Raw genomic sequence first — 57,671 nt, forward strand, 5'->3', positions numbered from 1 at the left:
GCTATGTCGGACTGGCCAAGGCCGCAGCCCAAGTGACGATGGCAGCGATCGCCTTCAACATGCGCCGATGGGCCGCCATCACGCCATAGGTGCGTCCAGCATCCGGCCTAAGGCCGCATCGCCACCCTCAAACTCCACCCCAAGAGCCAAAACAGAGCGAGACCTCACGGCCAAACCGCTCCGCGCGCTAGGTCGCGATGACTGCGCAACAGGCCCCTTGTGGGGGAGATGGCCGGCAGGCCAGAGGGGGGCGCTGTCCCGCCAGCGTCTCACTCGATGATGGGCGCTTCCTTCCGGCAGATTTCTCTCCGCGAGCATAAATCGCAAACGCCTCGTTCCTTCGCGCCCCCTCTGCCCTGCCGGGCATCTTCCCCCACAAGGGGGGAGACTAGCAGCTTCCACGCCTTGCCCCTCTCCTCCCAAGCCCCATTTCCATCCGCTCAAGCGTCCAGCAATTGGAGCCCGACGCCTCATGAATGACCAAGTCACCATCAGTCCCACCACGCTTTCCATCCATCTCACCATCAACGGCCGCAATCATGCGCTCGACATCGAGCCGCGCGTCACGCTGCTCGATGCGCTGCGCGAGCGCCTCCACCTCACCGGCACCAAGAAAGGCTGTGACCAGGGCCAGTGCGGCGCCTGCACCGTGCATGTCGACGGCGAGCGCGTGCTCGCCTGCCTGACCCTGGCCGCACAGGTTGAAGGCCGCGAGATCACAACCATTGAGGGGCTGGCCGACGCGGACGGCACGCTCAACGCCGTGCAAGCCGCCTTCCTCGAGCAGGACGCGTTCCAGTGCGGCTATTGCACGCCGGGACAGATCATGTCGGCCGTGGCCTGCATCCGCGAGGGCCATGCCGGTTCCGACGAGGAAATTCGCGAATACATGGCCGGCAATCTTTGCCGCTGCGGCGCCTATCCCAACATTGTCGCCGCCGTCCGCCAGGCCGCCCAGGAGCTCCGCTCATGAGAGATTTTTCCTACCTCCGCGCCGGCAATATCGAGGCCGCCCGTAACGCGGCCGCCCTCCCCGGCGCGATGCTGCTGGCCGGCGGCACGACGCTGATCGACCTCGCCAAATGCGGTGTCGCCGAACCCGCCACCGTCATCGACATCAGCCATATTGAAGGGCTCAACGCCATCGATGTAACCGCCGATCGCGCCGTCATCGGCGCGTTGGCGAAGATGAGCCATGTCGCCGACAATACCGAAGTAAAGAGCCTGTTTCCGGCCGTCTCGGAAGCGCTCTGGCAGGCCGCTTCGGCACAGCTGCGCAACATGGCGACCATCGGCGGCAATCTGATGCAGCGCACGCGCTGCCCTTACTTCCGCGATCCGCAGAACTTCCCGGCCTGCAACAAGCGCGCGCCTGCCAGCGGCTGCTCGGCTATCGGCGGCGTGACACGTGGCCATGCCGTGCTTGGCGTCAGCGAGGCCTGCATCGCCACCTACCCGGGCGATCTCGCGGTGGCGCTCGTCGCCTTCGACGCCGAGGTCGACCTTGGCGAGCGCAAGCTAAAGGTCGAGGATTTTTTCCTCGCGCCTGGCGCGACGGCGGAGCGCGAGCACGACATCCGCCCCGGCGAGGTGATCATGACGATCGAAATTCCCGGCTCGGCCGCGGCCAGGCGCTCGACCTATGTCAAGGTGCGCGACCGCCAATCCTATGAGTTCGCGGCGGCAAGCGCTGCCGTCGGGCTGGAGCTAGAAAGCGACGGCCGCACCATCCGCGACATCCGCGTCGCGCTCGGCGGCGTCGCGACGAAGCCGTGGCGGGTGCGCGCCGTCGAGGACGCGCTGAAAGGCAAGGCGCTCGACGAAGACACGGTCCGCAAGGCAAGCGCGCTCGCCGTGGAGGGCGCCGTCGACCATGGCGCCAACCACTACAAGATCGCATTGGCGCCGCGCGTGATCGCGCGCGCCATCCTCAAATTGGGAGAGACGGCATGACCGTTCATGACATGAAGCACGCAGCGTCCGACAGCGCGCGCCTCGAAGCGGTCGGCGGCAGGCTGTCGCGCGTCGACGGCCCGGCCAAGATCACGGGCGTGGCAAAGTATGCCTTCGAGCAGCAGCTCGAAGGGCTGACGCATGCCGTACTGGTCGGCGCGACCATCGCCGCCGGCAAGGTCACGGCGATCGATACGCGCGCGGCCGAAACCGCGCCCGGCGTCCTCGCCGTGCTGACGCCCGACACGATCATGGAATTGAAAGGCGCGTCGGACTGGTTCGGCAACCCGCCGGCACTGTCCACCTACTGTCCCCTCGCCCGCAAGGTCACCTTTTCCGGCCAGCATGTCGCGGCCGTCGTAGCGGAGACCTTCGAGCAAGCGGTGGCGGCGGCCGCGCTGGTCAAGGTCTGGTATGACGAGACGCCGGCCGTCGTTGACCTCAGCGACGGCAAGGCCGGCGACGGCATCCCGATCGAGGCCATGACCAAGGAATGGGGCGACGCGCAAGCCGCTTTCGCCGCCGCCCCGGTGCGCATCTGCGCGGCCTACAACACGCCGCGCGAATTCCAGGCGGCGATGGAGCCGCATGGGCTGATCGCGCGCTGGCAAGGCGACGAACTGACCATCTGGGAGCCGAGCCAGTGGCTCGACGGCGTGGCGCGCACCTACGCCGAGTGGTTCGGCGTGCCGTTCGAGAATGTGCGGCTGGTCTCGCCCTACATCGGCGGCGGCTTTGGTTCCAAGGCGCTGGCGCTCGCCCACAGCGCGGTGGCGGCGGCAGCGGCAAAGATGCTGAACCGCCCGGTGAAGCTGGTGCTGAACCGCCCGCAGAATTTTACGTCCTATGGCGGCCGCGCTGCGACGCGGCAGACCGTGGCAATCGGCGCCGACAGGGATGGCAAGATCCAGTCGATCGTGCATCGCGGCGTCAACGAGACGGCGATCGACGGCATGTGGGTCGAGCCGCTCGGCTCCGTCACCTCGATCATGTACGCCACGCCGAACTTCTCCTCGAAGCAGAATGTCGTGCGCGTCAACACGGTGGTGCCTGGCGCCAAACGCGCACCGGGCGAGAACCCGAGCGCCTTCGGCATCGAATGCGCCATCGACGAGCTCGCGTATGAGCTCGGCATCGATCCGCTGGAGATTCGGCTGATCAATTATGCCGAACAGGATCCGCACGCGAAGAAGCCGTGGTCAACCAGGCAGTTGCGCGAAGCCTTTGCCGCCGGCGCGGAAGCCTTCGGCTGGGCCAAGCACTCGCCTGAGCCGCGCTCGATGCGCGACGGCCACCAGCTCATCGGTAGCGCTCCTCGGGCGTCGTGCTTACCGGCAGCGTATCGCCCTTGGCCTCGATTTTTTCGCGGCCGATAGCGGCCATCAGTTCGGCGATCGACAGGTCCGGTCCCTCGCCGCGCGGCGAGGCGATGCGGCCGTCCTGCACGACCAACGTGTTTGCCTGCAGCGCCTGGAAGGGCGAGCGCGGGTCGGAGAGCGCCAGGCCGATCAGCTCGTCCAGTGCCTGGCCCGCCGCCTTGTAGACAGCGCCGGTCATGACGCCGGCCAGCCGCGAGCCGCCGGTGACGCCGGCGCGGGCGAAGTGCGAATCGCCGAGCTTCACCGAGACCCGTTCCACCGGCACGCCGAGCGTCTCGGCGGCGGTCTGCGCCAGGATCGTGTAGGTGCCCTGGCCCATGTCGATGGAGGAGCTTTCGACCTCGACCGAACCGTCGGCGAGGATCTTCACCACTGCCTCGCCATGGGCGCGCCGCACCGGATAGGTGCCGGCCGCCACGCCCCACAAGAACTACACAACGATTGCCATGTCGATCCCACACACAGAGGGCGACTGGTCGCGCTATTCCTGGTGCGCGCATTTCGTGGAAGTCAGGGTCGACGAGGATTTCGGCACCGTGCGCGTGTCGCGCGTTGTGTCCGCGCTGGACTCCGGCCGGCTTTACAATCCCAAGCTGGCGGAGAGCCAGTGGAAGGGCGGCATCATCATGGGCATTGGCCAGGCGCTGCTCGAGGAAGGCATCGTCGACCGCCGCCATGGCCGCATCGTCAACGGCAATTTCGCTGACTACATGCTGCCGACCAATGCCGACATTCCCGACATCCAGACGATCTCGGTCGGCATCCCCGACCCGCACTCCTCCGCCCTCGGCGGCAAGGGCGTCGGCGAACTGGCGATCGTGGGGATTGCACCGGCGATTGCGAACGCGGTGTTCCATGCCACCGGGAAGCGGGTGCGGGATCTGCCGATCACGCTGGAGAAATTGATCTGAGGGTGGCCTAATCTCCCCCCTTGAGGGGGAGATGTCGCTGAAGGCGACAGAGGGGGTCGCCGCGCGTGGAGCGCCGACATCGCGCTCGGCGAGAGACAACGCTGGCGCTCTATGTGAGACGACCCCCTCTGCCCTGCCGGGCATCTTCCCCTCAAGGGGGGAGATTCGCAGTTTCGGCGCGGCACCTCCTTGCTACCAATCCAGCCCAAACACCAATTTCCCGAAATGCAGCCCGCCGGCTGCCATATGGGTATACGCTTCGGTCGCCTCATTCTGCGAAAACACCTTGTCGACGACCGGCTCGATCCGGGCGGCGCCGATGGCGCGGGCAGCGTCTTTGAGGTCCGAAACCGATCCCGTGTTGTTGCCCAGCACCTTTAGCGCCTTGATGATGATCGGCAGCAGGTTGACGGTCGCCTCGGCGCCGGTGACGAAGCCGATGGTGAACAGCGTGCCGCCGGGCGCGGTGGCGTTGACCGCTCGGGCGAAGCTGGCCGTGCCGCCGGTCTCGACGACGAGGTCGGCGCCGAGGCCGTCGGTCAATTCCAGCACCTCGCCGTCCCAGTCCGGCGTCGAGCGGTAGTTGATCAGGTGATCGGCGCCAAGCGCCTTGGCCCGCTCGAGCTTCTCGTCCGAGGACGATGTGATGATGACGGTGGCTCCGGCCGCCTTGGCGAGCTGCAGCGTGAAGATCGAGACGCCGCCGGTGCCGAGCAGCACGACGACGGAGCCCGGCCCGACATCGGCGGCGCGGATCGCGTTCCACGCGGTGGTGCCGGCGATGGGCAGCGTCGAGGCCTCCTCGAAGGAGAGATGCGCCGGCACCGGCACGACCGAATTGGCCGGCAGGGCGACATATTCGGCGAGCGATCCGGGCAGCGAGATGCCACGCATCTGCGTCATCTCGTAAGGCCGCGGCCGGCCGCCGATCCAGCGCGGCTTGGCATGGGCGACGACGCGGTCGCCAAGGGCAAACCTTGTCACGCCCTCGCCGAGCGCGACGATCTCGCCGGCGCCGTCGGCGACAGGTATGAGCGGGAAAACCGGTCCCGGATAGTTGCCGCTCGCCACGGCGACGTCGACGAAATTCAGGCTCGCCGCGCGCTGGCGGATCAGCACCTCGCCGCGCTGCGGTTCGGGCGTGGCGACGCTGACTGGGCGGAAGGCGCCGAGCCTGGGCTGGCTGAGTTCGATGGCTTTCATGGGTTCACTCCGTGGGTGATCGATTGACGGTTGAGCAAACCTATCTGCCGCGCTATTCCTCGATAATTGTCGGCTTTTGCATTTGAGTATTGCAAACCATGCAGCAATCACTTGAACCTTCCGCTCTTGCCGAAATGGCCGCCTTCGCAGCCATCGCCGACGCGCGCTCCTTCACCCGGGCGGCGGCGCGGGTCGGACGCGACGCGACCATCCTCTCGCGCCGCCTGCAGTCGCTGGAGGAACGGCTGGGCGTGCGGCTGCTCCACCGCACGACGCGCAGCGTGTCGCTGACCGAAGCCGGAGCGGAATTTCTTCCGCGCGTGCGCGCCATTCTGGCCTCGGTCGACGAGGCCGAGGCGGCGGCATCGGCGCATGCGGCCGGCGAGCCGCGGGGCCTGCTCAAGCTAGCCCTGCCAGGGACCTTCGGGCGCATGTGGATCGGGCCGCTCTTGCCGCAATTCCTCGCGGAGTTTCCCGAGGTCCGCATCGAGGCAGAGTTCTCCAACCGCTTCGCCGATCTCGTCGCCGAGAATTTCGACGCTGCTGTCCGGCTGGGCAGCCTGGAGGATTCGCGGTTGGTGGCGCGCAAGGTGGCGGCGCGGCGCCGGTTGCTCTGCGCCGCCCCTTCCTACCTCGCTCGAAGGGGCCGGCCGGAAACGCCGCAGGCGCTGCTCGAGCATTCCTGCCTCGGCTTCACCGGCTTCCAGACCTTTCCTGCCTGGGAGATGACCGACCGCGAGGGTCGGCGCGTGCGCGTCGAGGTTTCGGGGCCGCTGGTCAGCGACGACGCCGAGGTGCTGGTCGAGGCTGCGGTGCAAGGCGTCGGCCTGATGATGAGCACGGACTGGCTGGTCGGACGCGAAATCGCCGACGGCCGGCTGGTGCCGATCCTGGAGGACTGGACGCTGGCCGACGAGGGCGCGGTCTATGTCGTCATGCCCTCGGCCAAGGGCCAGGCCGCCAAGACCCGCGCCTTTGCCGACTGGATCAGCAAGCGCTTCGCGCCGGAGCCACCGTGGCGGCGGTGATCTACCGAGAACGCTGGCCACAATCTCCCCCTTGTGGGCCACAAAGGAGAGATAGGAGCGCCCTATCCCGCCAAGAGATTCGCGTCCCTTGCCAGTCGCCAGCGCCCGTCGCTCTCCTTCCTCAATAGGGTCAGCGTATAGCCGGACCGCCGCAGCGGCTTGCCGTCGGGAGGTGTCGCAGTCATGTCGATATGGTTGCGGATATAGGCCCAGTCGCCGAGCAGCTTGAGCTCGACGATCTCGCTGAAGCCGTCAACCTTCATCCCGGCCATGCCCTTGGACGTAGCGGCGAAAGCCGCCTTGCCAAACGGCTCCTTGCCAGGAACCATGAAGACGACGTCGTCCGTCATCAGTCCGAGCACGGCCTCCAGATCGCCCCTGCGGCTCGCTTCCATCCATGTCTCGACCACGTGGCGGATCGCGGCTTCGTCATCGCTCATCGCGCTGTCTCCCTTACCGTTATCGGTGAGTAGATGGAGTAACGGCCGCTCCCGACAACCTACGCCTGCGGCGTGGCTGCGCCGGAGCATAATCCCCAGGCAAGGGGAAGATTGGCAGCTCGCCCGCTTTCGCCAATTTCGGTATGATCGAACCACCGCGGCGGGGGAACGATTATGAAAGTGGTATCGACAACATTCATCCTGGCAGTGCTCAGCGCCCTCCCAGCCCATGCCGCGTCCTGCTCCTGGTCGGCCAAGATGGAGGAGGACGAGGGCGGCAGCGTGATGATGGCCTCGGTCTGCGGCGGCCCTAAGGGGGACGCGCATCTGATGCTCGCCTGTTTCGGCAAGCCGGTGCTGAGCTACGACCTCGGTGCCGCGGGCGGGCAGCTGGAGCCCGGCGTCAGCGGCTCCTTCACCTTCAAGGCCGGCGACAAGAGCCTGACGAGGAAGCTCGAGCTCGAGGCGATGTACAATTATTTCACCGCCGAGCTTTCCGGCCCCACCGACCCGTTGCTGGCGCTGCTGCGCGGCAAGGGCGACGTGACGATCAGCGCCGACAAGTATGGCGAGGCGACGTTTCCGCTGAAGGGCTCGGGCGCCGCCATCGGCAAGGTGCTGGCCGAGTGTGGCAAAGGTTCGGGCGGCGAGGCGGATTGACTTCTGTTCTGGCGCCTTCGCGGCTGCGCTTTGGTCACGCCTTGCGCGGAAGCGGAATGGGTTGGAAACCAACATCTGGCTCAGCCAGTCGCGTGGCGTCGCGCCCGCCTGCCTTGGCGGCGTAGAGAGCCTTGTCCGCCTGCAGGATCAGGCTGGTCGGGTTGTGACGGGCGGTCGGACCGCTGGTGGCGACGCCGACGCTAATGGTGACGACCTTGCGCTCACTGCGGTCGTGTTCGAGCGCCCTTTCGCGCACCGCGGCCCGCAGATTGTCCGCAACGCGCATGGCGCCGGCCGCCGACGTCTCAGGCAGGATGACCGCGAATTCCTCTCCGCCATAGCGCGCGACGAAATCGCCGGCGCGCGTGCGCTGTCGCAGGCAGTCGGCGATCTGGCGCAGGCACTCGTCTCCGGCAAGGTGTCCGTAACGGTCGTTATAGGCTTTGAAGGAATCGACATCGATCAGGAGCAGCGCGACTTCGCGGTCGGACTGGCTGGTATCCGCGACCACCCCGGCCAGCGCCTGGTCGAAAGCGCGGCGATTGCCGACGCCCAGCAGCGGATCGGTGTTGGCGAGCTGCGCCAGCTGGTTGCTGAGCGTGGTGAGCTCTCCCTCGGTGCTCTTGATCTCGGTAATGTCGGAGACGACCACCAGCGCCAGGCCCGCCTGGGTAGGTCTCGTTCTCAGCATCAGCCAGTGGCCGTCGAAAAGTTTGATCTGCTGTTCGCCGGGCGTGTGCAGCTTGCCAACCACGGCGTCTATCCATTCCCGTTCGTGGCCTTTGGGAATCCCCACCTGCTCGCCGGTCACGGTCACGGCTTCCAGGATGTCGCGTAGCCGCGTGCCGGGAACGCGCAGGTCACCGGTCAGCGGAAACAGTTCCCGGTATTGCTGGTTGCAGAAGACCAGAACACCTTCGGCATCGAACATGGCAAGGCCGTCCGACATCTCGGAGAGCGCATAGGAGAGCTGGTTTTTGGCCTCGAGCAGCGTCTGTTCGAGTTGCTTCTGGCCCGTGATGTCGCGCGTGACGCCGACAAGGCCGATGACGTTGCCATCGGCGTCACGCAACGGTGTCTTGGAGGTCGAGAACCAGCGAAGATTACCTTTCAGGTCGGGGACCTGTTCCTCGAAATCGGCAATCCCCTCGCCCGATTTCAGCATCTTCTGCTCCAGCCCGGATAGGATGCGGGCGCGAGCGGCGTCGGCTATGTCGAAATCGGTCTTGCCCGTCATCTGCACGGGGCGGTCGTAGCCATTGTAGGTGGCGACCGTCTGGTTTACGGCGACGAACTGGCCGCGCGCATTCTTGACATAGTAGAAGTCCGGCGCCTGGGCGACCGCGGCGCGCAGCAGATCGCGCTCCTTGGTGACAAGCTGTGTGTGCAGCACGACGAGGCCGGCCACGGCGGTTGCCGCGATGTTGAGTGCGATGAGCGGCAGCACGAGGTGGACATCGATACCGGGCGCGGCCGTTTGCGGCAGGATCGATACAGGCACAAGCACGGACAGGCCAACACAAACCGCGAACACGAGCACTTGCCAGGCGCGCGTTTGGCGGCGCCCGATAAGGCGGTGGGCAAGAACGCCGGCGGCGAACGCCACGGCAATGCCGATCAAGCCGGCGGTCAGGCCGTGGCCACCGATCGCGATGCGATATCCCAGCGGAAAAGCGGTGGCCACCAATGCGCCCGGCATGCCGGCGAACAGGCCGGCCGTCGCAACCAGTGACGTCCTGAGATCCAGCAGGACGCCCGGCTCAACCTCGACGGTCAGGAGCATTGAGGCCAACGCACCCCAGCCCATGATGCAGCCGAAGACGAGCAGCCTGAACTTTTGCGAGCGTCCCTCGAGCCAGGGCTGCACGTAGTTCCAGCCGGAGACGAACAGCGCCACCGCGGCGAGATTTGCCGTGAGATGTTGCCACATGAATCGAAACCGACCTCCGATGGAGCCCATAACAAGCACTTGAAAAGTTGTTTCCGGGTTAAAAGCCGGCCACTTGCGGTTGTTTAGCGGTTGCGCCGCGAACGCGGCTCCCCCTTGGCGAAGCCCTCGCTCCGCACCATAGGAAAGAACAGGGTCAGTGCCTCACTTGCCCTGCGCCTTCATGAACTGCCCGAGCAGTTCCACCGGCAGGGGGAACACCACCGTCGACGAACGCTCACCGGCGATGTCGTGCAGGGCCTCGAAATAGCGCAACTGCATGGCCTGCGGCTCGGTTGCCAGCATGCGGCCGGCCTCGACCAGTTTCGCCGCCGCCTGCTGCTCGCCGTCGGCGTTGATCACCTTGGCGCGGCGCAGCCGCTCGGCCTCGGCCTGCTTGGCGATGGCGCGGATCATGCTCTCGTTGAGGTCGACATGCTTGATCTCGACATTGGAAACCTTGATGCCCCAGGCATCGGTGCGCTGGTCGAGTATCTCCTGGATGTCGCTGTTGAGCTTGTCGCGCTCGGCCAGCATCTCATCAAGCTCGTGCTTGCCGAGCACCGAGCGCAGCGTGGTCTGCGCCAGCTGATTGGTGGCGGCCATGAAATCCTCGACCTGGATGATCGCCCGTTCGGCGTCGACGATGCGGAAATAGAGCACGGCGTTGACTTTGACCGAGACATTGTCGCGCGAGATGACATCCTGCGGCGGCACATCCTGCACCACCACGCGCAGGTCGACCCGCACCATCTGCTGGACGAAGGGGACGAGGATGATCAGGCCGGGGCCCTTGACCCCGGTGAAGCGGCCGAGCGTGAAGACCACGCCGCGCTCGTATTCCCTGAGAATGCGGATTGCCGCTGCCAGGAAAATGATCACGGCCACCGCAATGATGAGATAGGCCACGTAACCGACCATCATTTTGTTGCTCCGTTGTTGCCTGCATCGCGACGCCGCACCGTCAGTACGAGGTCGCTGAGATCGGTCACCTCGACGCGGTCGCCAGGCTGCATGGGCTCGCCCGCCTTCGCCCGCCAGCGCTCGCCCAAAGCCAGCACATGCCCCTCACCGCTCTGCCAGTCGAGGATTTCGACCGGAAGGCCGCGCATGGCCTCGCCGCCGACGCGCGGCGGGTTCTTGCGCGCCGCCCAGACATAGGTGCCGGTAAGCAATGCCAGCCCGAGTGTCAGCGCGGCGGCCGGGCCGATGACCGCCCACGACATGGCAAAGCCCGGCCCTTCGACCCTGAGCAGCATGGCGGAGCCCAGCAGGAAGGCGGCGACGCCACCCAGCCCCAGCACCACGGTGGGGTTGAAGGCCTCGATGACCAGGAAGGCGACGCCAAGCAGCATCAGCGCGAGACCGGTATAGTTGATCGGCAAAAGGTTCAGCGCATAGAGCCCGAGCACCAGGCAGATGGTGCCGATGACGCCCGGCGCCACGGCGCCCGGGCTGGTGAACTCGAAGATGAGGCCGTAGACGCCGACCAGCATCAGGATAATTGCCGTGTTCGGGTCGGTGATGACGGCCAGCAGACGGATGAACCAGCCGGGCTCCAGTGTCTCGACCGGCAGCCCTTTGGTCGCTAGCACCTCTTTCCTGCCAGCCACCTCGACGGTGCGGCCGTCGGCAAGCTGCAGAAGCTCGGTGGTGTCGCGGGCGACAAAGTCGATGACATGTTCCTGGAGGGCGGCATTGGCCGACAGGCTCGCCGCCTCGCGCACCGCCTTCTCGCCCCAGTCGCCGTTGCGCCCGCGCATCTCGGCGAGCGAGCGGATGAGCGCGACCGAGTCATTGGTCACTTTGGCCATCATCGCGTCGCCCTCCGGCTGCCCGGTTGCGTCCTTCTGGTCCTTGTCCTTCTCGTTGCCCGGAAGCGCCGGCAACCCGCCGAGCTCGACCGGCGTCGCGGCGCCGAGATTGGTGCCGGGCGCCATCGCCGCGACGTGGGTGGCGTACAGGATGTAGGTGCCGGCGCTGGCCGCATGGCCACCGGAGGGCGCGACATAGCCGATGACGGGCACGGGCGAGGCCAGGATGTCGGCGATCATCTCGCGCATTGAGGTGACCAGGCCGCCTGGCGTATCGAGCTGAAGGATGAGCACCGCGGCATCGCGCTTGGCGGCGGTGTCGAACGCTTCCTCAAGCTGCCTGGTGCTGGCCGGCCCGATGGCGCCGTCAATGGCGACGCTCAATGCAACCCTCCCACTCCCGGCGGAGGAGAAGGGAGAAACGGCGGCCGCGGCCATGAGAGCAGCGGCGAAAAGGGCCACCCGCGCGATGCTCACGCTCAAAGCTCCATTGGCTCAAATATGGGTTGTGTCGCGGCGGAGTCCAATGGGGGCGTTGAGGCGCAACCGGCTGAGACCACTCGAGCGATCACGCGCTCCAGCGTTTTCGCCGATCGGCGCAACCGCGTTCCGCCCGGCCCGTGCATCGTTGCGCACTGGCCGGGCGGCGAACATCAATAGTCGGAGTCGCCGTAAAGCATGACCGGGCGGTGATGGTGACGGTGGCCGATCGAACCCGTGACGATGACAGTGTCACGGCGGTGATGGCGGTGACGCCAGCCGCGTTCGCCATTATCATAGAAGGCGACCGTGCCGTGATGGCGGTGGTGAAGGCGGTGGCCTTCGTCATTGATGACGACCGCCGGGCGGTGGTGATAGTGATGCCTGTGATGCGTCCTGATCACGACATCGGCCTCGGCCGCGGAGGCGACGGCGGGCGCGGCGACACAGAGCGCCAGGGCAGCAAGAAGCACTGTTTTCATTGCTCTATTCCTAATTCCTGAATCATCCCTTCGCCGGGTAAACCGCTGTTCGCCGCTTTGGTTCCGGCCCCGGTTGCGTCAGGGTGCGGGCTCGCGGCAGACGCGCGAACCCCGAGCCGGCAGCAGAGCTCAGCCTCCCCGCTGGCGCCGAAGCGCGACATAGCGCAGATAGGTCACGGCCGCCGCGTCGCAGGCGCGTCGCCCTCCGCCGTTGGCCTCGATCATCGTCTTGGCAAGCCGCGGTGGCAGGCCGTATTTGCTGGCGAAGAACGCCAGCTCGTAGGGTTGGTCATCCAGATCGTCCATCGGTCTATCGAGGCTCATGTCGCTTCCCTTTCGGCGCACGAAAATCGGCGCGCTTGCCAATGCGAAGCGGCGCTTTTGGTTGCCGCGCTCGGTCCTCTTCGCAGGTCCGTCCGACCTCAGTCCGATATGGCTCTCGGACCGTCGCCCGATCGGCGGAACGAAGGCGTTCCGCTCTCGTTTGCCGGTATCGGATTTCGCAGCATCAGGCTGCCAACTGGAGCGAAGGACATGGACAACGACCGCAACAGTGTTCTGGAGGCGCGCTGGCTTCTCGCCGTGCCGGCCTCGATGCTTCTCACCGTGCTGATCGCCGGCCTGCTGCTTGGGTAGCGGACCGATGAACCGCATGCTGTTTTGGGCGGCCGACTTCCTGTCGCGGCCGCCCGGTTTCTATGCACTACTTGCCGCCATGGTCGGTTGCACATTGTTGGTGCCGTTCGGCCTGACCAACGCGGTGACCTACGCCTTGTCGGTGGCGGCCATCATCATCACCGGCGTGGTGCTCATCCAGGGGTACCGGGACACGGCGGCCATCCATGCCAAGCTCGACGAAATCGTCATCGCGCTGCAACAAACGCGCAACGACGTGGTCGGGCTCGAACATGCCGACCCGCATGAGATCAAGTCGAAGCTGATGGAACTGGAGATAGAGGCGGGGCGTCTCGCGGCATCGGAAACGTTGAACGGCGGAAGGGATGAGGCCGGCGCCGCAGTGGGCGGGGGTTCGTTGGGGTAGCTGAGGCACCGGCCGAAGGGCGGAATGGGCACCGCCGCCTAGAAAAGATAAACCTAACAGACGGCAGCGAAATTACGCGATCGCGGAAGCATCTTGCCCCTGAAACCATCCCGGCGCATCGTTGTCACCCAGACATCGGAACAAACGCCCGGCATCGCCGTTTGTGGGGATGGTTTTGTTCGCACCCCTCGATATGCACGGCGGGAAGCGCGCCGATCTCCACAGAGCCGCAAGGCTGTCGATGCTTCATGACCGCGTGGTGAAGCGCTTCGACAAGGTCGATCATGCGGCCGATGCCGTCGAGATGGCCGCAGTTGCTTTCGTGGAGGCCACCCATAGGCCGACCATCTTTGCTGCGCCATTCCGACCAGTCAGGAAGTTTCAGACTGCGGCCGGCTGGACACTCGGGCTGTGAGCACCCGAGGGGCGTCATGAAATGGTCAGGCAGGATGCTTGTTGCGTTCCCTGGCCAGACCTTGCGACCTCAACGCGGCATATGCCGCCTCGCGGTCGCCGCGACATCGCTTGAGCAATCTCATTGCCTCGTCGCGTCAGGCGCTGTGGCGTTTGCTCCAATCACCAGAAAACGCAATCACCATGGCCGCTATCATCAGCCCCGCGGCCACCGCAAAGGTAAATCCCATCCCGCGCGCGACGGCTGCCGGCGCCGCACCAGCGATATCGTTCGTGCCGACGGCTAAGGCGAACACCGCGCCCATCGCTGCCGCGCCGGTAACGAGGCCGAGATTGCGAGAGAGGCTCAGCATAGCCGAGACCACGCCGCGCTCGCCGCTGTCGACATCGGCCATGACGGCGGTGTTGTTGGCGGCTTGGAAGAGCTGGTACCCCGGCGTGAGCAGCACGCTCGCCGCCGCGTAGCCGGCAACGCCGAACAGGCCTGGCAGAGCTGCGAGCGCGGCGCAGCCGGCGGCCATCATCGCCAGCCCGGCGATGACCATCGCAGCCGCGCCGAGGCGGTCGACGACGCGCCCGGCAAGGATGCCGCACAACGCCGAGACCACTGGGCCGATCGACAGCACGGCGCCGGCTGCTGTTTCGCTCAGACCCAGTGCCCGCGACAGGAAGAACGGCCCGACGACCAGCGTCGCCATCATCACCGTCGAGACCAGTGCGTTCATGGCAAGGCTCGGCGCCAATACCGGGTCGCGCAACAGCGCGAGCTTGACCAGAGGCGATGCCACCTTGGCCTCGGCGACCACGAACAGCGCCGTGCCGACCACGGCAATGCCGAGCAGCGCCAGGTTGAGGCCGCCGAAATGGCCGCGACCCATGGTCATGGCCATCGCATAGGCGGCAAGCGTGGCGGCGAGCAGCAGCGTGCCCAGCGTATCGAAGCGGCCTCTCGCCTCGCCCCGAGCGATCGCCATGCCCGCCGGCAGGAAACGCCACGCGGCGAACACCGCCACGACGCCGAGCACGGCGTTGACAAGGAAGATCGAACGCCAGCCGAGAGCGACGATCAGCACGCCGCCCAGCGAAGGCCCGAGCGCCGTGCCGATCGCCGACATAGTGCCGAGCAGGCCCATGGCGCTGCCGGTGCGCTGTTTCGGCACCGTCTCGCCCACGAACGCAATCGTCAGCGCCATCATCACCGCCGCGCCTAGGCCTTGCACGGCGCGCGCGGCGATCAGCAGCGCCAGCGACGGCGCCAGTGCCGCCGCCAGCGAGGCGGTGCTGAACAGCGCGAGACCAGCGATGAGCAGCAACCGGCGGCCGACGAGATCGCCGAGACGCCCGACGCTGACGATCAGCGCGGTGATGGCGAGCAGATAGGCGAGCACCACCCATTGCACCGCCGGAAAGGACGCGGCGAAGGCCGCGCTCAACGTCGGCAGCGCGACATTGGCGATGCTGGTGCCGAGCGAGGAGAGGAGCATGGCAAGCGAGAGGCCGGCCAGCGCGCCCGGCGTCGAATGGCGCGCGGGCGCGACGCGCGTCTCAGCAATGTCGGCCATGGTTTCTTCTCCATCGGTTGAATTTCCCGGCGAAGATAAGTGTGCGATCAACATGGCGGAACGCGCAGCATTTGCACTTCATCAGTGCATCAAACGCCATGTCCCAAAAAGCAATTCGTGTTAAGGTCGCGCCATGTCACGACCCGATCTCAACCTGCTCGTCACGCTGGACGTGCTGCTTGCCGAAGGCAGCGTCGCCAGGGGGGCGCGGCGTCTTAAGCTCAGTCCCTCGGCGATGAGCCGGGCGCTGGCGAGGCTGCGCGAGGCGACAGGCGATCCGCTGTTGGTGCGTGCCGGGCGCGGCCTGGTGCCGACGCCGCGCGCCGTCGAACTCGGCACGCAGGTCGGCCGGCTGGTGAACGAAGCGGAAGCATTGCTGCGGCCCGCGGAGCGGCTCGACCTCACGCGGCTGAACCGTAGCTTCACGCTCCGCAACAGTGACGGTTTCGTCGAGAATTTCGGTCTCGCGCTGCTGGCCCGTGTGGCTGAGGAAGCGCCGGGCGTGCAATTGCGCTTCGTGCCCAAACCCGACAAGGACAGCGGCCCGATGCGCGAAGGCACGGTCGATCTGGAGACCGGCGTGGTCGGCGGCTCGACCGGGCCGGAGGTGCGCGCGCAGGCACTGTTCCGCGATCGCTTTGTAGGCGTCGTGCGCGCCGGCCATCCTTTGAGCGAAGGCAAGATCAGCGCCACCCGCTTTGCCGCTGGCCGCCACATACTGATCTCGCGCCGCGGTCTCGACCGGGGCCCGGTTGACGACACGCTGGAGCTTGCCGGGCTGACACGGACAATCGCCACCGTGGTCGGCGGATTCGCCGAGGCGCTGGCGCTGGCGCGCGGCTCAGACCTCATCGCCACCGTGCCGGAGCGCTATACCGGCACGCTCCGCGAAGGCCTTTTCAGCTTCGCGCTGCCGGTGAAGCTTGCCCCGCTCACGATCTCGCTTCTGTGGCATCCGAGGCTCGACGCCGATCCGGCGCATCGCTGGCTGCGCGGGATCGTGCGGGACGTATGTGACGGGCGTGGCGCGTGACCTCCCGTTGAAGGGGAAGGTGTCGGCGAAGTATCGCTCACTCATCCCTCGCCTGCTCGCCAACCTCAGCTACGCCGAGGCATGACGAAAGTCATATTGCCGGCAAATTAGATAAGTCTAATAATAGAGCGCCAACTTTCCTTGCGTGGAACCCAGTGCCGGCCATGAACGTTTCTGGGAGCTTGGGAAGGAGGCGGGAGGCGGATTGAGCGATTTCCGGAAATTTGCCTGCCCTCGCTGCCAGGGTGCGGGCAAGGTGTTCGTCTGCGAGAAATGGATCCTCTCGAACGGCACATGCTGTCCTCCGGCCGCATTGCACGACAATTGCCCGGGTCAACGGGTTCCCTGCCAGGCTTGCAATGGAACCGGCCTGCGCGGCTATAGCGCGCCCTCCGTGCTGCAGGACTAGTCCTGTCCGCTTCCGAGCTAGGCACTTTTCCTGCAACAAGCCTAGGTGCTGGCGCCGCCCATCAGCGCGGCGACCAGTGTCGCCAGGAAGACAAGCAGCCCCAATGCGACCCGATCCAGCCATGACCGCCGTCTGGCTAGAACCTCGAACACCCGATTGGTCATCGTAACTTCCCCCATTCGCTGTTTGGCATTCTACCACGTCTTTCATGAGCACATCATGAAACCTCTCACAGAAGCGTCCGATGCCCTCTGAAGACCGCCGCCGGGCGCTCATGCTGCACCGCCGAATTGCACCCAAAAAAAGTCGGGGTTGAGGCGACGCGTCAGCTGGCGAAAAATCAGCTTATTCAAGCAGATACCGATATATGCCCGACCGAGCATCCAGGCCGCCGGAAAAGCCCGGAATTCCGCCATTTCTCGGTCTTTCGCCGCGGCTTTCAGCGTGGCTGAAAAGGCCGCTTAGCGCCCGAAAAAGCGGCAAAAAAGGCGCTTCCGGCCGCCCGCCGGCGGCGTTGACAGGACACAGCGCCAATGGCACTGCGCAGCCACTGGTCACGCCATGACCGTTGCTGTTGGGGACGGACGGGGTTTCAGCAGCTTGGCGGCGGCGCCGGACGGGCGGGCACCTGCGTGGTGTACCGCCCGCTCCTGGCCGGGCCGGCTTCCAGCCTTGAAATCATCAGGCCCAAAACTGCTTGAGTCGGCGCGCTATCGCCTGATCCCAGCGCTCGTATGTCAGAATGTAAAGCCGGAGGACGGCACGGCGGCGGTCACTCCCGAAAGCCCGGCGCGCTTGGCAAGCGTCGGTTTGCAATATGGCTTCTTCATCGGCTGTCTCGGACCGGTCGACAATGAAAACAAGACAGCAAGATATGCCCGGCATCCGCCGCGTCAAGCGGGGGCTAAATTTGGCGCCCTGCAACTGCCGCCTAACAATTGGCCGGTAAGCCGATAAGCCGCCAGCCAATTTTATTAGTCATCCTTAACGGATGGGCGACGAACCGGAAAGCTCGGACACGGCGCTGAAATGGCGTCGAGGGAGGCCACGCCATGCCGGGTGCCGACGAAAAGCTTGCCGCGCTCGGCATCGTGCTGCCGCCGCCCTTGAACCTTCCGCCGGGCATGGTTCTGCCTTTTCCCTGGGTCAATGTGCGCGGCGACCGCGCTTATATTTCCGGCCATGGGCCGCAGGAGCCGGACGGCTCGCTTGCCGGCCCGTTCGGCGCGGTCGGCGAGAGCGTGTCGCTGGAGGAGGCGTGGGGATCGGCGCGCAAGGTCGGGCTGTCGATGCTCGGCAGCCTGAAGCGCGAGCTCGGCAGCCTCGACCGGATCACCGGCTGGTGCCGCGTGCACGGCATGGTCAATTCGGCCCTGCGCTTCACCGAGACGCCGGCGGTGATGAACGGCTTTTCCGACCTCATCCTCGAGGTCTTCGGCCCGGAGATCGGCCCTCACGCGCGCACGGCGATCGGCGTCGTCGCCCTGCCCCTGAATTTCCCGGTCGAGATCGAGGCCGAGGTGATGATTGGGGGGTGAGGCCCGGATTTCCTCGGCTTAGGCGGCCTCTACGGTTGGACCGGCTCGCAGCTCGGCAGCAATGTTCCCCAGGATTGCCGCAAGCACCAAAGAGCCGCCCGCGAAGGTTTCCATCGCCGGCATCTCACTGAAGAACAACCAGACCCATAGCGGCCCCATCGGCATCTCCGCCGAGCTGAGCAAGGTGGCTTGGGCGGCCGGCAGGCGCCGCGCGCCCATCGTGTAGACCCCGAGAGCGACGCCTTGCGTGACGATCCCGAAAAGACCGAGTAGTGCCATTTCGCCGATGGGGATACTGAATGGAGCGGCGAAAAAGAACGCAAAAATGGCCGCGACGATGTTGCCGAGAGCTGCAGATTCCAGCATCGGCGTGTCGCGATAGCGGCGCATGATGACGGTCATCATCGCGATCGCGAAGGCCACGTAGACCATAGCAAGATCGCCTTTCAGATGTCCACCACCGGCGCTGACGGTACCGCGGACGGTCACGACGACACCTGCCATGGCCACAAATGTGCAGAAAATCGTACTGACACAGGGCCGTTCGCGGAACCATAGCCAGGCAAGAACGGCTGCCATGAAAGGAACCGTGGAGTAGATGACGCCGCCATTCGCGATGGTGGTGTTCTGCATGGAGTAAATGGAGGAGAAGAGACCGGTGGCGATGAGTGCGGTCGTCGCGCTGCCCGCAGGCACCATGGTTCGTCGCCAATCCAACGACCAACGCTTCCGTTCGATCATGGCGAGAGCGACAATTGATGGTCCGCCAAAGATGCAGCGCCAAAAAACGACGTTCCATATGTCGACGTCCGGCAACATGCGCACGAACAGGCCCATGGTGCTCCAGGCGAGCGCAGCGGTGAGAACGAGCAGGATGCCCAGCCGTGAGTCACCACGGTTGCCCGTATTGACGTCTACCGCATCTGCCAAGGACGACCCCTCCCAGGCTACGCGTCCACGACGATGATGAGCCGGGATTATCGGGAGGGCAAGTTGGTTCTAAAAAAGCATACTCTAAAATTACATAAGATCGCGGGCGCCAGGCGCGAACGGCAAATCGGCGTCGGTACGGGGTGAGAGGCGGCTTGACCAGGTCCTCGCCGGCGCGATAGGCGAGCGCATGCCATTCAATCGAGGAAAGACCGACCCGCCATGACCGACGTTATCGTGAAAGACAGCAACGGCACGCCGCTGAAGGACGGCGACTCCGTGACCCTGATCAAGGACCTCAAGGTCAAGGGCACGTCCGAAACGATCAAGCGCGGCACGCTCGTGAAGAACATCCGCCTCAACGGCAATCCCGGCGAGATTGAATGCAACACCAAACAGGTGAAGGGCCTGGTGCTGAAGACGGAGTTCCTGAAGAAGGCGTGATTGCGGGAACCTATCTCCCCTTATGTTGCACTGCGTTAGATTTGTTGCATTGCGATATCGGCGCCTAGGGCCGAGGCTTTGCCGCAGGCGGGATACGAACGAACATTCACGAGGTTCGTATTCGTGTCAGCATCAGCGCAGGACTTCCGGCCCGATATCGAAGGGTTGCGGGCACTGGCCGTGGCAGGCGTCGTCGCCTTCCATTTCGGCCTGACGGCTCTGCCCGGCGGCTTTGTCGGGGTCGACATCTTCTTCGTCATTTCGGGCTATCTGATCACCCGCCATCTCGTCGCCGAGATTTCCGGCACCGACCGGATCGACCTGTTGCGCTTCTACGCCCGGCGCGCCCGCAGGCTGCTGCCCGTGGCGCTGTTCGTCATCGTCGCGACACTTGCCGTCGGCGCGCTGATCCTGTCGCCGGAGGAGCAGGCGCTCTATTCCAAGGGCGCGATGTTCGCCTCGGCCTATATGATCAATCTGTGGCTGATCCGCTGGTCATTCGACTATTTCGCCAATGACGCCACATCGAACCCGTTCATCCATTACTGGTCGCTGTCGGTCGAGGAGCAATTCTATCTCGCCTGGCCGGCGCTCCTGATGCTGGCCGCATGGTTGAACCCCGGCAAACGATCCATCACGCTTGCGATCGCCGCTATCGGCCTCGTCTCCTTCATCCTGTGTGCCTGGCTGACCAGCGTGTCGCAGCCCTGGGCTTTTTACTTTTCGCCGCTGCGCGCATGGGAATTTGCCGCCGGCGGCCTCGCATCGATGGCGCCGGCGCGGCTGTTGCAGGGGCGTCCGCTGCTGGGGCGGGCGTTGAGCCTGACCGGCCTGACGATGATCGGGGTCGCTTATCTCACCTTCAGCGAGGACGCTCCCTTCCCCGGCTTTCTGGCGCTTCTGCCGGTGGCCGGTACGGTCCTTCTGCTCAAGGCGGGAGCGGCAGGCGCCAGGGACGGCACTCCTTGTTTGCGCAATTCCGAACGGAATTACGTGAACGCCGCCCTGGCGCTGCCGCCTTTGCAATGGATCGGCAAGCTCTCCTACTCGATCTATCTCTGGCATTGGCCGGTCATCGTCTATGCCGGCATGCTGGCGCCGGAGCTGACGCCGGTCGAGCGGCTGTTCTGCCTCGCGCTGACGCTGGCGCTCTCCACCCTCAGCTACCATCTCGTCGAGAACCCTATCCGTCGCAACGGCTGGCTGATGGCCAATGCGGCGCGGGCGCTGGTGCCGGCCCTCCTCCTGACCGGCACCGGCGTCGCAGCCGCCTATGGCAATGCCAGGCTTGCCGCGCATGACCTCGATCCGGAGCAGCGCATCATCGCGGCGAGCGCCGCCCAACCTTCCACAGCCCGCGCCAAGGCGGGCTGCGTGCAGGACTACGAGACGGTGACGCCGAAGCCTTGTGTGTTCGGCGATGGTCAGCGCATGATCGCCTTGTTCGGCGACTCCCACGCCGATCACTGGTCGACGCCGCTGATCGAAGCGGGCCGGAAACACCGCTACCGGGTGGTGACCTGGCTGAAGAACTCCTGCCGCGCCTCGCGCATCAGCGTCTGGTCATCCGAGCTCAAGCGCGCCTACGCGGAATGCGACCGCTGGCGCGAGCAGGCGATCAACGAGATCATCCAGGCGAGGCCGGCGCTGGTGGTCATCTCGGAACTGGCGCTGACCAGCGGGCGCAAGATGGCGGGCCGCGACGGCGACACGGCAAACCAGGACGCCGACTGGCGGGCCGGCCTGCGCTCCACGCTAACCAGCCTGAGCAAGGCCGGCCTCAAGGTCGCCTTCATCCGCGACGTGCCGTTCAACAACGCCAATGTCGACACCTGCGTGGCGCGGGCGCTGTGGCGGGACGACACGCCCTCGCGCTGCGACCAGACGCGCGCCTATGCCGCCAACGACAAGATGGCAGCGGTGGAGCGCGACATCGTCGACAGCATCCCCAATGCGAGCTATGTCGACCTCACCGACCGCTTCTGCAGCGCCACCATTTGCCACGTCTTCATCGACGGCAAGCTCGCCTTCCGCGACCAGCACCATATGGCCACGCCCTTCGCGCAATCGCTGGAGCCCGATGTGGAGAAAAGGGTGATATCGAAGGCTGGAAGGCAGAGCGGGGGCGCCCGTCCTTCGTCATCTTAGGGCGTGGATGCCTTCAGGTATTCACGCCGAGTTCAGCCAGCCGCTCCACGCAGGACTCCTCCGCCTGGTCCAGCTCGGCCAGCGTCTCTTCGAGGTCGCGCCGCTTCTGGCGCAGATCCTCGCGCTTTTCCTCGATGCGCCGGATCATCAGCTTGAGCTGGCCGACCTCGCCCGGCGGCTCCTTGTACATCTGGATGATCTCGCGGATCTCGTTGATCGAGAAGCCGAGCCTTTTTCCGCGCATGATTTGACGGATGAGATGCCGGTCGGATGGGCGAAACAGCCGCGTGCGGCCGCGCCTTACAGGCTGCACCAGCCCTTCGTCCTCGTAGAAACGCAACGTCCGCGTCGACACGTCGAATTCGCGTGTCAGCTCGGTGATCGTATAATATTCCCGCATTCCCGCTCCCAAAGTCCGGACACCGCCGCCTGGAGCGTCGCCCTTCCCGCCGATCAGACCCTTTCGTGCCGGAATCGGCACTTAACCCGGGGCAGCCTCGCACGGCATTTACGTAAAAGTCAATTAACGCGGCTTGCTGATTTTAGGGCACGCTAAACCACCACGTCGCCAGTCCAAGGAAAGCAAAGAAGCCGACGCAGTCGGTGACGGTGGTGACGAAGACCGCCGAGGCCACCGCCGGATCGATCTTGAAGCGATCGAGCACCAGCGGGATCAGGATGCCCGCAAGCGCCGCGGCGAACATGTTGATGATCATCGCCGCTGCGATGATGCCGCCCAGATTGGCGTCGCGGAACCAGAAGCCGGCGACCATGCCGATCAGCACGGCGAACACCACGCCATTGATGAAGCCGACGCCGAGCTCGCGGCGGATGATGCGCGCAGCGTTGTAGATGTCGAGGTCCCTGGTCGCCAGCGCACGCACGGTGACCGTCATCGTCTGCGAGCCGGCATTGCCGCCCATGCCGGCCACAATCGGCATCAGCACCGCAAGCGCCACGATATGCTCGATCGTACGGTCGAACAGGCCGATAACCGACGCAGCGAGGAAAGCGGTCAAAAGGTTGATCAGCAGCCAGGGCACGCGCGAGCGCGAGGTGGCGAGCACCGTATCCGACAGTTCTTCGTCGCCGACGCCGCCCATGCGCAGAAGGTCTTCTTCCGCCTCTTCCTGGATGACGTCGACCACGTCGTCGATCGTCAGCACGCCTACCAGTCGCCCGTTCTCGTCGACCACCGCGGCGGAGAGCAAATTGTATTGCTCGAACTCGCGGGCCGCCTCTTCCTGGTCCATCGTGGCCGGGATCGCGTGCAGCGTCTCATGCATGACATCCTCGACCATGACCGCGCGCTTGCTGCGCAGGATCTGGTCGAGGTCGATGGCGCCGAGCAGCTTGAAGCTCGGGTCGATGACGAAGATCTGGCTGAAGCGGTCGGGGAGGTTCTTGTCCTCGCGCATGTAGTCGATGGTCTGCCCGATCGTCCAGAATGGCGGCACGGCGACGAACTCGGTCTGCATGCGCCGGCCGGCCGTCTCTTCCGGATAGTCCAGCGCGCGCCGCAAACGAATGCGCTCGGTGAACGGCAGTTGCGACAGAATCTCGTCCTGGTCCTCCTGATCGAGGTCTTCCAGAATGTAGACGGCGTCGTCGGAATCGAGCTCCTGAACGGCCTGCGCGATCTGCTCGTTGGGCAGATTGTCGACGATGTCCATGCGGATCGCTTCGTCGACTTCGGTCAGCGCGGAGAAGTCGAAGTCGGAGCCGAGCAATTCGACCAGCGCGCGGCGCTGTTCGGGATGCAGCGCCTCCAGCACGTCGCCGAGCTCCGACTGGTGCAGATCGTCAACTTCGCGCTTGAGCGTGATCGTGTCGCGGTCGGCGATCGCCGCGCCGATCTGGGCAAGGAATGAAGCGCGCACGGCGCCGTTCTCGCCATAGATGTCGGCGTGGTGCTCCTCGGCGGGCGCGGCGCCGGTCGTCTCTCTGTCCTGGACTTCCACCAGCGCCTCCCGCCAACAGGGATTCGGAAAGGGTTCAAAGTCAGGTCTAGCGCATGACTCCGCAAACCGGAAACCGCTTTCGGAGAAATCCCAGACCTTTGCGGCAGATAGCGCGGCGACGCGATTCGTCTTGCGAAGATGTCGCGCTAGAGCCCGGAATAGCCGAAGAAATATCGCGGCGATCTTGCCCACGGGGTCGCTGGCTCACTACGCGTCGCAGCTGTGACAATCCCTCCAGCCGACGCGACAGCGCATGTCGCTGGGGAAAGAGCACCCCTTCCCCGTTGAGGCAGAATTGTCATGATGCAGGATCCATCAGGGTCTGCGCGTCCCCTAACCGATCGAGGACAAACGCTGCCCTTGAACATCAAGTCCGCAAAGACGAACGAGGCAAATACCGAGCGGCGCGTTCGCGTGGTCGTTGCCGAACGCAATCCGCTCGTTGTCTCCGCGCTGCGTGAAATGCTGGAATGTGACGGCCGCTTCGATCTGCTCAGCGCCGTGCACAGCGGCTCGCAATTCCTGGAACTGGCCGCCGCCACGAAGTTCGATGTCGGCGTCATCGGCTGGAAGCTCGCCGACATGGACGGCGCCGACGTGCTCACGGAAGTTCAGAGCCGCCAGCTTGGCGTGCGCATCACCGTTTTCTCCAACGACCACGACATCGGCATCCTGAAGCAATGCGTGCGCCTCGGCGCTCAAGGGTATTGCTTCCAGTTTGACGATCCGCCGGTGATCTTCGAGACGATCCTGGCGGTCGCGCATGGCCGCATCTGCATCCCGTATATCGACATCAACAAGGTCAACGACACGCCGCTGTCCCGCCTTACCGTGCGCGAGCGCGAATTGCTGGCGGTGCTTTCCGACGGCTGGACCAACCTGCAGATCGCCACGCGGACAGGGATTTCCGAGAACACGGTGAAATACCACCTCAAGAATCTCTACGACAAGCTCGACGTGCGCAACCGCGCCATGGCCGTCGCGCTCTATTCCAGCGAGAAGCGCCGCAACTCGAAATCGCCTATCGGGTAGGCCGCCGAGGTCGCCAATCGGGTAGGACCATCCCACCCGCAAGGGCCAACAACTTACCCGGCAAGGTGTTGTTGGCGAGCCTGTTCAAAACGAGAATTCCTCCACAATCCCAACGATCGGAGGAGTTTCGCGCATGGCTGGGGTCACCCACCTCTTCATCCCAGGACCCACCAACATTCCGGAGCAGGTCCGGCAGGCCATGAACCTGCCGATGGAGGATATGCGCGCCGGCTCCTTCCCCAACCTGACGCTGCCGCTGTTCGAGGACATCAAAAAGGTCTTCAAGAACGAGACGGGCCGCGTCTTCATCTACCCGTCGTCCGGCACCGGCGCCTGGGAAGCGGCGATGACGAACGTGCTCAGCCCCGGCGACAAGGTGCTGATGTCGCGCTTCGGCCAGTTCTCGCATCTCTGGGTCGACATGGCCGAACGCCTAGGCTTCGAGGTCGATGTCATCGACTGCGAATGGGGCACCGGCGTCCCGCTGGAGCTCTATGCCGAAAAGCTCCGCGCCGACAAGGCGCACCGCATCAAGGCCGTCTTCTGCACCCAGAACGAGACCGCGACCGGCGTCACCAGCGACGTCGCCGGCTGTCGCGCCGCGCTCGACGCCGTGAACCATCCGGCGCTCCTCTTCGTCGACGGCGTCTCCTCGATCGGCTCGATCGATTTCCGTCAGGAGGAATGGGGCGTCGACTGCGCCGTCAGCGGTTCGCAGAAGGGCTTCATGCTGCCAGCCGGTCTCGGCTTCCTGTCGGTCAGCCAGAAGGCGCTTGCCGCTTCGCGGGTCGCCACGCACCGGCATTGCTACTTTTCCTTCGAGGACATGATCCGCACCAATGATGCCGGCTATTTCCCCTACACGCCGGCCACCCAGCTGCTGCGCGGCCTGCGCGCCTCGCTCGACCTCATCGCCGAGGAAGGGCTGGAGAACATCTTTGCCCGCCACCACCGCTTGGCCGAAGGCGTGCGCAAGGCGGTCGACGCGTGGGGCCTGAAGCTTTGTGCCAAGACACCGCAATGGCACTCCGACACGGTCAGCGCCATCCTGGTGCCGGAAGGCATCGACAGCGCCAACGTCGTCAAGCGCGCCTACAACGCCTACCAGACATCGCTCGGCGGCGGCCTCAACAAGGTTGCCGGCAAGGTCTTCCGCATCGGCCATCTCGGCTGGCTGAATGAGGTGATGGTGCTGGCCTCGCTGTCGGCCGCCGAAATGACGCTGCTCGACTGCGGCGTACGCTTGGCGCCCGGCTCGGGCGTGGCGGCGGCGATCGAGCACTTCCGCCGCACCGCCGACATGCCGGTCGCCAAGGCGGCGTGAGGAGCGGACCATGAGCCACACCATCAACCACCTGAAGAAGCTCAGACTCCAGCGCAGCGAACTGGCCGTGCCGGGTTCGAGCCCGGAGATGATCGACAAGGCGGCAAACAGCGCCGCCGACTTCGTCTTCCTCGACATCGAGGATGCGGTGGCGCCCACCGACAAGGAGCGCGCCCGCAAGAACATTATCCAGGCGCTGAACGACATCGACTGGCGCGCCAAAGGCAAGACCGTCTCGGTACGCATCAACGGCCTCGACACCCATTATATGTACCGCGACGTGGTCGATGTCATGGAACAGGCTGGCGACAAGCTGGATACGATCCTGGTGCCAAAGGTCGGCGTGCCGGCCGACCTCTACATGGTCGAAGCCATGGTCAACCAGATCGAGATGGCCAAGGGTTTCAAGACCCGCGTCGGTCTCGAAGCGCTGATTGAGACGGCGCTCGGCATGGCCAATGTCGAGGCGATCGCCGCCACGCCCGGCCGGCTGGAAGCGATGCATTTCGGCGTTGCGGACTATGCCGCCAGCAATAAGGCGCGCACCGTCAACATCGGCGGGCTCAATCCCGACTATCCCGGTGACCAGTGGCATTTCGCTTTGTCGCGCATGACCGTTGCCTGCCGCGCCTATGGCCTGCGCGCCATCGACGGCCCGTTCGGCGATTTCTCCGATCCGGAAGGCTACAGGGCGGCCGCCAGGCGCGCCGCGGCGCTCGGCATCGAAGGCAAATGGGCGATCCACCCTTCGCAGATTGCCCTCGCCAACGACGTGTTTTCGCCGCCTGAGAAAGAGGTCACGCGCGCCCGCCGCATCCTCGAAGTGCTGAAGGAAGCGGAAGCGGCCGGCAAAGGGGCCGCCGCGCTCGACGGCAAGATGATCGATGCCGCTTCGGAGCGCATGGCGCGCAACGTGCTGGTGGTCAACGAGGCGATCGAGCGCGCCAGCCAGGCGCATGCCGCGCAATAGAACTACGGGAGGACAAGATGGACATTCACGAATACCAGGCCAAGGAACTGCTTGCCCGTCATGGCGTGCATGTGCCGCGCGGCGGCCTCGCCTACAGCCCCGAGCAGGCGACCTACCGTGCCAGGGAGATCGGCGGCTCGAAATGGGTGCTGAAGGCGCAGGTCCATTCCGGCGCGCGCGGCAAGGCCGGCGGCATCAAGCTCTGCTCGAACGACGAGGAGATCTCCAGCGCCGCGGAAGCCATGCTAGGCCGCAAGCTGGTCACCCACCAGACCGGCCCGCGTGGCAAGCTGATCTCGCGCCTCTACCTCGAGGAAGCCGTCGACATCGCGCAGGAGCTCTATCTCGGTTTCGTGCTCGACCGTAAGGAAGAGCGCGTCATGATCGTGGCGTCGGCCGCCGGCGGCATGGAGATCGAGGACATCTCCGAGAAGCAGCCGGATTCGATCATCCGCGCCACCGTCGATCCCGGCGTCGGCATGCAGGGTTTTCAGGCGCGCGAGATCGCCTTCGGCCTCGGGCTGGAAAGCAACCTGATCGGCAAGGCGACCGAAACCATCCTCGGCTGCTACCAGGTGTTCCGCGACTACGACGCCTCGATGCTGGAGATCAATCCGCTGGTGGTGACGCGTGACGGCAGCCTGGTCGCGCTCGATGCAAAGATGTCGTTCGACGAGAACGCGCTGTTCCGCCGCCCGGAAATCTCCGAGCTGCGCGACAAGAGCCAGGAAGACCCGCGCGAAACCTTCGCCAGCGACCGCGGCCTCTCCTATGTCGGCTTGGACGGCAATATCGGCTGCATCATCAACGGCGCCGGCCTCGCCATGGCGACGATGGACATGATCAAGATCGCCGGCGGCGAGCCGGCCAACTTCCTCGACATCGGCGGCGGCGCCTCGCCCGAGCGGGTGGCGAAATCCTTCCGCGCCGTGCTCGGCGACAAGAATGTCGAGACCATCCTGGTCAACATCTTCGCCGGCATCAACCGCTGCGACTGGGTGGCCGAAGGCGTGATCAAGGCGATCCGCGAGGTCGGCGTCGACGTGCCGCTGGTGGTGCGCCTGTCCGGCACCAAGGTGGAGGAAGGCCGCAAGATCCTGGCCGACTCCGGCGAGGCGGTGATTGTCGCCGACACGCTGGCCGAAGCCGCCGAAAAGGCCGTCGCCGCCTGGCGCGAAGCCACCAAGAACAAAAAAGCAGCCTGAGGGAGGTCGAGAAATGGCAATCCTGCTCAACCGCAGCACCCGCGTCATCGTCCAGGGTTTCACCGGCAAGATCGGCAGCTTCCATGCCGAGGACATGAAGCGCTACGGCACCAAGCTGGTCGGCGGCGTCACCCCCGGCAAGGGCGGCCAGACGCATCTCGGGCTGCCGGTCTTCAACACCGTCAAGGGCGCGGTTCGCGAGACCCGCGCAGAGGCCAGCATCGTCTTCGTGCCGCCGCCCTTCGCGGCGGATTCGATCATGGAAGCGGCGGATGCGGGGATAAAACTCTGCGTCTGCATCACCGACGGCATCCCCTCGCAGGACATGATGCAGGTCAAGCGCTACATGCGACGCTACCGCTTCGAGGACCGCATGCGCCTGGTCGGCCCCAACTGCGCCGGCGTCATCACGCCTGGACAGGCGCTGATGGGCATCATGCCGGGCAGCATCTATCTGCCTGGCCGCGTCGGCATCGTCGGACGCTCCGGCACGCTGGGCTACGAGGCCGCCTCGCAGATGAAGGCGCTGGGCATCGGTGTCTCGACCAGCGTCGGCATCGGCGGCGACCCGATCAACGGCTCGTCCTTCAAGGACATCCTGCAGCTCTTCGAGCGCGACGACGACACCGACGCCGTGGTGATGATCGGCGAGATCGGCGGCCCGCAGGAGGCCGAAGCCGCGATCTGGGCGCGCGACAATATGCGGAAGCCGCTGATCGCCTATATCGCCGGCCTGTCCGCTCCGAAAGGTCGCCGCATGGGCCACGCCGGCGCCATCATTTCCGCCTTCGGCGAGTCTGCGCAGGAGAAGGTCGAGATCCTGAAGGAAGCCGGCGTCGTCATCGTGCCGACCCCCGCCTCGTTCGGCGAGGTCGTGGCCGATACGCTGGCGCGGACCAAGAAGGCGGCCTGACGCCCGACCGGGCGAAGGCCGCATAGCTGTAAAATCTGTTCGGGTCGGCGGAAGGATCGCGGCGGCCCACCGATCGGCAGGAAATACCATGAAACCGCGTTTGATTGTCACCCGCAGATGGCCGGCCGCCGTTGAAGCGATCCTCGCCGAGCGCTTCGACACCACGCTCAACGCCAGCGACGAGCCGCTAAGCCCTGCCGCCATGACGTCCGCCTTCGCGGATTATGACGCGATCCTGGCAACGGTCAGCGACCGCTTGCCGGTTGCAGTGTTTCCCGACAGCGCCGCCCGCACCAGGATCATCGCCAATTTCGGCGTCGGCTTCAGCCATATCGACATCGCGGCGGCCCGCGACCGCGATATCGTGGTGACCAACACGCCCGGCGTGCTGACCGATTGCACCGCCGACCTTGCGCTCAGCCTCATCTTGGCCGTCGCGCGCCGGACCGGTGAAGGCGAGCGGCAGCTCAGGGCCGGTGAATGGCGCGGCTGGTCGCCGACCCACATGGCCGGCGCGAAAGTATCGGGCAAGACCTTGGGCATCGTCGGCATGGGGCGCATCGGCAAGGCGACCGCCAGGCGCGCGCATTTCGGCTTCGGCATGAAGATCGTGTTCTTCAATCGCTCGCCAGTCGATGACGAAGAGACGCGCGCCATGGGCGCGGTGCAGATGCCAAATCTGGACGATGTGCTGGCAGTGTCCGACTTCGTGTCGCTGCACTGTCCCGGCGGCGCGGAAAACCGCCATCTCATCGATGCTCGGCGCCTGCGTTTGATGAAAGCCGGCGCGTTCCTGATCAACTCGGCGCGCGGCGATGTGGTTGATCAGGATGCCCTGATCGACGCGCTGGAAAGGCGCGAGATCGCCGGCGCGGGTCTCGACGTCTTTGCGGAAGAGCCTGCCGTTCCGGAGGCGCTGAAGCGCTTGGAAAACGTCGTGCTGTTGCCGCATCTCGGCAGCGCGACCGAGGAAACACGCGTGGCGATGGGCATGAAGGTGGTGGAGAACCTCACCGCCTTCTTCGAAGGTCGCCCGATCCCCGATCGCGTCGCCTGACAGCCGGCGCCGCTCTCGGTTCAGGGCGCGGCGGCAATGCAATCGATGCGGACGAGGAAGCGGCTTTGGAACAGAGCAAGCGCATAAGATTTCGTGAGGACGAGCGCAGCCTGCTGTTGCGCCTGCTGCTTCAGGTCGCAAGTGCGCGCGAGCCCGAGATCGCCGCCGTGTTGAGCGGACGCAGGTCGCTCGTCTCCCTCGCCCCCGAGCAGCGCATCCCGGCGCTTCAGGCGAGCGGCGTCTGGTTCCAGCTTCTGACGATTGCCGACGAACTGCTTGCCATGCGGGCGCGGCGCGAACTCGAACAGGGCGCGGGCGTCGGCGACGTGCCCGGGTCCTTCGCAAGTGTGATTGCCCAGATGGCGGCGAACGGGCTCTCGGCGGCGGAGGCCCAGGCGGCGCTCGATGCGCTTTGCGTCGGCCCGACCATGACCGCGCATCCGACCGAAGCCAAGCGCGTCACGGTGCTGGAGATCCACCGCCGCATCTACCGCAAGCTGACCGAGCTCGACCAGCCGCGCTGGGCGCCGCGTGAACGCGACCTGCTGGTCGCCGATCTGGAAAGCGAGATCGAGCTCTTGTGGATGACCGGCGAGCTGCGGCTGGAGCGCCCGACGGTGGAACGCGAGATCGCCTGGGGCCTGCATTTCTTCCGCGAAGTCATCTTCGAGGCGACGCCGCAGCTCTATGGCAAGCTTCAGGGCGCCTTCGAGCGCCACTATCCAGGCGAGCCGATCAAGATTCCCTCCTTCATGCGCTACGCCTCGTGGATCGGCGGCGACCGCGACGGCAATCCGAATGTGACGGCCGAGGTCACCGCCCATGCCATGGCCGAATACCGCGACACCGCCATAGGCTGGTATCTGACGCAGGTGCAGCGGCTGGTGTCGGTGCTCAGCGCCAGCTCGAACGTCATCGAGCTGCCGGCCAGCTTCAAGCCGGTGCTGCAAACCGCGCTTAATAAGAGCGGCGATGCGCGAGAGATCGCCGCCCGCAACCCTGACGAACCGCTCCGCCAGTTCGCTTCGGCCCTGCTTGCACGGCTGGTCGCCACGCGCGACGGCGGCAAGGCGGCATACCTGTCAGCGGAGGCGTTTCGCGCCGATCTGAGCGCGCTGTCTTCGGTCCTCGAAGCGATTGGCGGGCGCGCGGTGGCCAGGCGTTTCGTCCAGCCACTGCTTTGGCAGGTCGGAAGTTTTGGTTTCCGCACTGTTTCGCTCGACATCCGGCAGAACTCCACGGTCGTCAACCGGGTGCTGGCCGAGCTGTTTGCGCTGACGGATCCCGCCGATCCGGTCGCCCCCGGCACACCGCAATGGTCGGCGCGCATTCGCGCAGCCCTCAGCCAGGGCGAGCGGCTGGAGATCGACGAAGCGCGGCTCTCGCCGGAGGCAGCCGAACTGCTTTCGACATTCTCGGTTGTTGCCAGGCAAATCTCGGGCTCTGATCCCGACGCGGTCGGCTCCTTCGTGCTCAGCATGACCCGTTCGGCCGACGATCTGCTCGCGGTCTATCTGCTCGCGCAATATTGCGGGCTGTCGACCGCGCCCGGCGGTGGCGGCACGATCAGGCTGCGGATCGTGCCGTTGTTCGAGACCATCGCCGACCTGCAGGCCGCGCCCGCCATTCTGAACGGACTGCTCGGCGTTTCGCTGGTGCGTCGCACAGTGCGCGATTTCGGCGCGCGCCAGGAAATCATGCTTGGCTATTCGGATTCCAACAAGGATGGCGGCTTCCTCGCCTCCAATTGGGAACTGGCAAAAGCGCAAAAGCGCCTCGCCGCCATCGGCCGCAAACACAACACCAGGATCAGCTTCTTCCACGGCCGCGGCGGCTCCGTCAGCCGTGGCGGCGCGCCGACCGGCCGCGCGATCGCGGCGCAGCCGCTGGGCACCGTCGCCGGGTCCATGCGGGTGACCGAGCAGGGCGAGGTCGTGTCGTCGAAATTCGCCAATCGCGGCACCGGCCTCAACCAGCTCGAGGTTCTCGCCGCCGCTGTGCTGGCGCATGGCGCCCGATCACCGCGCGATGCCGGGGTGAAGGAATCGCCGGAGTTCGACGAAGCGCTGGAAGCGCTGGCGGGAATGTCGCAGGCATCTTATGCCGGATTGATGGCCGAGCCGGGCTTCCTCGATTATTTCAACCAGGCGAGCCCGGTCGCCGAACTGGCGCTCTTGAAAATGGGCTCGCGCCCGGATCGCCGTTTCGGCGCCAGCGGCATTGCCGACCTGCGCGCCATTCCATGGGTGTTCGCCTGGAGCCAGAACCGTCACCTGCTGACCGGCTGGTATGGCATCGGCAGCGCGCTCAGCGCCTTCGTCACGGTGCGCGGCGAGGCTGGGCGCGAGCTTTTGGCTCGCATGTTCGAGCATTCGCGCTTCTTCCGCCTGATCGTCGATGAGGCCGAAAAGACGCTCTACCAGTCCGACATGGAGATAGCGCGGCTCTATGCCGGCCTGGTGTCCGACAGCGACGCAGCGGCCCGAATCTACGCCCGCATCGCCGCCGAATACGAACTGACGCGACGCCTGATCGGCGACCTCACGGGAGGCGACCTTTCCGCGCGCTTTCCGATGTTCAAGCGGCGTTTCGACAACCTGCGCCGGCAGATGGACGACATTCATTGTTTGCAGGTCGATTTGTTGCGCGAGGTCCGGGCAAGCACCGGGACAGTGGATCGGAGGCGGGCGACCGACGCCTTGCTCGTCTCGATCAACTGCATCTCAGCCGGCCTTGGGTGGACGGGCTAGGGTTCGGCCCTCATGCTCAGTAACCGACTGGAAAACTCAAAGCAGCGGCGCGGTCCTCAGTACTTGGCGCCGCTTCTGTTTTGGCCCGCGGAATGGAGACGACGCGCCCACCGTCCGTCGGCTTGCGAGGTCATCCAAGTAACATCTCTGGGGAGAATGGTGCGGTCGAGAAGACTCGAACTTCCACGGGTTGCCCCACAGCGACCTCAACGCTGCGCGTCTACCAATTCCGCCACGACCGCACGTGGTAGGAGCCGGAACCGTCCGGCCCGGGGCCTGTAGCAAATCGTTTCCGGCGAAACAAGTGCGCTGTGCGGAATATTCGTCGCTCATTTGCACAACCCTCTACGGGCCGGCGGCGCATTGCCGGAACTGGACGTCTCGGCAGATTGCCGCCATATAAGCGCAGACGCATGCCGCCCAAAGGTGAAACGCGATTTTGGGATCGCGGCATGCATAGCCGATAAACGAACAATCCATGACAGAACGCAGCCAGATCGCCACGTCGTTCCTGCCCCTCCCCGGTTCGGCGCCGGTGGAATGGGTGATCGAACCCGGCCTCACCGCCTATCCGGAGGCGCTGGCCTTTATGGAGGCGCGCGCCGAGGCGATCCGCAGCGGCGCGGCAGGCGAGATGGTCTGGCTGGTTGAGCACCCGCCGCTTTACACCGCCGGCACCAGCGCCCGCAGCGAGGATTTGATCGATCCGGACCGTTTCCCGGTCTTCGCCGCCGGGCGCGGCGGCGAATACACCTATCACGGTCCGGGACAGCGTGTGGCCTATGTGATGCTCGACCTGAAGCGGCGGCGCGAGGATGTGCGCGCCTTCGTCGCGGCGCTGGAGCAATGGATCATCGGCACGCTCGCCGCCTTCAATGTGCGCGGCGAGCGCCGCGAGGACCGAGTCGGTGTCTGGGTGGTGCGGCCGGATCGCCCTGCCCTGCCGGACGGCACGCCGGCCGAGGACAAGATCGCGGCAATCGGCATCCGGTTGCGGCGCTGGGTGAGCTTCCACGGCATCGCCATCAATGTCGAGCCGGATCTCGGCCATTTCGGCGGCATCGTGCCTTGCGGCGTCTCGGACCACGGCGTGACCAGCCTGGTCGACCTTGGCCTGCCAGTCACCATGGCCGACCTCGATCTGGCGCTGAAATCCGCTTTCCAGGATGTGTTTGGCCCCGCAGCGGTGCCTGCCGCCGAAATGTCCCGAAAGGCAGGCTGATCGCTACATCAGCTGTGCGGATGCCCAGAGCATGCCATAGCCGTGGATGGCAAACACCGCCAGCAGCGCGCCGGCCATGGCCAGCCGGTCGAAGGGCTGGATCGGCTTCAGCTCGTGGCGTGGCTTGACGCCGCTGCCCATGGTGATCAGGCTCAGGATCGAGAACACCGCGCCCGTAATCAGCAGGAAGCTCGGCGAGAAACCGGCCTGCCAGCCTAGCGCCAGAAGCGCCGACAGCAGGAAGAAGGACGCCAGCGCCAGCGCGACCGGCCCGGGGCAGATCTGGCGCAGCACCTGGCCGCCGTCGAATTTCCACACCGGCACGAGGTTGGCGATGTTGAACAGCGACGCGCAGCCGGCAAGCGTGGCCAGCATCACCGCGGCCAGCCGGTGCCCCTCGCTGTCGGCAAAGCCGCTGGCGGCGATCAGCACCGGCACCAGGAAGGCGGAGAAGCCCGCGCCCATCAGCGCCACAAAGGCAACCTCGAAGCGGCTGTCATAGGGCCTGCCGCCGATGGCGATGCCGCCTAGCAGCGGAATGAAGATCATCCGCGCCCGGCGATGCCCCGTCAGCCGGAAGGCCACCATGTGGCCGAGCTCGTGCAGGGCGACCACCGAGGTCAGGATCGCGGCCAGCGCCAGGCCGCCGAGGTTGAGGCCGAAGAAGGGCCACAGGATTAAGGCCGAGAGCACGGCAAAGCCGATCTGGCTGAGCGGATGCTCGAACCAGCCGCCTTTGCGATAGGTGCCGGTCGCCGCCCAGACGTCGAGCTTGCGCAGTTCGCGGCGCATGGCGAAGAAACGAAAGATCAGGAAGGCGACGCCGCGATAGCGGTCGGTCTGCGTAAGCGTGACTCGCGTCGCATCGCCCTCAGGGACGAGTTCGGCGGTCTCGCGATAATTCGCCCAGAACGACGGATCGAGCGCCGTATCCTCAACGACCCGCATCGAAAAGCGGCTGCCGTCCACGACATGCTCGAAGCGCGCCTTGCGTTCGATCGGCCGACCGTCCCGGCCCTCCCAGGACAGTTTGATCAGCGCCGTCCCCTCACTATCCAGCGGCTCGGCCGAGAGGATTTCGCCGGACCATCCGGCATCGCTGCCGAACGGCCAGAGCGCCTGCCAGAGGCGATCGCGGTCGGCCTTGATCACGCGGCCGACCGTCACCGTGCGCAATCCGAGCGGCACGGTCATCAAAAGAAAGATCAGTCCGAGATTGCCGGCCACAAGGGTGACCGTGACGATGACCGACACTGCCTTCGCTCCCTGTCTTGAAGGAGCAGCCTAGCGGCGGCGCGGCCAAGAAAGACTTAACAAAAATGCGCGGGCTCTTGTCCGTTCCTGGGCGGCCCCTTCCTCGCCCCAACAAAGGGCGGGCACTTTTGCCCGTCCCGACTAACAGGGCGGGCCATTGCCCGTCCGGTGGCGGCGATAGCTGCATTATCACATGGCGCCGATCCAGATCGCCATGGAAACGAGAAAAGTGCTCATGCAAACCAGCGAGACGACATCCTGAACCAGATCAGACATAACTCTCTCCGTTGTTGGTATGTTCGTAATTTGTTCTAATTTTGTTCGAATGTCAACGACTGTCGGCGCCCAGTGGCAGGGAGAGAATTTTGCACAGTAAATGAAGGGTTAATCGCTCGCCGGCAGCTGAAACGAAGGCGCGGCGCGACAGGAGGCCCTGAATGGCTGGCCGCAAAATCAAACGCTAGAGCAATTCCAGTGTGAGCGGTTTTCCGCCCGAATTGCGTAAAAACAAGGAGATAGTGCGTTTCGCCGTTTCCGTGAAACGGTGAAGCGCACTACCGGCTGCCAAGGGCCGCGCGCAGAAGGCTGATGATAGCCGTGGCCTTCATAGCGGGGCGCCGAACTACGAGTGCGGGCAGCCACATGTTTCCCGATTGAAGCCCTGGACGCACCGGTACGAGCCGCCGTGCGGACAACCGAAAAGCAGGGGGTAAACCGTCGACACGGGATCGCCAGGAACAGCAACGCCACAATCCCGAGAATGACCTTTTTCACGGCGGCCTCCGACCGGCGAGAGGTCGCATCATCACTTCGGTGACCTGTGACGATGCTTCGGCCCACCGCCGTGACAGCATTGCTATCCGGTACCTGGCTGCATTCGGATAGATTGGCGGCCTGGCCTCAGAGAGGCACGACCTTGCCTTCGGCCAGCGTCACCCGCCGGTCCATGCGACCGGCGAGCTCGTGGTTGTGGGTGGCGATCAGCGCCGCCAGGCCCGACTGCCTGACCAGCGCCTCCAACGCATCGAACACATAAGACGCCGTCGTCGGATCGAGATTGCCGGTGGGCTCGTCGGCCAGAAGCACCAGCGGCGCATTGGCGACCGCGCGGGCAATGGCAACACGCTGCTGCTCGCCGCCCGAAAGCTCGGCCGGCCGGTGCTGCGCGCGCTTGCCGATCTGCATGTAGTCGAGCAGCTGTGCCGCCCGCTCCGAGGCCTCCTTGCGGGAAAGCCCCTTGATCAGCTGCGGCATCATGATGTTTTCGAGCGCCGAGAACTCCGGCAGCAGATGATGGAACTGGTAGACGAAGCCGACGTCGTTGCGGCGGATCGCGGTGCGTTCCTCGTCCGACAGCCGGCCGCAAGCGCGGCCGGCGAGAATCACGTCGCCGCCGTCGGGCCGCTCGAGCAGGCCGGCCGTGTGCAAAAGGGTCGACTTGCCCGTGCCCGACGGCGCAACCAGCGCCACCATCTCACCACGCCGCAGCGAAAAATCGGCGCCGTTCAAAATGGTGAGCTTGCGCGGCCCCTGGACATAGTGCCGCTCGACGCCCTTCAACTCGATAATGGCCTCGGCCATCATTCGTACCTCAAGGCTTCGACGGGATCGAGCCGGGCGGCCCGCCAGGCCGGGAACACCGTCGCCAGGAACGACAGGGCCAGCGCCATGATCACGACATAGGTCGTCTCGCGCGGATCCATCTTGGCCGGCAGCTGGCTGAGGAAGTAGAGCTCAGGGTTGAACAGGATCCGGCCTGTCATCCAGGAGAAGAACTGGCGGATCGATTCGATGTTGATGCAGATGACGACGCCGAGCAGCACGCCGGCGATCGTGCCGGTGACGCCGATCGCCGCCCCCGTCATCAGGAAGATGCGCAGGATCGCGCCGCGCGAAGCGCCCATCGTGCGCAGGATGGCGATGTCGTGGCCCTTGTCCTTCACCAACATGATCAGGCCCGAAATGATGTTGAGCGCCGCCACCAGCACGATCAGCGTCAGGATCATGAACATGACGTTGCGCTCGACCTGAAGCGCCGAGAAGAAGGTCTCGTTGCGCTGGCGCCAGTCGACGATGTCGATTGGCCGTTGCGCCGCCTGCTCGACCAGCGGCTTCAGCGCGTCGACCTTGTCGGGATTGTCGACATAGATCTCGATGGTCTGCGCCCGCCCATCCATGTTGAAATAGAGCTGGGCTTCCGAAAACGGCATGTAGACGATGGAACTGTCATATTCCGACATGCCGACCTCGAAGATCGCGGCGACCTTGTAGCCCTTCATGCGCGGGGTAGTGCCGAGCGGCGTCACGTCGCCATCGGGAGAGATCAGGGTGATGGTGTCGCCAAGCGTGAGGCCGAGATTCTCGGCCATGCGCTTGCCGATCGCCACGCCCTCGCCGGCGTCGAAACCGTCTAGCGTGCCCTGTTTGACGTTGCTGGCGACAATCGAAATCTTGCTGAGGTCCTCGCCGCGGATGCCGCGCACCAAGGCGCCGGTACCGCCGCCGACATTGCCCTGTGCCAGCACCTGCCCGTCGATCAGCGGGATCGCATATTTGACGCCCGCGACGCCGTTGATGCGGCTGGCCACCTGGGCGTAGTCCTCAAGCGGCGAATCGAGCGGCTGCACGATGAGATGGCCGTTGACGCCGAGGATGCGGGTCAGCAGCTCGGCGCGAAATCCGTTCATCACCGCCATGACGACGATCAGGGTCGCGACGCCGAGCATGATACCGAGGAAGGAAATCGAAGCGATGACGGAGATCACCGTCTCCTTGCGGCGCGAGCGCAGGTAGCGCCACGCCACCATGCGCTCGAAGCCCGAGAAAGCGCCCGCGCCTGATCTGGCCGCTGTCGCCGCCTCGCTCATGCGGCGATACCCAGACGCTTCTTTGCCTCGGCGATCGGCAGCGTCTCGCGCTCGCCCGACTTGCGGTTCTTGATCTCGACCTCGCCGGCGGCCACGCCGCGCGGGCCGACGATCACCTGCCACGGCAGGCCGATCAGGTCGGCGGTGGCGAATTTGCCGCCCGGCCGCTGGTCGGTGTCGTCATAGAGCACGTCCTTGCCGGCGGCGTTCAGCGCGGCATAAAGCTCGTCGCAGACCCGGTCGCATTCGGTGTCTCCGACCTTCATGTTGATCAAGCCGATGTCGAAAGGCGCCACGGCTTCCGGCCAGATGATGCCGTTCTCGTCATGGCTCGCCTCGATGATCGCCGCGACCAGCCGTGACGGACCAATGCCATAGGAGCCGCCCGAAGCGTAATGGTCCTTGCCGTCGGCGCCTGTCACCTTGGCGTTCATCGGCTTCGAATATTTCTCGCCGAAATGGAAGATGTGGCCGACCTCGATACCGCGCGCCGAGAGCCGGTCGCCTTCGGAAACCTTCTCCCAGGCCGCTTCGTCATGCATTTCATCGGTGGCGGCGTAAGGCGTCGTCCATTTCTTCACGATGTCGCCGATCTCGGCATCGTTGGAGAAGTCGGTGCCGGCGCCCGGCACGTCGAGCGCAAGGTAAGCGCGGTCGCAGAACACCTGGCTCTCGCCGGTTTCGGCCAGGATGATGAATTCATGGCTGAGGTCGCCGCCGATCGGGCCGGTGTCGGCGCGCATCGGAATGGCCTGCAGGCCCATGCGCGTGAACGTCCTCAGATAGGAGACGAACATGCGGTTATAAGCCGCCCTCGCACCCTCGAAATCGAGGTCGAAGGAATAGGCGTCCTTCATCAGGAACTCTCTGCTGCGCATGACGCCGAAACGCGGACGCACCTCGTCGCGGAACTTCCACTGGATGTGGTAGAGGTTCAGCGGCAAATCCTTGTAGGATTTCACGTAGGCGCGGAAAATCTCGGTGACCATCTCCTCATTGGTCGGGCCGTAGAGCATGTCGCGGTCCTGGCGATCCTTGATGCGCAGCATCTCCTTGCCGTAGTCGTTGTAACGGCCGCTTTCGCGCCACAGATCCGCCGACTGGATGGTCGGCATCAGGATTTCCAGCGCGCCCGCGCGGTTCTGCTCCTCGCGGATGATCTGGCAGACCTTGTCCAACACTCGCTTGCCCAGCGGCAGCCACGAAAAGCTGCCCTGCCCCTGCTGGCGGATCATGCCGGCGCGCAGCATCAGCCGGTGCGAGACGATTTCGGCCTCGCGGGGATTTTCTTTGAGAATGGGCAGGAAATAGCGCGACAAACGCATGGACTGGTCCGTGAATGAAAAATGACGCGCGGGAATCGGCGCGAAAGGGCTGCTTGCCCGGGCTTCATAGCCATTTCATGGCCGAATGGGAACCCGAGTGCCCCAAAGTATCGGGCCTACTGCGCCTTGCCAAAAAGGGCGATTTTGACGGCAAAGTGCCGCAAATGGCTATTTGATCGATTCACAAGCAAGCCCTGCCGCACTATTGTGCAGTGCAGCACGATATTGCCCGTTTCCGGGCAAAATTCTTCGTGACATTTTCACCTGCCTTGGTCTAGTGTGCGCCGATAACCGAGAGGGCGGAGAAAAATCTGCTCTCCTACGCGGTCAAAGTCTTGGGAGGATGCGATCTAGGCGCGGTAACTCGCTGCCGCCGGACACCGGAAACGGATCGGACGCGTTTAAATTGCAAGGCCTCGTGCCTTGCATTTTTTTTGTGCAATCATCTGCTTAGCACCACCATCGGCCAAAGACCTGATCATCGCAAAGTCGCCGAAATCGGAAGCCGGCTTCCGATTTCAACCTTGGCGCGCGTAATCCTGCTCAATACTTGCGGAAACTGTATTGTCAGCCTTGGTGACTGGCATTCGGACCAAAGTCCGGCATGATCCGCATGATGTCGTTGAAGCTGAATCCCAGCCCCATCGTCAGGCCATAGAGAATGCCCATGACGATCACCGTCACGATCGTCGCGCGCAGGAACGCGCGCAGCATATGCGGCCCGCGTGGCGCGCTGGAGACGGTACCCAGCGTGACGTCCTGGTCGTCGTCCTGGGTGCGCAGGCTGAACGGAAGAACGACGAACAGCACCAGCCACCAGGTGACGAAGAACAGCGCGCAGAACAGGATCCAGTTCATGCCTGCTCCAATTCGACCAGCGTGCCGAAGAAATCCTTGGGATGCAGGAACAGCACCGGCTTGCCATGCGCGCCGATCTTCGGGTTGCCGTCGCCCAGCACGCGCGCGCCGCTTGCCTTCAAATGGTCGCGGGCAGCCAGGATATCGTCGACCTCGTAGCAGACATGGTGCATGCCGCCCGAAGGATTCTTCTCGAGGAATGCCGCGATGGGCGAGGCTTCACCCAGCGGCTCCAGCAACTCGATCTTGGTGTTGCCGACATCGACGAACACGACGGTCACGCCATGCTCCGGCAGCGCCTGCTGCGCGCTCAATCGCGCGCCCAGCGTATCGCGATAGGCGGCCATCGCCGCGGCCAGATCCGGCACGGCAAGCGCGACATGGTTGAGGCGTCCAAGCATAAAGCGCGCTCCGTTTTTAGGGGAGTAAGGGAGTAGGGCAGTAAGGGAGTAGGGAAAAACAAGGCACAAGAAGTAACCACTCGTCCTTCCCTACTCCCCTACTGCCTTACTCCCCTACTCCCCTGTTCGTCACCGCGTGACGAACACCGTCACCAGCGGCTTCTTGCCCCAGGCTTCGTTGGCGGCGGCGCGCACGGCGCGACGCACCGCCTCCTGCACCAGATCGAGGTCCTTCCGGCGCTGGCGCGGGATGGAGTCCACCGCGCCGACCGCCGCATCGAGCATCAGGTCTTCCAGCGTCTCGCCGCTGGCATCCGCCTCGGCCACGCCGATCGCCACCAGGTCGGGGTCGCCGGCAAGCTCATATTTGTCGTCGAGCACGACATTGACCGCGACATGGCCGGCGAAGGAGAGCTTGCGCCGGTCGCGTATGCCCATCGCCTGGTCGGTGCCGATCAGATTGCCATCCTTGTAGAGCCGGCCGAACGGCACCTGGTCGATAATCGTCGCCGGGCCGGGCCAGAGCCGAAGCATGTCGCCGTCGCGCACCTGCGCCACCTGGCCGATGCCCGACATCGACATCAGTGAGCCCTGCGCCACCAGATGCGCCGCCTCGCCGTGCACGGGAACGCCGATCTGCGGCCGCACCCATTCATACATCTTGCGCAATTCGCTGCGGCGCGGATGGCCGGAGACATGCACCAGCGCGTCGCCATCCTCGATGATCTTCATGCCGAGATCAATCAGCCGGTTCTTGATCTCCAGGATCGCCTTTTCGTTGCCGGGAATGGTGCGCGAGGAAAACACAACCGTATCGCCGGCCGTCAGCGCCACCGACTTCATCTCGTCGCGTGACAGCTTGGCCAGCGCCGCCAGCGGCTCGCCCTGGCTGCCGGTGCAGATGATTACCAGGTTCTCGCGCGGAATATAGCCATAGTCTTCCTCGGCGATGAACTCCGGCAGCCCGTCCATATAGCCGAGCTCGCCCGCCACATCGATGACGCGCTTCAGCGAGCGGCCGAGCACCAGGCACTGCCGGCCGGCATCGCGCGCCGCGCGCGCGATCGAAACGATGCGCCCGACATTGGAGGAGAAGGTGGTGACAGCAACGCGCCCTTTCGCGCTCTCGATGACGCCCTTGAGGCCTTCGCCGACCGCCACTTCCGACGGCGACTCCCCTTCCCGCAGCGCGTTGGTGGAATCGCAGATCAGCGCCAGCACCCCCTTGTCGCCATAGGCGCGGAAACGCGCCTCGTCGGTCTTCGGGCCGATCGTCGGCGCCGGGTCGATCTTCCAGTCGCCGGTGTGGATCAGGGTGCCGGCGGGCGTGGTGATCGCCAGCGACATCGGCTCGGGGATCGAATGCGCCACCGGAATGGCCTCGATCTCGAACGGGCCTACCGTAAACTTTTCGCCGGCCCGGTAGATCGACGCCGGGATCTTCGGCGCGTTCTGCTCGCCCTGCCGCTTTGCTTCGAGCAGGCCGGCGGTGAACGGCGTCACCCACACCGGCGCCTTCAGCTTTGGCCAGATGTCGAGCAGCGCGCCGTAATGGTCCTCATGCGCATGGGTGATGACGATGCCGCGCAGGCCGTCGAGGTTCTCCTCGATGAAGCGCGTGTCAGGCAGGATGAGATCGACGCCCGGATGCGCTGAATCCGGAAAGGTGACGCCGACATCGACGATGATCCACTCCCGTGCGTCGGCGGGCCCATAGCCGTAAAGGGCGAAGTTCATGCCAATCTCGCCGACGCCGCCCAGCGGCGCGAAGACGAGTTCGGCGTTTTCCTTATTCGCCATTAATTTCTTTCCTTCCTGGCGTCTCAGGCCAAGTCAATCGAGCAATTCCGGGAAGAGTGTCTAACGGCTTTCCGTCCGGAATTGCGCAAAAACAGAATTATACGCGCGCCGAAGCGACCGCACCGAAATGCACGTCGCCGGCCGCGATCGTCAGTACCGATCCCTCATCGTCGCGGATCACGAAACGGCAGTCCTCGTCAATGGTTTCGAAGACGCCGCGCACCACGTTGCCGTCAATTCTGACAGCAACCTCACCGCCAAGCCCCGCCGCGCGGGCAAGCCAGCGCTTGCGGATGGCATTGAGCCCGCGGCCGTCGTCCCACATCCGGGCATTCTCGCTCCAGGCGTCCGAAAGCGCCAGGAACAGCGTCTCGGCATCGCAATTGGCGCCCAGCGCCTGCAGCGATGTCGCCGGATAAGGCAAATCCTCAGGATAAGCCACGACATTGACGCCGATGCCGATGGCGACGGCAAAGCGGCCGCCTTCCAGCATCGCCGATTCCAGCAGGATGCCGGCAAGCTTGGCGCCCGACGCCAGCACGTCATTCGGCCATTTCAGCTCGAAGCGGTTGCGGCCCTGGCTTGCGCCATCCAGGGCAACGGCGATCCGGCCTTTCGGCACGACGGCATCCAGCGCGTCGGCAAGCGCGAGGCCCGCAACGAACCCAAGCGTCGCGGCTAGTCGCAACTCGCCGCCGGGTACCAGGAGCAGCGTTGCCGCGAGATTGCCTTCCGGCGTCGCCCAGGCGCGACCACGCCTTCCGCGGCCGCTTTCCTGTTTCTTCGAGACGACCCACAGTTTTCCCGGATCGCCCGCGCGCGCATGCTCCAGCGCCAGAGCGTTGGTGGAGCCGACGCTGTCATGGGCCTCGAGCCGGAACCCCTCCGACGCCGCGGTTGGAGCCAGCCGAAACGCCATCCCGTCAGAAGAAGGTCTTGGCCGCGGCTTCGGCGTAGCTGCCGATCGGTCCACCGATCAGCACGTAGAACAGCACGAAGGCGCCGCTGACGCCGAGCACGAGGCGCAGCTCGCTGGCCATCGGCACGAAGCCGCCGACCGGCTCGTCGAACCACATGATCTTGATGATGCGCAGGTAGTAGTAGGCGCCCACCACCGAGGCCAGCACGCCGATGATCGCCAGCGCGTAGAGATGCGCGTTGATGGCGGCGAGGAACACGTACCACTTCCCCCAGAAACCCGCGAGCGGCGGAATGCCGGCCAGCGAGAACATCAGGATGGTGAGGATGGTGGCCATGATCGGGTTGGTCGAGGCAAGGCCGGCGAGATCGCTGATCTGCTCGACATTGCCTTCCTTGCGCCGCATGGCGAGGATGAAGGCGAAGGTGCCGAGCGTCATCACCAGATAGATCAGCATGTAGATGGCGACGCCGCGCACGCCCGCCTGGCTGTTGGCGGCAAGGCCGACCAGCGCGTAGCCCATATGGCCGATCGAGGAATAGGCCATCAGGCGCTTGATGTTGGTCTGCCCGATGGCCGCAAAAGCGCCGAGCGCCATCGAGGCGATCGAGATGAAGACCACGATCTGCTGCCAGTCCGAAGCGATCGGCTTGAAAGCACCCATGGTGACGCGCACGATCAGCGCCATCGCCGCCATCTTCGGGGCCGCCGCCAGGAAGGCGGTAATCGGCGTCGGCGCGCCCTCATAGACGTCCGGCGTCCACATATGGAACGGCACGGCCGAGATCTTGAAGGCGAGGCCCGCAAGCACGAACACCAGCCCGAAGACGAGGCCGAGCTGGCGCTGGCCACTGCCCAGGGCTGTCGCGATCTCGTGGAACCCGGTGTTGCCGGTGTAACCATAGACGAGGCTGATGCCGTAGAGCAGCATGCCCGACGAAAGCGCGCCGAGGACGAAGTATTTCAGGCCTGCCTCGGTCGAGCGCAGATTATCGCGGTTGATCGCGGCCAGCACATAGATCGCCAGCGACTGCAGCTCGAGGCCGAGATAAAGCCCGATCATGCCGTTGGCCGAGATCATCAGCAGCATGCCGAGGGTGCAGAGCAGGATAAGCACCGGGAATTCGAACTTGTCGAAATGTTCCTGGCGCGCAAAGCGCATCGACATCACCAGCGAAACCGCCGAGCCGATCAGCGCCAGCATCTTCATGAAGGCGCTGAAGGGATCCTGCACGAAGGCGCCGCCATAGGCCGCGCCCTGCCCGCCTGAGAAGGCAAGCCAGAGACCTGCCACCGCCAGCACGACGACGGCCAGGCCGGTGACGGTCATGGTGTTGTTGGAGCGCGAATAGGCTCCGATCATCAGGAGCACCAGCGCGCCGACGGCCAGGATCAGTTCCGGCGTCGACAGCGAAAGACTGGAGAGAAGGTCCGGCGTCATGGTCTATTCCCCAGTCAGTTCGCCGCCGCGGTCTGCGCGGAATTGATCGATGCGGTGACGTTGGTGACGAGCGTCTTGACCGATTGGGCGGTCGCGTCGAACACCGGCGCCGGGTAGACGCCGAAGAAGATGACCAGCACCACCAGCGGATAGATGATCGCTTTCTCGCGCGGCGACAGATCGAGCAGGTTCTTCAGGCTGTCCTTGGTCAGCGCCCCGAAGATCACCCGGCGATAGAGCCACAGCGCGTAGGCAGCCGACAGGATGACCCCGGTGGCTGCAAAGAACGCTACCCAGGTGTTGACCCTGAACACGCCGAGCATGGTCAGGAACTCACCGATGAAGCCGCTGGTGCCCGGAAGGCCGACATTGGCCATGGTGAACACCATGAACACGGTGGCGTATTTCGGCATGTTGTTGACCAGGCCGCCATAAGCGTCGATCTCGCGCGTATGCATGCGGTCATAGACGACGCCGACGCACAGGAACAGCGCGCCGGAGACGAGGCCGTGGCTGAGCATCTGGAAGATCGCGCCCTGCACGCCTTCCTGGTTCATCGCGAAGATGCCCATGGTGACGAAGCCCATATGCGCGACGGATGAATAGGCGATCAGCTTCTTCATGTCCTCCTGCATCAGCGCCACCAGCGAGGTGTAGATGATGGCGACGACGGAGAGCGTGAACACCAGCGGCGCGAACATCGCCGACGCTTCCGGGAACATCGGCAGCGAGAAACGCAGGAAGCCGTACCCGCCCATCTTCAGGAGGATGGCGGCCAGGATCACCGAGCCTGCCGTCGGCGCCTCGACGTGAGCGTCCGGCAGCCAGGTGTGCACCGGCCACATCGGCATCTTCACCGCGAAGGAGGCGAAGAAGGCGAGCCACAGCCAGGTCTGCATGCTGGCCGGGAAGTAATGCGTTAGAAGCGTCGGTATGTCGGTGGTGCCCGATTGGAAGAACATCGCCATGATGGCGAGCAGCATCAGCACCGAGCCGGCGAGCGTATAGAGGAAGAACTTGAACGAGGCATAGACGCGCCGCTTGCCGCCCCACACGCCGATGATGATGAACATCGGGATCAGGCCGGCCTCGAAGAAGACGTAGAACAGCACGATGTCGAGCGCGCAGAACACGCCGATCATCAGCGTTTCGAGGATCAGGAAGGCGATCATATAGGCCTTGACCCGCTTCTCGATCGCGTCCCAGGACGCGAGGATGGAAAGCGGCATCAGGAAGGTGGTCAGGATGACGAAGAGCATCGAAATGCCGTCGACGCCCATGTGGTAGGAGATGCCCGAATCCAGCCAGGCGTGCTTCTCGACGAACTGGAAGCCGGCCTGCGAATTGTCGAAGCCCGTCCAGATGAACAGCGACACCACGAAGGTGAACGCCGTCGTGATGAAGGCGATCGCACGGATGTTGCGGCGCGCGTTTTCGCTGTCGTCGCTGATGAACAGGATGAGCAGAACACCAACCAGCGGCAGGAAGGTGACCAGCGAGAGGATTGGCCAGTCGGTCATCAGAGCATCATCCAGGTGACGAGAGCGGCCACGCCGATCAGCATGGCGAAGGCATAATGGTAGAGATAGCCGGTCTGCAGCTTGACGACCCGGTTGGTGACGTCGACGACGCGCGCCGAGATGCCGTCCGGGCCGATCCCGTCGATGATCGTGCCGTCACCGGTCTTCCACAGGAACCTGCCGAGGCGCTTGGCCGGCTGCACCAACAGGAGGTCGTATAGCTCGTCGAAATACCACTTGTTGAGCAGGAAGGCGTAGAGCAGGCGGTGGTTGGCGGCGACGCTGCGAGGTAGTTCCGGCGAGCGGATGTAGAACTTCCAGGCAACCGCAAGTCCGATCACCATGGCGACGAACGGCGCCAGTTCCACCCAGAGCGGCAGTTCGTGGATCTCGTGCAGGATGTGATTGTCCGGCAGCGTGAACAGCGACGCCTTCCAGAATTCGGCATAGCCCTCGCCGATGAAGGCGCCGTGGAAGATGATGCCCGCGAACAGTGCGCCGGCAGCGAGCACATAGAGCGGCACCAGCATCACCGGCGGCGATTCATGGACATGATGCATGACCTCGTGGCTGGCGCGCGGCTCGCCGTGGAAGGTCATGAAGATCAGCCGCCATGAGTAGAAGCTGGTGAAGCAGGCGGCGACCACAAGCAGGATGAAGGCGAAGGCGGCGACCGCATTGTGGCTGGCGAAGGAGGTTGCGATGATGGCGTCCTTGGAGAAGAAGCCGGCGGTGCCGATCACCGTTGCCGGGATGCCGACGCCGGTCAGCGCCAGCGTGCCGACGATCATCATCCAGTAGGTCTTGGGGATGAGCGTCCTCAACCCACCCATTTTGCGCATGTCCTGCTCGTCGGACACGGCATGAATGACCGAGCCGGAGCCGAGGAACAGCAACGCCTTGAAGAAGGCGTGCGTGAACAAATGGAAGATCGCCGCGCCATAAGCGCCGACGCCCAGCGCCACGAACATGTAGCCCAGTTGCGAGCAGGTCGAATAGGCGATGACGCGCTTGATGTCGTTCTGGACGAGACCAACCGTCGCCGCGAAGAAGGCGGTGAAGGCGCCGATGAAGGTGACCACGGTCAGCGCTGTGTGCGACAGCTCGAACAGCGGCGACAGCCTCGCCAGCATGAACACGCCCGCCGTCACCATGGTCGCGGCATGGATGAGCGCGGAGACCGGCGTCGGGCCTTCCATCGCGTCCGGCAGCCAGGTGTGCAACGGCACCTGCGCCGACTTGCCCATGGCGCCCATGAAGAGCAGCAGGCAGACCACGGTCAGCGCCGTCTGCTTGTCGAGCGCATGACCGAGGAAAGTGAGCACCGCCGCACCCGCCGGCGCGCCTTCGGCCGGCAGGAACGATGCGGCATTGGCGAAAACGGTGCTGAGATTGATCGAGCCGAACAGCACGAACACGCCGAAGATGCCGAGCGCGAAGCCGAAATCGCCGACGCGGTTGACGACGAAGGCCTTGATCGCCGCGGCATTGGCCGACGGCTTCTTGTACCAGAAGCCAATCAGCAGATAGGAGGCGAGGCCGACACCTTCCCAACCGAAGAACATCTGGATGAGGTTGTCGGCCGTCACCAGCATCAGCATGGCGAAGGTGAACAGCGACAAATAGGCGAAAAAGCGCGGCCGGTTCGGATCGTGGTGCATGTAGCCGATCGAATAGATATGAACCAGCGCCGACACGGTGTTGACGACGACCAGCATCACCACCGTCAGCGTGTCGATCCTGAGCGCCCAGGAGGCATCGATGCCGCCCGACTGGATCCAGCGCAGCACCGGCACGGTGAACACCTCACCATGGCCGAAGCCGACGGTGAAGAAGGCAATCCACGACAGGATCGCCGCGATCACCAGGAAGCCGGAGGTGATGTATTCGGAAGCCTTGGCGCCGAGCGAATTGCCAAACAGGCCGACAATCAGGAAGCCAAGCAGCGGAAGGAAGACGATAGCCTGATACATGATGGTTCCCGTCAACCCTTCATTGTGCTCACGTCTTCGACCGCGATCGAACCGCGGTTGCGGAAGAAGACGACAAGAATGGCAAGGCCGATCGCGGCTTCAGCGGCCGCGACCGTCAGCACAAACAGGGCGAAGACCTGTCCGACGAGGTCATGCAGCGCCGCCGAAAAAGCGACGAAGTTGATGTTGACCGCAAGCAGGATGAGTTCGACCGACATCAGGATGACGATGATGTTGCGGCGATTCAGGAAGATGCCGAACACGCCGAGCGTGAACAGGATCGCCGATACGGTCAGATAGTGTGCAATGCCGACGACCATTTCAGATGCCCTCGCCCGATTTGACCTTGCGGATTTCCATGCCCGTCGCCGGCGTGCGGGCGACCTGGGCGGCGATCGACTGCCGCTTGACGCCTTCCTTGTGGCGCAGCGTCAGCACGATGGCGCCGATCATGGCGACCAGCAGCACCAGGCCGGAAATCTGGAAGTAATAGAGGTAGTCCGTATAGAGGATGTCGCCGAGCGCCGCCGTGTTGGAGCGCGCGGCAAGATCCGGCGTCGCCTTGGCGACCGTCGAGGCGAGCTGCGGCGCGAAGGTGTAGCCGCCGAGCACGACAATAAGCTCCGCCGCCAGGATCAACCCAACCATCGCGCCGATCGGCGCATATTGCAGGGCGCCCTGCTTCATCTCGGCGAAGTCCACGTCGAGCATCATGACGACGAACAGGAAGAGCACCATCACTGCGCCGACATAGACGACCAGCAGGATCATCGCCAGGAACTCGGCGCCGGTCAGCATGAACAGGCCGGCTGCGTTGAAGAAGGTGAGGATCAGGAACAGCACGGAATGCACGGGGTTGCGCGACGAAATGACCATGAAGGCCGACGCCACGGCGATAAAGGCGAAGAGGTAGAAGAAGGCCGCCTCTAATCCAGTCAGCATGGGATTCCCCGGGTTCAAAATTCCGACTCCGACCCGCCTCCGGTTCGAAACCGCGTGTTCCTTAGACGGACGACGTTGCGCCGTCCACTTTCTTGTTCCTTCTCCCCGTTTACGGGAGAAGGTGGTCCGAAGGGCCGGATGAGGGATAAGGCCAAGTTTCCAGAAGCTGGCGCCGCCCCTCATCTGCCTGCCGGCATCTTCTCCCCGCAAACGGGGAGAAGCCCACTAATCACCTATACGGCGCGTCCAGCGCGATATTGCGCGCCAGTTCCCGCTCCCAGCGATCGCCGTTCGCGAGCAGCTTTTCCTTGTTGTAGTAGAGTTCCTCGCGCGTCTCGGTCGCGAATTCGAAATTCGGGCCCTCGACGATAGCGTCGACTGGGCAGGCTTCCTGGCAGAAGCCGCAATAGATGCATTTCACCATATCGATGTCGTAGCGCACCGTGCGGCGCGTGCCGTCGTTGCGGCGCGGTCCGGCCTCGATGGTGATGGCCTGCGCTGGGCAGATCGCCTCGCAAAGCTTGCAGGCGATGCAGCGTTCCTCGCCGTTCGGATAACGGCGCAGCGCATGCTCGCCACGGAAGCGCGGGCTGGTCGGCCCTTTTTCGTGCGGATAGTTGATCGTTTCCTTCGGTGCGAAGAATTGGCGCATCGACAGGAAGAAGGCGCCGACGAAATCCTTCAGCAGCAGCGACTTTGCGGCTTGGGCCAGAGCGGACATCACGCAAACCCCGTGATCTTGAGGAAGGCCGCGGTGGCCACGACCATGAACAGCGAGATCGGCAGGAAGACCTTCCAGCCCAGCCGCATCAGCTGGTCGTAGCGGTAGCGCGGCACAAAAGCCTTTACCATCGAGAACATGAAGAACATCAGGCAGATCTTCAGCACGAACCAGATAACACCCGGTACCCAGGTGAAGGGCGCGAAGTTGAACGGCGGCAGCCAGCCGCCGAGGAACAGGATGGACGCCAGCGCGCACATCAGGACGACGGCGACATACTCGCCGAGGAAGAAGAGCAGGAATGGCGTCGACGAATATTCAACCATATGGCCGGCGACGAGTTCCGATTCCGCCTCCACCAGGTCGAAGGGCGGGCGGTTCGTCTCGGCAAGCGCCGAGATGAAGAAGATCACGAACATCGGCAGCAGCGACAGCCAGTGCCAGTCGAGGAAGGTGTTGGGCAGGCCGAGCCGCGTGCCAAGACCATCCTGCTGCGACATGACGATGTCGGAGAGGTTGAGCGAGCCGACGGTGAGCAGCACGGTGACGATGACGAAGCCGATCGAGACTTCGTAGGACACCATCTGCGCGGCCGAGCGCAGCGCACCGAGGAACGGATATTTGGAATTCGACGCCCAGCCGCCCATGATCACGCCATAGACCTCGAGCGAGGAGATGGCGAAGACATAGAGGATGCCGACATTGATGTTGGCGATCGCCCAGCCCTCATTGACCGGGATGACCGCCCAGGCCGAAATCGCCAGCACCGCCGATACCAGCGGCGCCAGGAGGAACACGCCCTTGTTGGCGCCCGACGGGATCACCGGCTCCTTGAAGACGAATTTCAGCAGGTCGGCAAAGGCCTGCAGCGTTCCCCACGGGCCGACGACGTTCGGGCCGCGACGCAGTTGCACAGCTGCCCAGATCTTGCGGTCGGCATAGAGCAGGTAAGCGACGCCGATCAGAAGCACAACGATCAGCACGACCGACTTCAACAGGATCAGCAGCGCCGGGAGCACGTAGAAGGAGAAGAAGGTTTCCATGCTTATTCCGCTGCCTGCTTGAAGCCGCTCTTGGCCAGCGCCGAGCATTCGGCCATCACGGCCGACGCCCGCGCGATCGGGTTGGTGAGATAGAAGTCCTTCACCGGAGAGGTGAAGGTTCCCTTGTTCAGCCGGCCGCCGAGCTTCGCCACCTTGGCGATGTCGTCGCCGCTGCCGGCCTGCACCTGGTCGATGCGGGCAAGATGCGGGAACTCGCCATAGAGCTTGGCGCGCAGCTGCGCCAGCGAATCGAAGGGCAGCTTCTTGCCGAGCACGTCCGACAGCGCCCGCAGGATCGCCCAGTCCTCGCGCGCCTCGCCAGGGGCGAAGCCGGCGCGGTTGGTCTGCTGCACGCGGCCTTCCGTGTTGACATAGGTGCCGGACTTTTCCGTGTAGGCGGCGGCCGGCAGGATGACGTTGGCGCGATGCGCGCCGGCATCCCCATGCGTGCCGATATAGACGACGAAGGCGCCGCCGGTCCTGGCCATGTCGATCTCGTCGGCGCCGAGCAGGAAGAGCACGTCGGTGTCGCCCAGCATGCCGGCGACGTTCTTGCCGCCCTCGCCAGGCACGAAGCCGACATCGAGGCCGCCGACGCGTGCCGCCGCATTGTGCAGCACTGCAAAGCCGTTCCAGTCGGCGGTGACCGCGTTGACGGCGGTTGCGAGCTTTGCCGCCTGGCCGAGCACGGCCGCACCGTCCCCGCGCGCCAGCGCGCCCTGGCCGACGATGATCAGCGGATGCGTGACCTTGCTCAGCACCTCGAAGAACTTGCCGTTGCCGTCCGTAAGACCCTTCAGGGATTCCGGACCGGCGCCGATCAGCTCATAGTCGTAGCGAGTGTCGCCGATCTCGCCGATCACGCCGACCGGCAGATTGCCGACGCGCCAGCGCTTGCGGATGCGGGCGTTGAGCACAGAAGCCTCGAAACGCGGATTGGCGCCGATGATCAGCACTGCGTCGGCCTGCTCGATGCCTTCGATGGTCGGGTTGAAGATGTAGCTGGCGCGGCCAAGCGAGGGATCGAGCGCAGCACCGTCCTGGCGGCAATCGATGTTCTTCGAGCCGAGAGCGCTCATCAGAAGCTTGAGCGCGTAGATTTCCTCGACGGCCGCGAGATCGCCGGCAATCGCGCCGATGCGCTCGGGCGCCGTCTTGCCCACCTCGTCCTTGATCGCGGCGAAGGCTTCAGCCCAGCTTGCGGGCGCTAGCCTGCCGTTCTTGCGCACATACGGCCGGTCGAGGCGCTGCGTGCGCAGGCCGTCCCAGATGAAGCGGGTCTTGTCGGAGATCCACTCCTCGTTCACCGCCTCGTTGACGCGCGGCAGGATGCGCATCACTTCGCGACCCCTGGAGTCGACACGGATCGCCGAGCCGACGGCGTCCATGACGTCGATCGATTCCGTCTTGGTCAGCTCCCACGGCCGCGCCTGGAAGGCGAACGGCTTGGAGGTCAGCGCGCCGACCGGACAAAGGTCGATGACATTGCCCTGCAGCTCGGAGGTCATCGCCTGTTCGAGATAGGTGGTGATCTCGGCATCCTCGCCGCGGCCGATCAGGCCGAGCTCGGAAATGCCGGCGACCTCGGTGGTGAAGCGGACGCAGCGCGTGCAGTGGATGCAGCGGTTCATCACGGTCTTGACCAACGGGCCGATATACTTGTCTTCGACCGCGCGCTTGTTCTCGTGATAGCGCGAGGAATCGACGCCGAAGGCCATCGCCTGGTCCTGCAGGTCGCACTCGCCGCCCTGATCGCAGATCGGGCAATCGAGCGGATGGTTGATCAGCAGGAACTCCATCACGCCTTCGCGGGCCTTCTTGACCATCGGCGTGTTGGTGAAGATTTCCGGCGGCTCGCCATTCGGGCCGGGGCGCAGGTCGCGCACGCCCATGGCACAGGACGCCTGCGGCTTAGGCGGGCCACCCTTCACCTCGATCAGGCACATGCGGCAATTGCCGGCGATGGACAGCCGCTCGTGGAAGCAGAAGCGCGGCACTTCCGCGCCGGCGTCCTCGGCCGCCTGCAGCAGCGTGTAATGGTCGGGTACCGTGATCTCTTTCCCGTCGACCTTTAGCTTTGCCATTCGCCTCAAACCTCTGCGGATGTCCGCAATCTCTATCTTCCGGGCGCGACTCGAACCGCGCCCGGCATGTCAATTCACTTAACCGCGGCCAGCGCCGCCGCCTGGCCAGTCCAGTCGTCGCGGCCGATGCGGCCGGCGAGCGACAGATAATCTTCCACCCAGGCGACCTCTTGCGACGTCCATGCAGCGATCTGGTCATAAGTCCAGATACCGAGACCGTTGAGCACCTTCTCCAGCTTCGGTCCAATACCCGAAATCGCTTTCAGATCCGATGGCGTCGCCGGCTTGTCGATCGCCTTCGGCTGGCGGAAATCTTCCGGCATCAGCGCGGCTGCGGCCGGCTCCTCGACGGCGTCGGCGCCGATGGCCTTTTCGGTAGCGGTCGCCGCGATGTCGGTGACGTCACGGGCGAAGGTCTGCGCCTTGGCGATCAGCGTCTCGGTCGCCTTGCGCGCCTTGGACGAGTTGGCGGCCGCTTCGTTCTGCGCCTCTAGGTCGTCGAGGAACGGCTGGAACATGCGCTGCGAGGCTTCCAGCGCGCCGGTGAACGCCCCCATCCACATACCGACGGCATGGTTGGCAAGACCGATGCCGAGCGCCGACATCGCGGCGGCGCCCGCGACCGGATGCGCCAAAAGGTTGACGGCGCTGGCCATCTCCTTCGGCATCATCTTGGTCAGGTCCTGGTTCATTTTCTCGAGTTGGTCCAAATCAGGTATGAACGGATAGGGTATCGAATACGGCGCCATAGAATTCTCCTGGTCGTTTCTTCGTATGCCCCGCCCCTGCTTTCAGTCTTGGGCCTTCGCCCATATTCAAAATCTTATTCCGCGGCCACCATCACCGGCTCGACCCGGTGGGCGTTGCGCGAAAACTCGTCGATGCGGCGTTCCACCTCGCCGCGGAAATGCCGCATCAGGCCCTGGATCGGCCAAGCTGCCGCGTCGCCCAGCGCGCAGATCGTGTGGCCCTCGACCTGCTTGGTGACGTCGAGCAGCATGTCGATCTCGCGCTTCTGCGCCTCGCCGCGCACCAGCCGCTCCATCACCCGCCACATCCAGCCGGTGCCTTCGCGGCACGGCGTACACTGGCCGCAGCTTTCGTGCTTGTAGAAGTAGGAGAGCCTGGCGATCGCCTTCACGATATCGGTCGACTTGTCCATGACGATGACAGCCGCCGTGCCGAGACCGGATTTCAGGTCGCGCAGCGCATCGAAATCCATCGGCGCGTCGATGATCTGCTCGGCCGGCACCAGCGGCACCGAAGCGCCCCCCGGAATGACCGCCAAAAGATTGTCCCAGCCGCCGCGGATGCCGCCGCAATGCGTCTCGATTAGTTCCCGGAACGGGATCGACATCGCTTCTTCGAAGGTGCACGGGTTGTTGACGTGGCCGGAGACGCAGAACAGCTTGGTGCCGGCATTGTTCGGCCGGCCGAAGGACGAGAACCAGGCAGCACCCCGACGCAGGATGGTCGGCGCCACGGCGATCGACTCGACATTGTTGACCGTCGTCGGGCAGCCATAGAGGCCGACATTGGCCGGGAATGGCGGCTTCAGCCGCGGCTGGCCCTTCTTGCCTTCCAGACTTTCGAGCAGCGCCGTCTCCTCGCCGCAGATATAAGCGCCTGCGCCGTGATGCATGTAGACGTCGAAGTCGTAGCCGGACGTGTTTCCCTTGCCGATCAGCTTGGCCGCATAGGCCTCGTCGATGGCGCGCTGCAGCGCCTCGCGCTCGCGGATGAACTCGCCGCGCACATAGATGTAGGCGGCGATCGCGCCCATGGCGAAGCCGGCGACTAGCGCGCCCTCCACCAGCGTGTGCGGGTCGTTGCGCAGGATGTCGCGGTCCTTGCAGGTCCCGGGTTCGGATTCGTCGGCGTTGATGACCAGGTAGCTCGGCCGGCCGTCGCTCTGCTTGGGCATGAACGACCATTTCAGGCCGGTCGGGAAGCCGGCGCCGCCGCGGCCGCGCAACCCGCTAGCCTTCATCTCGTTGACGATCCAGTCGCGTCCCTTGGCGATGAGGCCTGGCGTATCGTCCCAGATGCCGCGCGACTGCGCGCCGGCCAGCGACGTGTCGAAGAGGCCGTAGATGTTGGTGAAGATGCGGTCTTTGTCCTGAAGCATTTGTCGTCCCTCAGACCGGCTTCTTGCCGAAGACGCGGATGTATTCGGCGACGCCGCCCTTGGCGAGCGCCTCGGCCTGCTTCACCCAGTCGTCGCGCTCGATGCGGCCGTGGAAGCTGAGATAGCCGTCGACCCATTCGCGCTCGGCCTTCTTCCAGGCGGCGACCTGCGCGAAGGTGTAGATACCGAGCGTATGCAGAGTCGCTTCGATCTTCGGCCCGACGCCGGAGATCAGCTTGAGGTCGTCGACCGTCGCCGGGCGCTCGATGCCGGCGGGGCGGTTCTTGTCCTCGAGCGAAGGCTTCGCCGTCTTGGCGACCGGCTGCTTGGTTTCCGGCGCCTTGAAGGCGGCGGCCGGCTCGGCCTTGTTTTTCGGCCCGCTGCGCGGCTTTGAAACGGCCTCGACTTCCGGAGAAGCCTGATTGGCATTGGCCGCCGAATGGCGCGGCGCCCTGACGCTGGCCGCCTTCTCGGTGGCCGGAGCGACCTTGACCGGCGACGGCGTCGTCAACGCCGGGCTGGTCTCTGGCGCATCGGTTTTCGGCTTGCCGGACTTGGACGGCGCGACCGGACCGGAGGCCGGCGGCGCGGCGGGCGCCGCCTGCGAGACGACATTGGTAGCGGCTGCAGCCGGCGCCACCGCGGCGGCATCCTTGGCCGCCTTCGCGGCAGCCTTGGCTTCCTTGTCGCGCGTCGACTTCAGGATCGCCTTTTCGCTGGTCAGCGTTGTCAGCCCGGTTGCCGGCTCGGAGCCGTGGCGGCCATTCTGCGGACCGGGTTTCACCTCGGCGCCCTTGCCGGCGTCGTAGAGATCGATGATCTCGGCCAGCCGCTCAGGCGTCAGGTCTTCAAAAGTGTCCTTGAAGATCATGACCATCGGCGCGTTGACGCATGCGCCGAGGCATTCGACCTCCTCCCACGACAGCGTGCCCTTGTCGTTGGTGTGGAACTGGTCGTGATGGATTTTTGACCGGCACACATCCATCAGCGCTTCCGAGCCGCGCAGCATGCAGGGCGTGGTGCCGCAGACCTGGACATGCGCGCGGGTGCCGACCGGATTGAGCTGGTACTGCGTATAGAAGGTTGCGACCTCGAGGCCACGGATGCGCGGCATGCCGAGCATGTCGGAGATCGTCTCGATCGCCGCCTTGGTGACCCAGCCTTCCTGCTCCTGCGCGATCATCAGCAACGGGATGATGGCCGACTGTTCGCGCCCCTTCGGATATTTGGCGATCCACTGCTCAGCCGCCGCCGCATTCGCCTTGTTAAAGGCGAAGGAGGCTGGCTGGTCGCTGGCATCTGCAAGACGGCGAACTGACATTTTAGCGATCGACCTCACCAAACACGATGTCGAGGGAGCCAAGCACGGCGGTGACGTCGGCCAGCATGTGGCCGCGGCACAGGAAATCCATCGCTTGCAGATGAGCGAAACCGGGCGCGCGCAGCTTGCAGCGATAGGGCTTGTTGGTGCCGTCGGAGACGAGATAGACGCCGAATTCGCCCTTCGGCGCCTCGACGGCGGCATAGACCTCGCCGGCCGGCACGCGATAGCCTTCGGTGTAGAGCTTGAAGTGGTGGATGAGCGCTTCCATCGAGCGCTTCATCGCCGCGCGCTTCGGCGGCACCACCTTGCCGTCGAGATTCGACACCGGTCCAGTGCTTTCCTTGCCGAGCAGCAAATCGACGCACTGGCGCATGATCTTGGCCGACTGGCGCATCTCTTCCATGCGCACCAGGTAACGGTCGTAGCAGTCGCCGTTCTTGCCGATCGGGATGTCGAAATCCATCTCGGAATAGCATTCATAGGGCTGCGCCTTGCGCAGGTCCCAGGCGGCGCCCGAGCCGCGCACCATCACACCCGAAAAGCCCCAAGCCCAGGCGTCGGCCAGCGACACTGTGCCGATGTCGACATTGCGCTGCTTGAAGATGCGGTTACCGGTCAAAAGCGCGTCGAGATCGTCGATCGACTTCAGGAACGGGTCGATCCATTTGCCGATATCCTCGACCAGCTTCTGCGGCAGGTCCTGGTGCACGCCGCCCGGCCGGAAATAGGCCGCATGCATGCGCGAGCCGCTGGCGCGCTCGTAGAACACCATCAGCTTTTCGCGCTCGACGAAGCCCCACAGCGGCGGCGTCAGCGCACCGACGTCCATCGCCTGCGTCG

At 64.6% G+C, this 57,671-nt stretch carries 50 protein-coding genes, 1 tRNA gene and 3 pseudogenes (1 of these 54 running past the window's edge); 20 read left to right on the plus strand and 34 right to left on the minus strand.

The genetic code is table 11. The features are described from left to right. The first annotated feature begins 472 nt into the window (after positions 1-472). From EN869_RS15065 to EN869_RS15075, 3 genes and pseudogenes are all read left to right on the plus strand, one after another. Entirely contained in the window at positions 473-973 is a 501-nt protein-coding gene (locus EN869_RS15065; protein WP_167506917.1) for a (2Fe-2S)-binding protein, read from the plus strand. Further along, positions 970-1,953, plus strand: a complete 984-nt coding sequence (locus EN869_RS15070; RefSeq protein WP_127228708.1) for a xanthine dehydrogenase family protein subunit M — start codon at positions 970-972, stop codon at positions 1,951-1,953. Before EN869_RS15065 ends, EN869_RS15070 begins: the two co-directional genes overlap by 4 nt. Further along, positions 1,950-3,260: pseudogene (locus EN869_RS15075) on the plus strand (molybdopterin cofactor-binding domain-containing protein); the annotation flags it as partial. The gene EN869_RS15070 and the pseudogene EN869_RS15075, both read left to right, overlap by 4 nt. Here the strand turns inward: EN869_RS15075 and EN869_RS15080 are convergent. Next, positions 3,259-3,756, minus strand: a pseudogene (locus EN869_RS15080) (molybdopterin cofactor-binding domain-containing protein); the annotation flags it as partial. The pseudogenes EN869_RS15075 and EN869_RS15080 sit on opposite strands and share 2 nt — an antisense overlap. On the opposite strand from EN869_RS15080, the pseudogene EN869_RS15085 reads away from it, so the two are divergent. Then, positions 3,755-4,243, plus strand: a pseudogene (locus tag EN869_RS15085) (molybdopterin cofactor-binding domain-containing protein); the annotation flags it as partial. The pseudogenes EN869_RS15080 and EN869_RS15085 sit on opposite strands and share 2 nt — an antisense overlap. A 192-nt stretch (positions 4,244-4,435) precedes the next feature. Here the strand turns inward: EN869_RS15085 and EN869_RS15090 are convergent. Next, positions 4,436-5,446: an NAD(P)-dependent alcohol dehydrogenase gene (locus EN869_RS15090; protein ID WP_127228709.1), complete on the minus strand. Its 1,011-nt coding sequence runs from the start codon at positions 5,444-5,446 to the stop codon at positions 4,436-4,438. A gap of 98 nt (positions 5,447-5,544) precedes the next feature. Here EN869_RS15090 and EN869_RS15095 point away from each other — a divergent pair, with 98 nt between their 5' ends. Continuing rightward, positions 5,545-6,474: a LysR family transcriptional regulator gene (locus EN869_RS15095; RefSeq protein WP_127228710.1), complete on the plus strand. Its 930-nt coding sequence runs from the start codon at positions 5,545-5,547 to the stop codon at positions 6,472-6,474. Positions 6,475-6,536: 62 nt separating this feature from the next. Here the strand turns inward: EN869_RS15095 and EN869_RS15100 are convergent, their stop codons facing one another. Then, on the minus strand, positions 6,537-6,914 hold the full coding sequence (locus EN869_RS15100; RefSeq protein ID WP_127228711.1) for an SgcJ/EcaC family oxidoreductase: 378 nt from the start codon (positions 6,912-6,914) through the stop codon (positions 6,537-6,539). Positions 6,915-7,088: 174 nt separating this feature from the next. On the opposite strand from EN869_RS15100, the gene EN869_RS15105 reads away from it, so the two are divergent. Beyond that, entirely contained in the window at positions 7,089-7,574 is a 486-nt protein-coding gene (locus EN869_RS15105; protein ID WP_245512342.1) for a hypothetical protein, read from the plus strand. A gap of 34 nt (positions 7,575-7,608) precedes the next feature. On the opposite strand, the gene EN869_RS15110 is transcribed toward EN869_RS15105, so the two are convergent. The 5 genes from EN869_RS15110 to EN869_RS15130 form a co-directional block, all read right to left on the minus strand. After that, the gene (locus EN869_RS15110; protein WP_167506916.1) at positions 7,609-9,504 is read right to left on the minus strand and encodes a diguanylate cyclase; all 1,896 of its coding nucleotides are present in this window, start codon (positions 9,502-9,504) and stop codon (positions 7,609-7,611) included. A gap of 162 nt (positions 9,505-9,666) precedes the next feature. Next, positions 9,667-10,425, minus strand: coding sequence for a slipin family protein (locus tag EN869_RS15115; protein ID WP_112130555.1), 759 nt, complete (start codon positions 10,423-10,425; stop codon positions 9,667-9,669). Beyond that, positions 10,422-11,792: a nodulation protein NfeD gene (locus tag EN869_RS15120; RefSeq protein ID WP_127228713.1), complete on the minus strand. Its 1,371-nt coding sequence runs from the start codon at positions 11,790-11,792 to the stop codon at positions 10,422-10,424. Before EN869_RS15120 ends, EN869_RS15115 begins: the two co-directional genes overlap by 4 nt. A 176-nt stretch (positions 11,793-11,968) precedes the next feature. Then, the gene (locus tag EN869_RS15125; protein ID WP_127228714.1) at positions 11,969-12,277 is read right to left on the minus strand and encodes a hypothetical protein; all 309 of its coding nucleotides are present in this window, start codon (positions 12,275-12,277) and stop codon (positions 11,969-11,971) included. Positions 12,278-12,406: 129 nt separating this feature from the next. Continuing rightward, complete coding sequence (locus EN869_RS15130; RefSeq protein ID WP_127228715.1) at positions 12,407-12,601, minus strand: hypothetical protein; 195 nt, start codon at positions 12,599-12,601, stop codon at positions 12,407-12,409. Between the two features lie 319 nt (positions 12,602-12,920). On the opposite strand from EN869_RS15130, the gene EN869_RS15135 reads away from it, so the two are divergent. Together EN869_RS15135 and EN869_RS34420 are read left to right on the plus strand one after the other, a co-directional pair. After that, positions 12,921-13,319, plus strand: a complete 399-nt coding sequence (locus tag EN869_RS15135; protein ID WP_127228716.1) for a low affinity iron permease family protein — start codon at positions 12,921-12,923, stop codon at positions 13,317-13,319. A gap of 241 nt (positions 13,320-13,560) precedes the next feature. Next, positions 13,561-13,734, plus strand: a complete 174-nt coding sequence (locus EN869_RS34420; protein ID WP_167498506.1) for a hypothetical protein — start codon at positions 13,561-13,563, stop codon at positions 13,732-13,734. A 136-nt stretch (positions 13,735-13,870) separates the two neighbouring features. Here EN869_RS34420 and EN869_RS15140 read toward each other — a convergent pair whose 3' ends face one another. Further along, entirely contained in the window at positions 13,871-15,295 is a 1,425-nt protein-coding gene (locus EN869_RS15140) for an MFS transporter (protein ID WP_127228717.1), read from the minus strand. A 133-nt stretch (positions 15,296-15,428) separates the two neighbouring features. Here EN869_RS15140 and EN869_RS15145 point away from each other — a divergent pair, with 133 nt between their 5' ends. Next, positions 15,429-16,328 (plus strand): LysR family transcriptional regulator, encoded by a 900-nt coding sequence (locus EN869_RS15145; protein WP_127228718.1) that lies wholly within the window; start codon positions 15,429-15,431, stop codon positions 16,326-16,328. 450 nt (positions 16,329-16,778) lie between these two features. Here the strand turns inward: EN869_RS15145 and EN869_RS35490 are convergent, their stop codons facing one another. Next, complete coding sequence (locus tag EN869_RS35490) at positions 16,779-16,901, minus strand: hypothetical protein (protein ID WP_281015794.1); 123 nt, start codon at positions 16,899-16,901, stop codon at positions 16,779-16,781. Positions 16,902-17,789: 888 nt separating this feature from the next. Between EN869_RS35490 and EN869_RS15150 the strand changes: the two genes are divergently transcribed. Beyond that, positions 17,790-18,275, plus strand: a complete 486-nt coding sequence (locus EN869_RS15150) for a RidA family protein (protein ID WP_127228719.1) — start codon at positions 17,790-17,792, stop codon at positions 18,273-18,275. Between the two features lie 18 nt (positions 18,276-18,293). Here EN869_RS15150 and EN869_RS15155 read toward each other — a convergent pair whose 3' ends face one another. Then, on the minus strand, positions 18,294-19,205 hold the full coding sequence (locus EN869_RS15155) for a DMT family transporter (RefSeq protein ID WP_127228720.1): 912 nt from the start codon (positions 19,203-19,205) through the stop codon (positions 18,294-18,296). A 222-nt stretch (positions 19,206-19,427) separates the two neighbouring features. On the opposite strand from EN869_RS15155, the gene EN869_RS15160 reads away from it, so the two are divergent. Together EN869_RS15160 and EN869_RS15165 are read left to right on the plus strand one after the other, a co-directional pair. Then, positions 19,428-19,649 (plus strand): alkylphosphonate utilization protein, encoded by a 222-nt coding sequence (locus EN869_RS15160; protein WP_040973723.1) that lies wholly within the window; start codon positions 19,428-19,430, stop codon positions 19,647-19,649. 123 nt (positions 19,650-19,772) lie between these two features. Further along, complete coding sequence (locus EN869_RS15165) at positions 19,773-21,797, plus strand: acyltransferase family protein (RefSeq protein ID WP_127228721.1); 2,025 nt, start codon at positions 19,773-19,775, stop codon at positions 21,795-21,797. A 13-nt stretch (positions 21,798-21,810) separates the two neighbouring features. Here the strand turns inward: EN869_RS15165 and EN869_RS15170 are convergent, their stop codons facing one another. Next, entirely contained in the window at positions 21,811-22,197 is a 387-nt protein-coding gene (locus EN869_RS15170; protein WP_095815511.1) for a MerR family DNA-binding transcriptional regulator, read from the minus strand. A 142-nt stretch (positions 22,198-22,339) separates the two neighbouring features. Next, complete coding sequence (mgtE, locus tag EN869_RS15175; RefSeq protein ID WP_127228722.1) at positions 22,340-23,758, minus strand: magnesium transporter; 1,419 nt, start codon at positions 23,756-23,758, stop codon at positions 22,340-22,342. Positions 23,759-24,118: 360 nt separating this feature from the next. Here mgtE and EN869_RS15180 point away from each other — a divergent pair, with 360 nt between their 5' ends. The 7 genes from EN869_RS15180 (at position 24,119) to EN869_RS15210 (ending at position 33,009) form a co-directional block, all read left to right on the plus strand. Further along, positions 24,119-24,790: a response regulator transcription factor gene (locus EN869_RS15180; RefSeq protein ID WP_245489317.1), complete on the plus strand. Its 672-nt coding sequence runs from the start codon at positions 24,119-24,121 to the stop codon at positions 24,788-24,790. A gap of 133 nt (positions 24,791-24,923) precedes the next feature. After that, on the plus strand, positions 24,924-26,114 hold the full coding sequence (locus EN869_RS15185) for an aminotransferase class V-fold PLP-dependent enzyme (protein ID WP_127228723.1): 1,191 nt from the start codon (positions 24,924-24,926) through the stop codon (positions 26,112-26,114). A gap of 10 nt (positions 26,115-26,124) precedes the next feature. Then, on the plus strand, positions 26,125-27,084 hold the full coding sequence (locus tag EN869_RS15190; RefSeq protein WP_127228724.1) for a CoA ester lyase: 960 nt from the start codon (positions 26,125-26,127) through the stop codon (positions 27,082-27,084). A gap of 17 nt (positions 27,085-27,101) precedes the next feature. Continuing rightward, positions 27,102-28,289 carry a malate--CoA ligase subunit beta gene (locus EN869_RS15195; RefSeq protein ID WP_127228725.1) on the plus strand — a complete coding sequence of 396 codons (1,188 nt, stop codon included), beginning with the start codon at positions 27,102-27,104 and terminating at the stop codon, positions 28,287-28,289. Positions 28,290-28,302: 13 nt separating this feature from the next. Beyond that, positions 28,303-29,202, plus strand: coding sequence for a succinate--CoA ligase subunit alpha (gene sucD, locus EN869_RS15200; protein ID WP_095815516.1), 900 nt, complete (start codon positions 28,303-28,305; stop codon positions 29,200-29,202). Positions 29,203-29,290: 88 nt separating this feature from the next. Further along, complete coding sequence (locus tag EN869_RS15205; RefSeq protein ID WP_127228726.1) at positions 29,291-30,259, plus strand: D-glycerate dehydrogenase; 969 nt, start codon at positions 29,291-29,293, stop codon at positions 30,257-30,259. A gap of 65 nt (positions 30,260-30,324) precedes the next feature. Further along, positions 30,325-33,009: a phosphoenolpyruvate carboxylase gene (locus tag EN869_RS15210; RefSeq protein WP_127228727.1), complete on the plus strand. Its 2,685-nt coding sequence runs from the start codon at positions 30,325-30,327 to the stop codon at positions 33,007-33,009. Between the two features lie 157 nt (positions 33,010-33,166). On the opposite strand, the gene EN869_RS15215 is transcribed toward EN869_RS15210, so the two are convergent. After that, positions 33,167-33,251, minus strand: a tRNA-Leu gene (locus tag EN869_RS15215). Positions 33,252-33,487: 236 nt separating this feature from the next. Between EN869_RS15215 and lipB the strand changes: the two genes are divergently transcribed. Then, positions 33,488-34,231 (plus strand): lipoyl(octanoyl) transferase LipB, encoded by a 744-nt coding sequence (lipB, locus tag EN869_RS15220; RefSeq protein WP_127228785.1) that lies wholly within the window; start codon positions 33,488-33,490, stop codon positions 34,229-34,231. 3 nt (positions 34,232-34,234) lie between these two features. Here the strand turns inward: lipB and EN869_RS15225 are convergent, their stop codons facing one another. The 20 genes from EN869_RS15225 to EN869_RS15320 all read right to left on the minus strand — a co-directional run. After that, a complete protein-coding gene (locus tag EN869_RS15225; RefSeq protein WP_127228786.1) occupies positions 34,235-35,485 on the minus strand; it encodes a site-2 protease family protein in 1,251 nt (416 codons plus the stop codon). A 900-nt stretch (positions 35,486-36,385) separates the two neighbouring features. Beyond that, positions 36,386-37,069, minus strand: a complete 684-nt coding sequence (locus EN869_RS15230) for an ABC transporter ATP-binding protein (protein WP_189341210.1) — start codon at positions 37,067-37,069, stop codon at positions 36,386-36,388. After that, a complete protein-coding gene (locus tag EN869_RS15235; protein ID WP_127228788.1) occupies positions 37,066-38,352 on the minus strand; it encodes a lipoprotein-releasing ABC transporter permease subunit in 1,287 nt (428 codons plus the stop codon). The genes EN869_RS15230 and EN869_RS15235 overlap by 4 nt, the downstream gene beginning before the upstream one ends. After that, positions 38,349-39,677, minus strand: a complete 1,329-nt coding sequence (proS, locus tag EN869_RS15240; protein WP_127228789.1) for a proline--tRNA ligase — start codon at positions 39,675-39,677, stop codon at positions 38,349-38,351. Before proS ends, EN869_RS15235 begins: the two co-directional genes overlap by 4 nt. 567 nt (positions 39,678-40,244) lie before the next feature. Then, the gene (locus tag EN869_RS15245) at positions 40,245-40,535 is read right to left on the minus strand and encodes a DUF1467 family protein (RefSeq protein ID WP_127228790.1); all 291 of its coding nucleotides are present in this window, start codon (positions 40,533-40,535) and stop codon (positions 40,245-40,247) included. After that, positions 40,532-40,936, minus strand: a complete 405-nt coding sequence (gene mce / locus EN869_RS15250; protein ID WP_127228791.1) for a methylmalonyl-CoA epimerase — start codon at positions 40,934-40,936, stop codon at positions 40,532-40,534. The genes EN869_RS15245 and mce overlap by 4 nt, the downstream gene beginning before the upstream one ends. Positions 40,937-41,065: 129 nt before the next feature. Beyond that, entirely contained in the window at positions 41,066-42,736 is a 1,671-nt protein-coding gene (locus EN869_RS15255; protein WP_127228792.1) for a ribonuclease J, read from the minus strand. A gap of 97 nt (positions 42,737-42,833) precedes the next feature. After that, positions 42,834-43,655, minus strand: coding sequence for a biotin--[acetyl-CoA-carboxylase] ligase (locus EN869_RS15260; RefSeq protein WP_127228793.1), 822 nt, complete (start codon positions 43,653-43,655; stop codon positions 42,834-42,836). 4 nt (positions 43,656-43,659) lie between these two features. After that, the gene (gene nuoN, locus EN869_RS15265; protein ID WP_127228794.1) at positions 43,660-45,096 is read right to left on the minus strand and encodes an NADH-quinone oxidoreductase subunit NuoN; all 1,437 of its coding nucleotides are present in this window, start codon (positions 45,094-45,096) and stop codon (positions 43,660-43,662) included. 14 nt (positions 45,097-45,110) lie between these two features. Next, positions 45,111-46,616 (minus strand): NADH-quinone oxidoreductase subunit M, encoded by a 1,506-nt coding sequence (locus tag EN869_RS15270; protein WP_127228795.1) that lies wholly within the window; start codon positions 46,614-46,616, stop codon positions 45,111-45,113. After that, positions 46,616-48,589, minus strand: a complete 1,974-nt coding sequence (nuoL, locus tag EN869_RS15275) for an NADH-quinone oxidoreductase subunit L (protein WP_127228796.1) — start codon at positions 48,587-48,589, stop codon at positions 46,616-46,618. Before nuoL ends, EN869_RS15270 begins: the two co-directional genes overlap by 1 nt. Before the next feature lie 11 nt (positions 48,590-48,600). After that, entirely contained in the window at positions 48,601-48,909 is a 309-nt protein-coding gene (gene nuoK, locus EN869_RS15280) for an NADH-quinone oxidoreductase subunit NuoK (protein ID WP_127228797.1), read from the minus strand. A gap of 1 nt (position 48,910) precedes the next feature. Then, positions 48,911-49,531 carry an NADH-quinone oxidoreductase subunit J gene (locus EN869_RS15285; RefSeq protein WP_127228798.1) on the minus strand — a complete coding sequence of 207 codons (621 nt, stop codon included), beginning with the start codon at positions 49,529-49,531 and terminating at the stop codon, positions 48,911-48,913. Positions 49,532-49,760: 229 nt separating this feature from the next. Continuing rightward, entirely contained in the window at positions 49,761-50,252 is a 492-nt protein-coding gene (gene nuoI, locus EN869_RS15290) for an NADH-quinone oxidoreductase subunit NuoI (protein ID WP_127228799.1), read from the minus strand. After that, positions 50,252-51,295 carry an NADH-quinone oxidoreductase subunit NuoH gene (gene nuoH / locus EN869_RS15295; RefSeq protein ID WP_127228800.1) on the minus strand — a complete coding sequence of 348 codons (1,044 nt, stop codon included), beginning with the start codon at positions 51,293-51,295 and terminating at the stop codon, positions 50,252-50,254. The genes nuoI and nuoH overlap by 1 nt, the downstream gene beginning before the upstream one ends. 2 nt (positions 51,296-51,297) lie before the next feature. Further along, on the minus strand, positions 51,298-53,379 hold the full coding sequence (gene nuoG / locus EN869_RS15300) for an NADH-quinone oxidoreductase subunit NuoG (protein WP_127228801.1): 2,082 nt from the start codon (positions 53,377-53,379) through the stop codon (positions 51,298-51,300). Between the two features lie 74 nt (positions 53,380-53,453). Further along, positions 53,454-54,128, minus strand: a complete 675-nt coding sequence (locus tag EN869_RS15305; RefSeq protein ID WP_127228802.1) for an NADH-ubiquinone dehydrogenase — start codon at positions 54,126-54,128, stop codon at positions 53,454-53,456. Between the two features lie 74 nt (positions 54,129-54,202). Then, complete coding sequence (nuoF, locus tag EN869_RS15310) at positions 54,203-55,507, minus strand: NADH-quinone oxidoreductase subunit NuoF (protein WP_127228803.1); 1,305 nt, start codon at positions 55,505-55,507, stop codon at positions 54,203-54,205. Positions 55,508-55,517: 10 nt separating this feature from the next. Beyond that, on the minus strand, positions 55,518-56,828 hold the full coding sequence (locus EN869_RS15315) for an NADH-quinone oxidoreductase subunit E (protein WP_127228804.1): 1,311 nt from the start codon (positions 56,826-56,828) through the stop codon (positions 55,518-55,520). A 1-nt stretch (position 56,829) separates the two neighbouring features. Beyond that, a protein-coding gene (locus EN869_RS15320) for an NADH-quinone oxidoreductase subunit D (RefSeq protein ID WP_127228805.1) crosses the window boundary here: on the minus strand, positions 56,830-57,671 show its 3' portion. 349 nt of this gene lie beyond the right edge of the window; 842 of the gene's 1,191 nt are visible here — the last part of the coding sequence; its start codon lies off the right edge, out of view; it ends in the stop codon at positions 56,830-56,832.

The sequence above is a fragment of the Mesorhizobium sp. M2D.F.Ca.ET.226.01.1.1 genome (assembly GCF_004022705.2).
In the GTDB taxonomy this organism is placed as follows: domain Bacteria; phylum Pseudomonadota; class Alphaproteobacteria; order Rhizobiales; family Rhizobiaceae; genus Mesorhizobium.

Bases quoted from the DNA above. Each gene is read 5' to 3' on its own strand.
- EN869_RS15065 (WP_167506917.1), top strand. From the start codon at position 473: ATGAATGACCAAGTCACCATCAGTCCCACCACGCTTTCCATCCATCTC.
- EN869_RS15070 (WP_127228708.1), top strand. From the start codon at position 970: ATGAGAGATTTTTCCTACCTCCGCGCCGGCAATATCGAGGCCGCCCGT.
- EN869_RS15090 (WP_127228709.1), bottom strand. From the start codon at position 5,446: ATGAAAGCCATCGAACTCAGCCAGCCCAGGCTCGGCGCCTTCCGCCCA.
- EN869_RS15095 (WP_127228710.1), top strand. From the start codon at position 5,545: ATGCAGCAATCACTTGAACCTTCCGCTCTTGCCGAAATGGCCGCCTTC.
- EN869_RS15100 (WP_127228711.1), bottom strand. From the start codon at position 6,914: ATGAGCGATGACGAAGCCGCGATCCGCCACGTGGTCGAGACATGGATG.
- EN869_RS15105 (WP_245512342.1), top strand. From the start codon at position 7,089: ATGAAAGTGGTATCGACAACATTCATCCTGGCAGTGCTCAGCGCCCTC.
- EN869_RS15110 (WP_167506916.1), bottom strand. From the start codon at position 9,504: ATGTGGCAACATCTCACGGCAAATCTCGCCGCGGTGGCGCTGTTCGTC.
- EN869_RS15115 (WP_112130555.1), bottom strand. From the start codon at position 10,425: ATGATGGTCGGTTACGTGGCCTATCTCATCATTGCGGTGGCCGTGATC.
- EN869_RS15125 (WP_127228714.1), bottom strand. From the start codon at position 12,277: ATGAAAACAGTGCTTCTTGCTGCCCTGGCGCTCTGTGTCGCCGCGCCC.
- EN869_RS15130 (WP_127228715.1), bottom strand. From the start codon at position 12,601: ATGAGCCTCGATAGACCGATGGACGATCTGGATGACCAACCCTACGAG.
- EN869_RS15135 (WP_127228716.1), top strand. From the start codon at position 12,921: ATGAACCGCATGCTGTTTTGGGCGGCCGACTTCCTGTCGCGGCCGCCC.
- EN869_RS34420 (WP_167498506.1), top strand. From the start codon at position 13,561: ATGCTTCATGACCGCGTGGTGAAGCGCTTCGACAAGGTCGATCATGCG.
- EN869_RS15140 (WP_127228717.1), bottom strand. From the start codon at position 15,295: ATGGCCGACATTGCTGAGACGCGCGTCGCGCCCGCGCGCCATTCGACG.
- EN869_RS15145 (WP_127228718.1), top strand. From the start codon at position 15,429: ATGTCACGACCCGATCTCAACCTGCTCGTCACGCTGGACGTGCTGCTT.
- EN869_RS35490 (WP_281015794.1), bottom strand. From the start codon at position 16,901: ATGACCAATCGGGTGTTCGAGGTTCTAGCCAGACGGCGGTCATGGCTG.
- EN869_RS15150 (WP_127228719.1), top strand. From the start codon at position 17,790: ATGCCGGGTGCCGACGAAAAGCTTGCCGCGCTCGGCATCGTGCTGCCG.
- EN869_RS15160 (WP_040973723.1), top strand. From the start codon at position 19,428: ATGACCGACGTTATCGTGAAAGACAGCAACGGCACGCCGCTGAAGGAC.
- EN869_RS15170 (WP_095815511.1), bottom strand. From the start codon at position 22,197: ATGCGGGAATATTATACGATCACCGAGCTGACACGCGAATTCGACGTG.
- EN869_RS15185 (WP_127228723.1), top strand. From the start codon at position 24,924: ATGGCTGGGGTCACCCACCTCTTCATCCCAGGACCCACCAACATTCCG.
- EN869_RS15190 (WP_127228724.1), top strand. From the start codon at position 26,125: ATGAGCCACACCATCAACCACCTGAAGAAGCTCAGACTCCAGCGCAGC.
- EN869_RS15195 (WP_127228725.1), top strand. From the start codon at position 27,102: ATGGACATTCACGAATACCAGGCCAAGGAACTGCTTGCCCGTCATGGC.
- sucD (WP_095815516.1), top strand. From the start codon at position 28,303: ATGGCAATCCTGCTCAACCGCAGCACCCGCGTCATCGTCCAGGGTTTC.
- EN869_RS15205 (WP_127228726.1), top strand. From the start codon at position 29,291: ATGAAACCGCGTTTGATTGTCACCCGCAGATGGCCGGCCGCCGTTGAA.
- lipB (WP_127228785.1), top strand. From the start codon at position 33,488: ATGACAGAACGCAGCCAGATCGCCACGTCGTTCCTGCCCCTCCCCGGT.
- EN869_RS15230 (WP_189341210.1), bottom strand. From the start codon at position 37,069: ATGATGGCCGAGGCCATTATCGAGTTGAAGGGCGTCGAGCGGCACTAT.
- EN869_RS15235 (WP_127228788.1), bottom strand. From the start codon at position 38,352: ATGAGCGAGGCGGCGACAGCGGCCAGATCAGGCGCGGGCGCTTTCTCG.
- proS (WP_127228789.1), bottom strand. From the start codon at position 39,677: ATGCGTTTGTCGCGCTATTTCCTGCCCATTCTCAAAGAAAATCCCCGC.
- EN869_RS15245 (WP_127228790.1), bottom strand. From the start codon at position 40,535: ATGAACTGGATCCTGTTCTGCGCGCTGTTCTTCGTCACCTGGTGGCTG.
- mce (WP_127228791.1), bottom strand. From the start codon at position 40,936: ATGCTTGGACGCCTCAACCATGTCGCGCTTGCCGTGCCGGATCTGGCC.
- EN869_RS15255 (WP_127228792.1), bottom strand. From the start codon at position 42,736: ATGGCGAATAAGGAAAACGCCGAACTCGTCTTCGCGCCGCTGGGCGGC.
- EN869_RS15260 (WP_127228793.1), bottom strand. From the start codon at position 43,655: ATGGCGTTTCGGCTGGCTCCAACCGCGGCGTCGGAGGGGTTCCGGCTC.
- nuoN (WP_127228794.1), bottom strand. From the start codon at position 45,096: ATGACGCCGGACCTTCTCTCCAGTCTTTCGCTGTCGACGCCGGAACTG.
- EN869_RS15270 (WP_127228795.1), bottom strand. From the start codon at position 46,616: ATGACCGACTGGCCAATCCTCTCGCTGGTCACCTTCCTGCCGCTGGTT.
- nuoL (WP_127228796.1), bottom strand. From the start codon at position 48,589: ATGTATCAGGCTATCGTCTTCCTTCCGCTGCTTGGCTTCCTGATTGTC.
- nuoK (WP_127228797.1), bottom strand. From the start codon at position 48,909: ATGGTCGTCGGCATTGCACACTATCTGACCGTATCGGCGATCCTGTTC.
- EN869_RS15285 (WP_127228798.1), bottom strand. From the start codon at position 49,531: ATGCTGACTGGATTAGAGGCGGCCTTCTTCTACCTCTTCGCCTTTATC.
- nuoI (WP_127228799.1), bottom strand. From the start codon at position 50,252: ATGTCCGCTCTGGCCCAAGCCGCAAAGTCGCTGCTGCTGAAGGATTTC.
- nuoH (WP_127228800.1), bottom strand. From the start codon at position 51,295: ATGGAAACCTTCTTCTCCTTCTACGTGCTCCCGGCGCTGCTGATCCTG.
- nuoG (WP_127228801.1), bottom strand. From the start codon at position 53,379: ATGGCAAAGCTAAAGGTCGACGGGAAAGAGATCACGGTACCCGACCAT.
- EN869_RS15305 (WP_127228802.1), bottom strand. From the start codon at position 54,128: ATGGCGCCGTATTCGATACCCTATCCGTTCATACCTGATTTGGACCAA.
- nuoF (WP_127228803.1), bottom strand. From the start codon at position 55,507: ATGCTTCAGGACAAAGACCGCATCTTCACCAACATCTACGGCCTCTTC.
- EN869_RS15315 (WP_127228804.1), bottom strand. From the start codon at position 56,828: ATGTCAGTTCGCCGTCTTGCAGATGCCAGCGACCAGCCAGCCTCCTTC.